Source organism: Cryptosporangium japonicum (genome assembly GCF_039524755.1).
In the GTDB taxonomy this organism is placed as follows: Bacteria; Actinomycetota; Actinomycetes; order Mycobacteriales; family Cryptosporangiaceae; genus Cryptosporangium; species Cryptosporangium japonicum.
In genome coordinates this window covers 229,037-286,707 of the sequence record NZ_BAAAGX010000003.1, presented here as the reverse complement: position 1 = coordinate 286,707, position 57,671 = coordinate 229,037, and the positions used below count along the sequence as shown (strand labels likewise).

Annotated in this window: 15 protein-coding genes and 3 pseudogenes (2 of these 18 running past the window's edge); 14 read left to right on the top strand and 4 right to left on the bottom strand. The window is 74.0% G+C overall.

The window, feature by feature from the left end:
- From ABD437_RS03000 to ABD437_RS02970, 7 genes and pseudogenes are all read left to right on the top strand, one after another.
- Window positions 1–667 carry the 3' portion of a cytochrome P450 gene (locus ABD437_RS03000; RefSeq protein WP_344647166.1) on the top strand. Its footprint begins 569 nt before the window's first position, so 667 of the gene's 1,236 nt are visible here — the last part of the coding sequence; the start codon falls outside the window, past its left edge; the stop codon is at window positions 665–667.
- Window positions 664–867, top strand: coding sequence for a ferredoxin (locus tag ABD437_RS02995; protein WP_344647165.1), 204 nt, complete (start codon window positions 664–666; stop codon window positions 865–867). Before ABD437_RS03000 ends, ABD437_RS02995 begins: the two co-directional genes overlap by 4 nt.
- A gap of 15 nt (window positions 868–882) precedes the next feature.
- On the top strand, window positions 883–1,305 hold the full coding sequence (locus ABD437_RS02990) for a type II toxin-antitoxin system Rv0910 family toxin (RefSeq protein ID WP_344647164.1): 423 nt from the start codon (window positions 883–885) through the stop codon (window positions 1,303–1,305).
- Window positions 1,302–2,270 (top strand): hypothetical protein, encoded by a 969-nt coding sequence (locus ABD437_RS02985; RefSeq protein WP_344647163.1) that lies wholly within the window; start codon window positions 1,302–1,304, stop codon window positions 2,268–2,270. The genes ABD437_RS02990 and ABD437_RS02985 overlap by 4 nt, the downstream gene beginning before the upstream one ends.
- A gap of 56 nt (window positions 2,271–2,326) precedes the next feature.
- Complete coding sequence (locus ABD437_RS02980; protein WP_425558077.1) at window positions 2,327–18,952, top strand: SDR family NAD(P)-dependent oxidoreductase; 16,626 nt, start codon at window positions 2,327–2,329, stop codon at window positions 18,950–18,952.
- A 75-nt stretch (window positions 18,953–19,027) separates the two neighbouring features.
- A pseudogene (locus ABD437_RS02975) lies at window positions 19,028–29,041 on the top strand (type I polyketide synthase); the annotation flags it as partial.
- A gap of 6 nt (window positions 29,042–29,047) precedes the next feature.
- Window positions 29,048–29,713, top strand: coding sequence for an O-methyltransferase (locus ABD437_RS02970; protein WP_344647160.1), 666 nt, complete (start codon window positions 29,048–29,050; stop codon window positions 29,711–29,713).
- Window positions 29,714–29,775: 62 nt separating this feature from the next.
- On the opposite strand, the gene ABD437_RS02965 is transcribed toward ABD437_RS02970, so the two are convergent.
- The 4 genes from ABD437_RS02965 to ABD437_RS02950 are packed head-to-tail and all read right to left on the bottom strand — an operon-like array spanning window position 29,776 to window position 33,100.
- Window positions 29,776–30,834, bottom strand: a complete 1,059-nt coding sequence (locus ABD437_RS02965; RefSeq protein ID WP_344647159.1) for an HAD-IIIC family phosphatase — start codon at window positions 30,832–30,834, stop codon at window positions 29,776–29,778.
- 10 nt (window positions 30,835–30,844) lie between these two features.
- On the bottom strand, window positions 30,845–31,969 hold the full coding sequence (locus tag ABD437_RS02960) for an acyl-CoA dehydrogenase family protein (protein WP_344647158.1): 1,125 nt from the start codon (window positions 31,967–31,969) through the stop codon (window positions 30,845–30,847).
- A complete protein-coding gene (locus tag ABD437_RS02955) occupies window positions 31,962–32,237 on the bottom strand; it encodes an acyl carrier protein (RefSeq protein WP_344647157.1) in 276 nt (91 codons plus the stop codon). The genes ABD437_RS02960 and ABD437_RS02955 overlap by 8 nt, the downstream gene beginning before the upstream one ends.
- The gene (locus ABD437_RS02950; RefSeq protein WP_344647156.1) at window positions 32,234–33,100 is read right to left on the bottom strand and encodes a 3-hydroxyacyl-CoA dehydrogenase family protein; all 867 of its coding nucleotides are present in this window, start codon (window positions 33,098–33,100) and stop codon (window positions 32,234–32,236) included. Before ABD437_RS02950 ends, ABD437_RS02955 begins: the two co-directional genes overlap by 4 nt.
- 324 nt (window positions 33,101–33,424) lie before the next feature.
- Between ABD437_RS02950 and ABD437_RS02945 the strand changes: the two are divergent.
- The 7 genes and pseudogenes from ABD437_RS02945 to ccrA all read left to right on the top strand — a co-directional run.
- Window positions 33,425–38,704: pseudogene (locus ABD437_RS02945) on the top strand (type I polyketide synthase); the annotation flags it as partial.
- A gap of 26 nt (window positions 38,705–38,730) precedes the next feature.
- A pseudogene (locus ABD437_RS02940) lies at window positions 38,731–50,883 on the top strand (SDR family NAD(P)-dependent oxidoreductase); the annotation flags it as partial.
- A 141-nt stretch (window positions 50,884–51,024) separates the two neighbouring features.
- A complete protein-coding gene (locus tag ABD437_RS42970) occupies window positions 51,025–55,476 on the top strand; it encodes an SDR family NAD(P)-dependent oxidoreductase (protein WP_425558079.1) in 4,452 nt (1,483 codons plus the stop codon).
- Window positions 55,473–55,970: a PaaI family thioesterase gene (locus ABD437_RS02935; protein ID WP_344647153.1), complete on the top strand. Its 498-nt coding sequence runs from the start codon at window positions 55,473–55,475 to the stop codon at window positions 55,968–55,970. The genes ABD437_RS42970 and ABD437_RS02935 overlap by 4 nt, the downstream gene beginning before the upstream one ends.
- Window positions 55,967–56,707, top strand: coding sequence for a hypothetical protein (locus ABD437_RS02930; RefSeq protein ID WP_344647152.1), 741 nt, complete (start codon window positions 55,967–55,969; stop codon window positions 56,705–56,707). Before ABD437_RS02935 ends, ABD437_RS02930 begins: the two co-directional genes overlap by 4 nt.
- A complete protein-coding gene (locus tag ABD437_RS02925) occupies window positions 56,685–56,930 on the top strand; it encodes a hypothetical protein (protein ID WP_344647151.1) in 246 nt (81 codons plus the stop codon). Before ABD437_RS02930 ends, ABD437_RS02925 begins: the two co-directional genes overlap by 23 nt.
- Window positions 56,927–57,671: the 5' portion of a crotonyl-CoA carboxylase/reductase gene (ccrA, locus tag ABD437_RS02920; RefSeq protein ID WP_344647150.1), read on the top strand. It continues 599 nt past the right edge of the window; only the first 745 of its 1,344 coding nucleotides appear in the window; it begins with the start codon at window positions 56,927–56,929; its stop codon lies beyond the right edge, outside the window. The genes ABD437_RS02925 and ccrA overlap by 4 nt, the downstream gene beginning before the upstream one ends.

The window sequence follows — 57,671 nt, the reverse complement described above, 5'->3', positions numbered from 1 at the left end:
CATGGACGAGGTACTCCGCAACCAGATCGCGCTGCGCAGCATGGTGCTGTCGATGATCGAGGAGAAGGAGGCCAACCCCGGCGACGACGTGCTCAGCCGCATCATCGCCAAACACGTCGCCACCGGCGCGCTCAGTACCAGCGAACTCGCCACGCTCGCCGTCATCATCATGGGTGCGGGGTACGGCCCGACCTCCTCGATGCTCTCGCTCGGCGTCGCGCTACTGCTGGACCACCCCGACCAGCTCGCGGCGCTGCGTGACGACCCGACCGTGTACCCGGACGCGGTCGAGGAGGTCCTGCGCTACGTCAGCGTCTCGGACCTGTCGGCGCTGCGGGTCGCCACGGCCGACGTGATGGTCGGCGACCAGCTCGTCCGGGCCGGCGAGGGCGTCATCGCCCCGAATGGGGCCGCGAACTTCGACCCCGACGTGTTCGAGAACCCCGACGACCTGGACGTCCGGCGGCAGGCGCGGCAGCAGCTCGCGTTCGGTCACGGTATCCACCAGTGCCTCGGCGGCAACCTGACCCGCGTCGAGCTGGAGATCGCTTACGAGACGCTGTTCACCCGGATCCCCACCCTGCGTCTCGCGGTGCCGTTGGACCGGATCGTGTCGCGGGAGGACTCGGCGTTGCCCGAGGTCTACGACGTGCCGGTGACGTGGTGACCGCGGAGCGGGAGTGGCGGATCACCGCCGACCCGACGGTGTGCATCGGCTCGGGCTCGTGCGTCCTCGCCGCGCCCCACACGTTCGACCAGGACGACGAGGGAACGGTCGTGGTCCTGCAGCCCACCCCGGACGAGAACCACCGCGCCGCCGCGCTCACCGCCGTCGGTGCCTGCCCCGTCCGGGCGATCACCACCTGACCCGCGAGGAGAGAGATGGCACACGCCAGCACGACCGCCCAGGTCTCCGGCACCGTCGACAGCGTCTGGCAGACGTTCGTCGATTTCGGCCGGTATCCCGAGTGGGTCGCCTTCCACAAGCAGTGGCTCGAGGAACCGCCGTCCGGTGCGGAGGTGGGCGCGACGCTCAAGCAGAGCGTCGCGATCCTAGGCGCGCCGACCGCCGTCAACTGGGAAATCGTCACCGCCGACTGCGGTGAACTCCTCGAGCTGGCCGGGCGCACCACCACCGGCGTCGATGCCCGGCTGGCGTTGCGAGCGGTCAGCGACGGCGGCCGGGTCGGCGTCACCCTCGATCTGACGCTGACCGGCGGCCCGGTGATCGGCCCGATCGGCACGATGATCCAGAAGGCCGCCCAGAAGCTCGTCGACACCAGCGCGCAGAGGTTCCCCTCATGACGCTCGCCTTCACCTTCGGCGGTGGCATGGCGATGGACGCGCCCGGCACCGCGTTGTGCGATCGGTTCCCGATCCTCGGCGACTGGATGCGGCAGGTCGCCGATTGGACCGGGATAGCGGCCGACCGTCTGCTGACCGAGGACTTCACCGCGGCGTTCTACTCCGGTGACGTCTCGGTCCAGCCCGACCTGCGGTTCGTCGCCGAGGTCCGACAGGCCGCGTACTCGATCGGGCTCGCCGACGTGCTGGCCGACCGCGGGATCCTCCCGGACGTCATCGGCGGCTCCAGCCTCGGCTTCATGATCGGAGCGACCCTCGCCGGCGCGATCGACCGCCGGGAACTCTTCGGCTACCTCCGCGCCAGCACCGAGCTGCCGCTGCACCCGGAAGGGGAAGCGCCCCGCGCGGTCGCGATCTGCGTGGTCGCGCACGAGCTCGGACTCGAGGGTTACCTGGACGGACAACCGGGTGTCCACCTCGCGTGCGAGGTCGGACAGTTCATCGACGGCGCGCACGGCATGTACATGTTCACCGGCTACGTCGATGCGCTCCAGAGCCTCGCGGCGAGGAAGGCCCCCGGCGAGGTCAACGTCGTCACCGCGCTCGGTGGCGCGCACAGCCCGCTGCAACAGTTCCACCACGACCTCATGGCCCCGCACGTCGCGGCCATGACGTTCACGGATCCTCGCATCCCGGTGATCTCCGGGCTGAGCGACCGGACCCTGACCACCGCGGCGGAGATCCGCACCGACCTGGAGCGGAACTCCACCACGAGCACGGCGATGTACCACGTGCTGCGCGGTCTCGCGCGGCACGAGACCCGGCTGGCGCTGGTGCTCGGCGTCTCGTCCGCGACTGACCTCTTCGCGTTCCCGTTCCCGGTCTACCCGGTCGTCACCGCGGAGGACTTCGACGGACTCGGCGCGGCCGTCTACGACGCCGGGGTCATGCCGACCTTCGGCTGAGCGCCCGCCGGCACATCGCACCAGCACTCACCGACCGGCTGACCGAGAGGGCGACCGTGGCAACGGAAGAACGGCTTGTCGAATACCTGCGCCGGATGACGATCGATCTGCGCCAGGCACGCACCCACATCGACGAGCTCGAAGCGGCCGCCGGTGAGCCCATCGCGATCATCGGTATGGCTTGCCGTTTTCCCGGTGGGGTGGACGGCCCGGAGGCGCTGTGGGACCTGGTCAGCTCCGGCGCCGACGCGGTCGGTGACTTCCCGGTCGACCGGGACTGGCCGCTGGACACGCTCTACGACCCGGACCCGGAGCGTTCCGGGACGTCGTACGTGCGCCGGGGCGCGTTCCTCTACGACGCGGCGGAGTTCGATCCCGGGGTGTTCGGGATTTCGCCGCGGGAGGCGTTGGCGATGGACCCGCAGCAGCGGCTGTTGCTGGAGTCGGCGTGGGAGGGGTTGGAGCGTTCGGGGATCGATCCGCATTCGCTGCGGGGCAGCCGCACCGGTGTGTTCGCCGGCCTCATGTACCACGACTACGGGTCTCAGCTCACCGTCGCGCCCGAAGAGGTCGAGGGGTACCTGAGCACCGGCATGGCCGGCAGCGTGCTGACCGGTCGGGTGGCGTACACGTTCGGGCTGGAGGGTCCGGCGGTGACCGTGGATACCGCGTGTTCGTCGTCGCTCGTCGCGATGCACCTGGCCGCGCAGTCGCTGCGCAGCGGGGAGAGCGACCTCGCGCTCGCCGGTGGCGTCACGGTCATGTCGACGCCCGGCACGTTCGTAGAGCTGTCCCGTCAGCGTGGGCTCGCGTCGGACGGGCGGTGCAAGTCGTTCGCGGCGGCGGCCGACGGGACCGGCTGGGGTGAGGGCGTCGGTGTCCTGGTGCTGGAGCGGTTGTCGGACGCGCGGCGTAACGGGCGCCGGATTCTGGCGGTGGTGCGGGGGAGCGCGGTCAATCAGGACGGCGCGTCGAACGGTCTGACGGCGCCGAACGGTCCGTCGCAGCAGCGCGTGATCCGGGCTGCCCTGGACGCAGCCGGTCTCCTGCCGTCCGACGTGGACGTCGTCGAGGCGCACGGAACGGGCACGACGCTCGGTGATCCGATCGAGGCGCAGGCGTTGCTGGCGACCTACGGGCAGGGCCGGGACACGCCGCTCTGGCTCGGCTCGATCAAGTCGAACATCGGGCACACCCAGGCCGCGGCGGGCGTGGCGGGTGTGATCAAGATGGTGATGGCGTTGCGTTCGGGTGTGTTGCCGCGGACGTTGCACGTGGACGAGCCGTCGCCGCACGTGGATTGGGCGTCGGGCGCGGTGCGGCTGCTTACCTCGGAGCGGGAGTGGCCGGTGGGGGAGCGTCCGCGTCGGGCGGGGGTGTCGTCGTTCGGGATCAGCGGCACGAACGCGCACGTCATCCTCGAGGAAGCCCCGCCCGCCACCGGCGTTGAGCCGGCCGACGAACCGGAGGTCGTGCCGGTGGTCGTCTCCGGTCACACCCGGGAGGCGCTGGCGGCCCAGGCTCGGCGCCTGGCCGCAGCGGTGGCCCGCGACCACCCGTCCCTGGTCGACCTCGCCGCCGCCGCGGCCGGCAGCCGGGCAGCGCTGGCGCACCGCGCGGTCGTCGTCGCGGCCGACGCCGACGAAGCGGTGGCCGAACTCACCCGGTTGAGCGCGGACGCCGACCCGAACGCTCCCGGGTCGGACGTCGTCGGCGTGCTGTTCCCCGGTCAGGGCGCACAGCGATTGGGCATGGGCCGGAGCCTGGCGTTCCCCGCGTTCCGAGCCGCGTTCGACGAGGTGTGCGACAGGTTCCCGGGCTTGCGTGAGGTCGTCGACGGTACCGACTCGGCTGAGCTGGCGCGGACCCGGTGGGCCCAGCCAGCGCTGTTCGCGGTCGAGGTCGCGCTGTACCGGCTGATCACGTCGCTGGGTGTCCGGCCGACCGTGCTGGTCGGACACTCGGTCGGCGAGCTCGCCGCGGCCCACGTCGCCGGAGTGCTGTCGCTCGACGACGCGTGCCGGGTCGTGGCCGCACGCGCCGAGCTGATGGACGCGCTGCCCGGCGGCGGTGCGATGCTCGCGATCCGCGCCGCCGAGGCCGACGTCCGGCGTCTGCTCGCCGACGAACCGGACGTCGCGGTGGCCGCGGTGAACGGCCCCGACGCGGTGGTGGTGTCCGGACCGGCCGATGCGGTCGCGCGGGTGGCCCTGGCCGGCGCGGACGCGCGCCTGCGCACGAAGGAACTGGCGGTCAGCCACGCTTTCCACTCGCCCCTGATGGACCCCATGCTGGAGCGCTTCGCCGCGGTCGTGGAAAGCGTGGCGTTCGGCTCGCCGCGCGTCGCGATGGTCTCGACGGTCACCGGCGGGGAAGCGCGCTGGGACGATCCGGCCTACTGGGTCGAGCAGGTGCGCCGCCCGGTTCGGTTCGCCGACGCGGTGGCCGCCGCCACCGGCGGGTTCGCGGTGGGCATCTGGCTGGAAGCCGGCCCCGACGCGACGCTGGCGCCGATGGTCGAGGACGTGGTCCCGGAGGTCCCGGCGGTGGCGCTGTCCCGCCGCGACCACGACGAGACCCGGACGCTGCTCGGCGCCCTGGGCGCGGCGTACCGGCGCGGCGTCGACCTCGACTGGACGGCGTGTTTTCCGTCCGAACGGCGGTTCGCGGACCTGCCGACGTACGCGTTCCAGCGTCAGCGGTACTGGCTGCCGCCGGGCGCCGGAGCGCAGGACGCGACCGCGCTGGGGCTGCGATCGGTCGACCATCCGCTGCTGGGCGCCGTGCTGGCCACCCCGGACACCGACCGGCTGGTGTTCACCGGGCGGCTCACGCTGCGCTCGCATCCGTGGCTGGCCGAGCACGTCGTTCACGACACGGTGATCCTGCCGGGCACCGCGGTGCTCGAGTCGGTACTGCGAGCGGCCCGGGAGACCGGGCCGGCGCGGGTAGCGGACCTCACCCTGCACCGGCCGGTGATCGTCCCCGAGGGCGACGGCATCTCCCTGCGCCTGAGCGTCGAACCGGCGGCCGACGACGGGCGCCGGTCCTGTTCTCTCCACTCGGCCTCCGGCCCCGACCTCTCGGCGGAGTGGACGCTGCACGCGACCGGGACGCTGGCCCCGGAGGAGGCCGAACCCGACTTCGACCTGCTCTCCTGGCCGCCCAGCGGCGCGGCCGAGATACCTGTCGACGACCTGTACGAGCGCCTGGCCGACGCCGACATCCGCTACGGGCGGGCTTTCCAAGGCCTGCGCGCGGTCTGGCGGCACGGCGACGACCTCTACGCCGAGGTGGAGCTGCCGGAAGACCTCGCCGTGCAGGCAGGACGGTACGGCGTGCACCCAGCACTGCTCGACGCCGCGCTCCACCCGCTGGCGCTGGTCGCCGACGGAGGCGAGGCGCGGGTGCCGTTCTCGTGGTCCGGTGTCACGCTCCACGGCACCGGTGCGGCCGCCCTGCGGGTCCGGCTGTCTGGCGTCGGCACCGGATCGGTGTCGTTGCGCGTCGCCGACCCGGCCGGACTGCCGGTCGCCGCCGTCGACGCGCTCGTCCTGCGGCCGATGTCCGCCGAGCGGCTGAGCGGCGCCCGCGCGGACGACGCGCTGTACACGGTGGTCCACGAGGCCGTTCCGGTGTTCTCGGCCCCTCCGGTCGACACGACGTGGGCGGTGTGCGGCGAGGACCTGCTGGCCGACACGGGCGTCGCGCGCCACGCCGACCTGGCCGCACTGCTCGCCACCGACGACACGGTTCCCGGCACCGTGGTGGTGGGCCTACCCACCCTCGCCGGGCCGGACCTCGCAGCCGCGGCCCTGACCGCGACGACGACGACGCTCGACCTACTCCAGCGGTGGCTGGCCGACCCGCGGTTCACGGCGTCCCGGCTGGTCCTGGTGGCCGACACGGACGACGGTTCGCCCCACGCCGTGCGCGCTGCCGCGCTCGGCCTGGCCCGGACGGTGCAGACCGAACACCCGGGCCGGATCGTCCTGGTGGAACTCGACCGGGACCCCTGGTCCACGCGGATCCTGCCGTCGGTTCTCACGACCGGCGAACCCCACCTGACGGTCCGCGCCGGTGCGGTGACCGCTCCCCGGCTGCGTCCGGCCGCACCGCGTCCGACCGGATCGGCCGAGGCCGCCGCGACCGATCTCGACGGCACGGTGGCGATCACCGGCGGCACCGGTGGGCTCGGCCGTCAGGTCGCCCGTCACCTCGTTCGGGAACACGGCGTCCGGTCGCTGCTCCTGCTCTCCCGGGGCGGGCCGGACACGTCGGGCGCCGCCGCGCAACGAGCCGAACTGGAGGAGCTCGGCGCGTCCGTGCGGATCGTCGCCTGCGACGTCGCCGACCGCGATGCCCTCGCCGGAATCCTCGGCGCGGTGTCACCGCCGCTCTCCGCGGTGGTGCACGCTGCGGGAGTCCTGGACGACGGGGTGACGCAGTCGCTGACCCCGGAGCGACTCGCCGCGGTGCTGCGGCCGAAGGTGCACGGCGCCGTGGCCCTGCACGAGGCGACGGCGCACCTCGACCTGTCGGCCTTCGTGCTTTTCTCCTCCGCGGCCGGCGTGCTCGGCAGCGCCGGGCAGGGCGCCTACGCGGCCGCCAACGCGTTTCTCGACGCCCTCGCCGAAACGCGGCGGGGCGAGGGGCGACCCGGCCTCGCGCTGGCCTGGGGACCGTGGGCGTCCGGCGGGATGACCGACCGGCTGGCCGGGGCCGACCTGGCCCGGATCCGCGCGGCCGGCCTCGTCCCGTTCACCGCCGACGAGGGCCTGTCACTGTTCGATCGGGCTCTGCGTTCTCCCTCGACCGGCGTGCTCGTCCCGGTCGGGCTGGACCGGACCGTGCTTCGGGGCTTCGCCACCGCGGGGGTGCTTCCGTCGCTGCTGAGCGGTCTCGTCCGAACACCGCCGAAAGCGACCGCGGCCAAGGGCACCGCGGCCGGTGGTCTCGGTCGGCGGCTGGCGGAGGTCCGGGAGGCCGATCGCGGACGGGTCGTCGCCGAGCTGGTGCGGGGCCAGGTCGCGGCGGTACTCGGCCACCGCGTCGAGGCCATCGACATGACCAGTTCGTTCCAGCTGATCGGGTTCGACTCGCTCACCGCGCTCGACCTCCGTAACCGGCTCGGCACGCTGACCGGCCTGCGCCTGCCGGCCGGGCTGGTGTTCGACCACCCCACCCCCGCCGCGGTGGCCGATCACCTGCTCGCCGAGCTCCTGACGACGGCGCCGAAGCGTTCCGAGCGGCCGGCGATCACCGCGGCAACCGACGACGAGCCGATCGCGGTCATCGGCATGGCCTGCCGGTACCCCGGCGGCGTCCGGACGCCGGAACAGCTCTGGCGGATCGTCGCCGACGGCATCGACACGATTTCGCCGTTCCCGACCGACCGGGGTTGGGACCCGGCGGGCCTGGACGGCCGGTCGATCCGGGGTGGGTTTTTCGACGGCGCGGCGGAGTTCGATCCCGGGGTGTTCGGGATTTCGCCGCGGGAGGCGTTGGCGATGGACCCGCAGCAGCGGCTGTTGTTGGAGTCGGCGTGGGAGGGGTTGGAGCGTTCCGGGATCGATCCGTACTCGCTGCGGGGCAGCCGGACCGGTGTGTTCGCGGGCGTGATGTCCCACGACTACGGAACCTGGTTGCGTGGCGATCCGGGGTTCGTCACCGGACAGATCGGTCTCGGTGTCGCCGGCAGCGTGCTGACCGGCCGGGTGGCGTACACGTTCGGGTTGGAGGGCCCGGCGGTGACGGTGGACACCGCGTGTTCGTCGTCGCTGGTCGCGATGCACCTGGCGGCGCAGTCGCTGCGCAGCGGGGAGAGCGATCTCGCGCTCGCCGGCGGCGTCACCGTCATGTCGACCCCGGGCATCTTCCAGGAGTTCGCCGCCGACGGCGCCGCGTCGGACGGGCGGTGCAAGTCGTTCGCGGCGGCGGCCGACGGGACGGGCTGGGGTGAGGGTGTCGGTGTGCTGGTGTTGGAGCGGTTGTCGGATGCGCGGCGTAACGGTCGGCGGATTTTGGCGGTGGTGCGGGGGAGTGCGGTCAATTCCGATGGGGCGTCGAATGGTTTGACGGCGCCGAATGGTCCGTCGCAGCAGCGGGTGATCCGGGCGGCGTTGGAGTCGGCGGGTCTGGGTCCGTCGGATGTGGATGTCGTCGAGGCGCATGGGACCGGGACGACGTTGGGTGATCCGATCGAGGCGCAGGCGTTGTTGGCGACCTATGGGCAGGGTCGGGAGACGCCGTTGTGGCTGGGGTCGGTGAAGTCGAATCTCGGTCATACGCAGGCCGCGGCGGGGGTGGCGGGGGTGATCAAGATGATTCTCGCGTTGGGTCATGGGCTGTTGCCGCGGACGTTGCATGTGGATGAGCCGTCGCCGCATGTGGATTGGACGTCCGGTGCGGTGCGGTTGCTGACCTCGGAGCGGGAGTGGCCGGTGGGTGGGCGTCCGCGTCGGGCGGGGGTGTCGTCGTTCGGGATCTCCGGGACGAACGCGCACGTCATCCTGGAGGAACCCCCCGAACCCGACACCCCGGCGGCGACCGCGCCGCCTGCGCTCGACGCGCCGCCGGTCGTCCCATTCGTGCTGTCGGGCCACGACGGCCCGGCGCTGCGCGGCCAAGCCGAGGCGCTACTCGCCGCCACCGCGGATCCGGCGGCGTCCGGCGATCCGATCGGCGTCGCGCGGGGCCTGACGTCCGGACGCGCCGCGTTGGCCGAGCGGGCCGTCGTACTGAGCGGCGCGGGAGGGACAGCACGCGCGCTCGCGGCGCTCGCCGGAGGGCAGGCCGACCCGGACGTCGTCACCGGTCGCGCACGATCGGCCGGACCCGCCGTGTTCGTGTTCCCCGGGCAGGGAGCCCAGTGGGCCGGCATGGCGGCCGGGCTGCTCGAGCACTCGCCCGCGTTCCGCGCGTCGATCGACGCCTGCGCGGACGCACTCGGCGAGTTCGTCGACTGGTCGCTGACCGCGATCCTGCGCTCGGAACCCGGGGCACCGACGCTGGACCGCGTCGACGTGGTGCAGCCGGTGTCCTGGGCGGTCATGGTCTCGCTGGCGGCGCTCTGGCGGTCCGGCGGCGTCGAACCGGCCGCGGTGATCGGCCACTCCCAGGGCGAGATCGCCGCCGCCTGCGTCGCCGGTGCGCTCAGCCTCCGGGACGGCGCCCGCGTCGTGGCGCTGCGCAGCCGGGCGCTGACGGTACTCGCCGGCCGGGGAGGCATGGCCTCCGTCGCGCTACCGGAAACGGAGACCGCGGCGCTGCTCGCCGAGCACGGTGACCTCCTCTCGGTGGCGGTCACGAACAGTGCCCGGTCCACGGTCGTCGCGGGCGACCCCACCGCGCTGCGCGCCCTGCTGGACCGCTGCGCGCGCGACGGCATCCGCGCGCGCCGCATCGACGTCGACTACGCGTCGCACAGCGTCCAGGTGGAGCGCCTCCGGGACCAGGTGCTCGCCGCTCTCACCGAACTCGACGTCCGGCCGCCCGCCGTGCCGTTCCTCTCCACCGTCGACGGCGAGCCGGCGGCGGGCACGCCGAGCCTGGACGCCGACTACTGGTACCGGAACCTGCGCCACCCGGTGCGGTTCGCGCCGGCGGTCCGTTCCGCGCTGGCCGCCGGGTGCACCACGTTCCTGGAGGTCAGTTCGCATCCGGTGCTGGTCAACGCGATCACCGAGACGACCGACGAACACGACGGCGACGTGATCGTCACGCACACGCTGCGCCGCGACACCGACGACGTCCGGCAGTTCCTCGGCTCGGCCGCCGACCTGTACGTGCGTGGCGTTCCGGTCGACTGGGTCGCGCTGCTCGGACCGGCGCGGACCGCCGACCTCCCGGAGCTGCCCACGTACGCGTTCCAGCGTCGCCGCTACTGGTTGCCGCCGAGCACCGGCGACCACGACGCGGCGGGACTGGGACTGCGACCGCTGGAGCATCCGCTGCTGGGCGCGGTGCTGACGTCGCCGGGCAGCGAACGGCTGGTGCTCACCGGTCGTCTCGGCCTGGCCTCGCACCCGTGGCTGGCCGAGCACGCGGTGCACGGCACGGTGGTCGTGCCCGGCACGGCGCTGCTGGAGCTGGTCGGTCGGGCCGGCGCGGAAGCCGGGACGAGCCGCGTCGACGACCTCACGCTGCAACGCCCGCTCACGCTCGCGCCCGGCGGGTCAGTGCGGGTCCAGGTGGTCGTGGAACCGGCGACCGACGGGCGTCGCCCGGTCAGCGTCCACTCCCAGGCGATCGACGACGAGGGCATCGACGACCCACCGTGGACCACACACGCCGAAGGCACGCTCACCACCGGGTCGGCGCCGCCGGCGGCGACGCGGGAGTGGCCACCGGCCGGGGCCCGTCCGGCTGACCTGTCCGGCCTGTACGACCACCTCGCCGACGCCGGGCTCGAGTACGGCGCGGCGTTCCGGGGCCTGCGGACGGCCTGGCGGGACAGCGACGCGGTGTACGCGGAGATCAGCCTGCCCGATGACGTCGCCGTGCACGCACCGCGGTATCGCGTGCACCCCGCGCTGCTCGACGCGGCACTGCACGCGATCGCGCTGGCCCCCGGCGACGGTGACTCCGGCGCACGGCTGCCGTTCGCCTGGGCGGGCGTCGCCTGGCACGCCCCAGGCGATTCGCACCTGCGGGTCCGCGTCGCACCGGCCGGCCCCGGCACCGTGCGGCTCGACGTCACCGATGCCCGCGGCCACGCGGTCGTCACCGTGGAGTCGCTGACGCTGCGACCGGTCGCCGCGGACCTGCTGGGCACGGCGGACACCCGCAACCGGCTGTTCCGGCCGACCTGGGTGGCCCGGCCGGAGCTCTCCGCCGGGACGACCGACGCCGCGGCCACGGAGGCCGTCGAGCTGCTCGACACCGGCACCCGGCTCCGGCTCCGGGACGTGCTGCCGGACGACCTGTCCGCGCAGGTCGAACACGCCCTCGTCGAAGTACTCGACGCCGTGCGGACGTGGGCGGTCGACGAGAAGAACGCGTCGTCCCGGCTCACGATCGTGACCCATGGTGCCGTCGCGGTCGAGGACGGCGAGGTGCCCGACCCGGTCGGCGCCGCACTCTGGGGCCTGCTGCGCTCGGCGCAGTCGGAGCACCCGGATCGGTTCGCGCTGATCGACGTCGACGACGAGTCGGACCCCGACCGGCTGCCGATCGCCGCGGTCGCCGACGAGCCCCAGCTGGCGGTGCGCGCCGGTGTCGCGTACGCACCGCGGCTCGAGCGCCTCCCGGATCACCCACCGGCCGACGACCGCCCGGCCGCGGCACCGCCCGGCGACGAGACCGGGACCGTGCTTGTCACCGGCGCGCCCGGTGCGCTGGGCAACGCGGTGGCCCGGCACCTGGTGACCACGCGCGGGGCGCGGCGGCTGCTGCTGCTCAGCCGCCGCGGCCCGGACGCTCCCGGGGCCGCCGAACTGGTCGCCGAGCTGGCCGAGGCCGGCGCCCACGCCGACGTCGTGGCCTGCGACGTCGCTGATCGGGACGCCCTCGCGACCGCACTGGCGGGGATTCCGGCCGAGTATCCGCTCCGCGCCGTCGTGCACTCGGCCGGTGTGCTCGAGGACGGCGTCCTGACCACGTTGACACCCGCGCAGATCGCCCGGGTCCTGCGCCCCAAGGTGGCCGCCGCGGTTGCGCTGCACCACCTCGTCGATGACGACGTACCGATCGTCCTGTTCTCTTCGGCGGCCGGACTGCTGGGTAGCGCCGGACAGGCCCACTACGCGGCCGCGAACGCCGCCCTCGACGCCCTGGCGCAGTGGCGGCACCGCACCGGAGCACCGACGTTGTCGCTGGCGTGGGGCGCGTGGTCGGGCGGAGGCCTGGCCGGCGACGACGCGTCCCGGCTCGCCCGCGGCGGGGTGGTGCCGCTGACCCCGCCGGACGGCCTCGCGCTGTGGGACGCCGCGACCAGGCGGCCGGAGCCCGTGCTGGTCCCGCTGCGGCTGGACCTCGCCACGGTCGCGACGCTCCCGTCGGTGCCGCCGCTGCTGCGCGGCCTGGTGCGGCCCCGGGCCGCCGGCTCCGGCGGGCCGGACCTCCGGGCCCGGCTCGTCGACCTCGCCGAGCCGGAGCGCCTGGAGCTGCTGGAACGGCTGGTCCGCGGCCACGTCGCCGAGATTCTTGGGCACGAGTCGGCGGCCGTGTCGTCGACCGCGGTCTTCACCGACCTCGGCATCGACTCGCTCAGCGCGATCGAGCTGCGTAATCGGCTCACCGCTGCCAGTGGTCTGCGGTTGCCGGCCACTCTGGTCTTCGACCACCCGACCGCTCGCGCGGTGGCCGAACTCGTCGCGTCGCGGTTGGTGACCGACCCGTCCGCGGCCGGCCCCCGGGTGACGCGGCGAACGGGCCCGGCGGACGAGCCGATCGCGATCGTCGGCATCGGCTGCCGGTTCCCGGGCGGTGAGACCGACGTGGCGTCCGCCGACGAACTGTGGAGCGCCCTGCTCGGGGAAGTCGACGCGGTCTCCGGCCTCCCCACCGACCGCGGCTGGGACCTGGCCGAGCTGTACGACCAGGATCCGGACGCCACCGGCAAGTCGTACACCCGCTCGGGCGGATTCCTGCGCGACGCCGCCCACTTCGACGCGGGCTTCTTCGGTATCTCACCGCGGGAAGCGCGAGCGATGGACCCGCAGCAACGGCTGCTGCTGGAAGTCACCTGGGAGGCGTTCGAGCACGCCGGGATCAACGCCGACGCGCTGCGGGGCGGCCGGGCCGGCGTGTTCGTCGGGATCTCGGCTCAGGACTACGCCGGACTGTTCGCCGGCGCGGCGGAGCCGATCGAAGGGTACGCGGCCACCTCGAGCTCGCTGAGCGTCGCGTCCGGACGCATCGCCTACACGTTCGGGCTGGAGGGCCCGGCGGTGACGGTCGACACCGCGTGTTCGTCGTCGCTGGTGGCGCTGCACCTGGCCGCGCAGTCGCTGCGGAGCGGCGAGAGCGAGCTGGTGATCGCCGGCGGGGTGTCGGTGATGGCCACCCCGGTCGGGCTGGTGGAGTTCTCCCGCCAGCGCGCACTGTCGCCCGACGGTCGCTGCAAGGCGTTCGCGGCGGGCGCCGACGGGACGGGTCTCTCCGAGGGCATCGGACTGCTGGTGCTGGAACGGCTCTCGGACGCGCGGCGCAACGGGCGGCGGATCCTCGCCGTCGTCCGCGGCAGCGCGGTCAACTCCGACGGCGCGTCCAACGGCCTGACCGCGCCGAACGGCCCGGCGCAGCAGCGGGTGATCCAGCAGGCCCTGGCCAACGCCGGCACCGAACCGTCCGAGGTGGACGCCGTCGAGGCGCACGGCACCGGCACGAAGCTGGGCGACCCGATCGAGGCCCAGGCGCTGCTGGCCACGTACGGGTCGGACCGCGAGCGGCCGCTCTGGCTCGGATCGGTCAAGTCCAACCTCGGGCACACGCAGTCCGCGGCCGGTGTCGCCGGGGTGATCAAGATGGTGCAGGCGCTGCGGCACGGTGTCCTGCCGAAGACGCTGCACCTGGACGAGCCCTCCACGCACGTGGACTGGTCGTCCGGCGCGGTCCGGTTGCTCACCGAGGCCCAACCCTGGCCGGTGGGTGATCGCCCGCGGCGGGCCGGGGTGTCGTCGTTCGGCATCAGCGGCACGAACGCCCACGTCATCCTCGAACAGGCGCCGGACGAACCGGGGCCGGACGAACAGCCCGACCGGCCCGCCACCGGACCGCTGCCCTTCGTGCTCTCCGCCCGGGACGAGGACGCGCTCGCCGATCAGGCGGCCCGGCTGCACGACCACCTCCGCCGGGCCCCGGACGCACCGCTCGCCGACCTCGCCCACGCCCTGCTCGGCCGGTCGACCGGCACGCACCGGGCCGTCGTCGTCGCGGCCGATCGGGACGCGCTGCTCGACGGCCTGGACCGGTTCGACACGGCGGCCACCGGCGTCGCGCCACCCGGTCGCCGGGTGGTGTTCGTCTTCCCCGGACAGGGCACGCAGTGGGCCGGAATGGCGTCGCAGTTGTGGACGTCCTCCCCGGCCTTCGCCGAGTCGATCGCCGAGTGCGAGCAGGCGCTGGCGCGCTACGTCGACTGGTCGTTGTCGGCGGTGCTGCGCCAGGACGCGGACGCCCCGTCCCTCGAGCGGGTCGACGTCGTGCAGCCGGTTCTGTTCGCGGTGATGGTGTCACTGGCGGCGGTCTGGCGTTCGGTCGGGGTACACCCGGCGGCGGTCGTCGGGCACTCGCAGGGGGAGATCGCGGCGGCGTACGTCGCCGGAGCGTTGACGCTGGACGACGCCGCCCGGATCGTGACGCTGCGGTCCCGGGCCCTCGTGGCGCTGGCCGGTACCGGCGGCATGCTCTCGGTGGCCGTGGCGCGCGACGCGGTCGAGGAGATGCTGGCCCCGTGGACCGGACGCCTGTCGATCGCCGCGGCCAACAGCCCGGCCGCGACGGTCGTGTCCGGAGATGCCGCCGCGCTCGACGAGTTCGAACGGGAGCTGTCCCGGCGCGCCGTCCTGCGCTGGCGCGTGCCCGGCGTGGACTTTTCCGCCCACTCGCCCCACGTGGACGTGCTCGCGGACGACATCCGGCGTGCCCTCGCACCGGTGACGCCGCGCGACGCCGACGTGCGATTCGTGTCCACGGTCACCGGCGGAGCCCTGCCCACCTCGGAACTGGACGCCGACTACTGGTACCGCAACCTGCGCCAGACCGTCCGGTTCGAGGACGCGATCGCGGGCCTCGACGTCGCGGAACACGTGTTCGTCGAGGTCAGTGCGGCTCCGGTGCTGGTGCCCGCGATCGAGGAAGTGTTCGACGAGCACCCGGCCCCGACCGTCGCGCTGGGCACCCTGCGTCGCGGCGACGGTGGTCTCGACCGCCTGCTCGCCTCGGCCGCTCAGGTGTTCGCCGCCGGGGTCCCGGTGACGTGGGAGCGGTTCCTGCCGTCGCGTGGCCGTTTCGTGGAGCTCCCGACCTATGCGTTCCGGCGTACCCGACACTGGGTGGAGCAGGCGGGTACGTCCGGCGATCCGGGTGCGCTCGGCCTCGGCGCACTCGACCACCCGGTCGTCGGCGCCGCGGTCGACCTGGCCGGAGCCGACGGCGTGCTCCTCGCCGGTCGGGTTTCGCTGCGCACCGCCCCCTGGTTGGCCGACCACGCGCTCAACGGAACCGTGCTCGTCCCCGCGACGCTGTTCGCGGAGCTGGCGTTGCTGGCCGGTGCCCGCCTGGGCTGTCCCGACCTCGAGGAACTGCAGATCGGGGCGCCGCTGGTGGTGTCCGTCGACGGCGCTCTCGACGTCCAGGTGCGGGCGGTGCCGGACGGCGACGAGCGGTTCGACCTGACCGTCCACGCCCGGCCCGCCGGTGCCGCGGACTGGACCCGGCACGCGACCGGCGCGCTGGTGCGCTCGGGGGAAACCGTCGACCCTGGCCCCTCGCACGTGCCCGGCCAGGCCCGGCGGGTCGACGTGACCGGCCTGTACGAGCGGCTGGCCGAGGCCGGCTACGAGTACGGGCCGGCGTTCCGGGGGCTGACCGACGTGTGGCGGCTGGACGACGACTTCTACGCCGACGTCACGCTGCCGGAAGCACGGCGCGCCGAGGCGGCCCGCTACGGCCTGCACCCGGCGCTGCTCGACGCCGCCGTGCACCCGCTGTTCCTGCGCGAGACCGCGGGCGGTGCCCGTCTGCCGTTCGCCTGGACCGGCCTGCGCCTCCACGCGACCGGTGCGACGTCGGTCCGGGTCAAACTGACGCCGACCGGCGAGGACACCGTCGGTCTGACGCTGTGGGATTCGGCCGGCCAACTGGTGGCCGAAGTCGACTCACTGGTGCTGCGTGAAATACGCGCGGCCGACCTCCGTACCGAGGCCCGCCCGCCGCTGCTGCACGTCGACTGGGCCGAGATCCCGGTTCCGGCACGGCCGGTGACGCTCGGGGTGCTCGGTGACGACCCGTTCGGCCTCGACGCACCCGTCGAGGCTCCGCGCCCCGGGGTGCCGTCGCCGGACGTCGTGCTCACGGTCGTGGCGCCGGACCCCGATCCGGACCCGGCGACAGCGGTGCGGCACACCGTGCAGCGCACGCTCGAGCTGATCGCCGGCAGGCTGGACGACGACGTCGACCGCCCTCCGCTCGCGCTCGTCACCCGCGGTGCGGTGGCGACCGGCGACGACGAGGACGTACCAGCGCTCGCGGCCGCGCCGGTCTGGGGCCTGGTCCGGTCAGCGCAGTCCGAGCACCCGGAGTGCTTCCGCCTCGTCGACGTCGACGAGAGCGCCACGCCGGAGCTGCTGCGCTCGGCCCTGGCCACCGACGAACCGCAGCTGGCGATCCGTCGCGGGGTGCTGCTCGTGCCGCGCCTGACCCGTACCGAGGACACCGACTCACTGGTTCCGCCGGTGCACGCCGCGGCCTGGAAGCTGGACGTCGCGGGGGAGGGAACGCTGGAGAACGTGGCGTTCGTGGCCGCTCCGGAGGCGCTCGAGCCGTTGCCGGAGGGAAAGGTCCGGGTGGCGGTGCACGCGTCCGGCGTCAACTTCCGGGACGTGATCGTCGGCCTCGACATGGTCGCCGGTCAGGAAGGGCTCGGCGGTGAGGCGGCCGGCGTCGTGCTCGACGTCGGGCCCGGCGTCGAGAATCTGCAACGCGGCGACCGGGTGATGGGGCTGTGTTACGGCTCGTTCGGCCCGGTCGGGATCTCCGATCACCGATGGCTGGTCCGAATGCCGGACGACTGGACCTTCGAGCAGGCCGCGGCTGTGCCGATCGCCTGGATGACCGCGTACTACGGGCTGGTCGACCTCGGTCGGGTGCGGCCCGGCGAGAAGGTTCTCGTCCACGCCGCCGCCGGCGGTGTCGGCCAGGCCGCGGTGGCGATCGCCCGCCATCTGGGCGCCGAGGTCTTCGGCACCGCCAGCCCACCGAAATGGCCGGCGCTGCGCGCGGCCGGGCTCGACGACGCACACATCGCCAACTCCCGCACGCTGGACTTCGAGCCGCAGCTGCGGACGGCGACCGGTGGAGCGGGCATGGACCTCGTGCTCGACTGTCTCGCCGACGAGTTCGTCGACGCCGGACTGCGGCTGCTCCGACGGGGCGGCCGGTTCCTCGAGATGGGCAAGACCGACAAGCGCGATCCGGAGCGGGTGGCGGCGGAGTACCCCGGCGTCGCGTATCAGGTGTACGACCTGATGGAAGCCGGGCCGGACCGGCTCGCCGAGCTGCTGACCGAGGTCGTCCGGTTGCTCTCCGAGGGCGCGACCGCACACCCGACGGTCACCACCTGGGACGTCCGCCGGGCCCGGGAAGCGCTCCGGGCGATCAGCCAGGCCCGGCTGGTCGGCAAAGCGGTGCTGACCGTTCCGCAGCCGCTCGACCCGGCCGGGACGGTGCTGGTGACCGGAGCGACCGGGACGCTCGGCAGCCTGCTGGCCCGCCATCTCGTGACCGCGTACGGCGTTCGGCACCTGGTGCTCGCCTCCCGCAGCGGTGAGGCCGCGGCGGGCGCGACCGAGCTGCGCGCCGAGCTCGTCGGTCTCGGTGCCGACGTCGACCTGGTGGCGTGCGATGTGGCCGATCGCGAGGCGGTGGCGAAGCTGCTGGCCGACGTACCGGCACAGCACCCGCTCACCGCCGTCGTGCACGCCGCCGGGGTGCTCGACGACGGGGTGGTGACCGCGCTGCGGCCCGACCAGGTCGAGCGGGTTCTCCGGCCCAAGGTGGATGGTGCGCTGCACCTGCACGAGCTCACCGCCGGTGCGGACCTCGCGGCGTTCGTGCTGTTCTCCTCGGCCGCCGCGACGTTCGGCAACGCCGGCCAGGCGAACTACGCGGCGGCGAACGCGTTCCTGGACGCCCTCGCCCAGCACCGACGGGCGCGTGGCCTTCCCGCGACGTCGCTGGGCTGGGGACTGTGGGCGGAACGCAGCGGCCTCACCGACGGGCTGTCCGAAACGCACACGCGCCGAATGGGACGTTCGGGGATGGTGGCGCTGGAGAGCGTCACCGGGCTGGCGGCGTTCGACCTGGCGCTCGCGGTGGACCGGGCCACGTTCGTCCCGGTCGCGCTGGACACGCCACCCGTCACGGCGGAACCGGTACCGTTCCTGCTCCGTGGTCTGGCGACGACCAGGCCGCTGACCAGGAAGGCCGCCGCCGGCACGACCGGACCGGCCGCGCTGCGGCAGTCGCTCACCGGTCTCCCACCGGTCGAACGCTCCGGTCGCCTGCTCGACCTGGTGCGCGATCACGCCGCGACGGTGCTCGGCCATCGCGGTGGCGCCGGCGTGGACCCGGGGCGGGCGTTCCGGGAGATCGGGTTCGACTCGCTCACCTCCGTCGAGCTGCGCAACCGGCTGAGCAAAGCGACAGGTCTGCGGCTGCCCACCACGCTGGTATTCGACCACCCGACCCCCGCCGTGCTCGCCGGCTACCTGCACGGCGAGCTGTTCCCCGACACCGACACCCCCGACGACGGTGTCGATGCGGTGCTCGCGGAACTCGGCCGCCTCGCCGGGACGCTGCGCTCCACGCACGTCGGCGACGCCGACCGGATGCGCGTCGACGAGCGGCTTCGCGAGCTGACGGCGTCCTGGCGCGGGACCGCGCCGGCGGCCGACGATCTCGACGCCGCGACCGACGACGAACTGTTCGACCTGGTCGATCACGGGCTCGACCTGTGATCACCCGGATTCGCCGCACGCCGAGGAGCTGAACCCGTGTCGGAAGAAACCAAACTCCGCGAGTACCTCAAGCGTGCCATCGCGGACAGCAGGCGCGCGCGGGCCCAGTTGCAGGAGGTCGAGGAGCGGGTCCGGGAACCGATCGCGATCGTCGGCCTGGCCTGCCACTACCCCGGCGGGATCGCCTCGCCGGAGGACCTGTGGGCGGCGGTCAGGGACGGCACCGACACGATCGGTCCGTTCCCGCCGGACCGGGGCTGGCGCGACGACCAGTTCGAGCCCGAGTCGGGCCGGGAGGCGAGTTCCCGTACCCGCGAAGGAGGGTTCCTCACCGACCCCGGCGGGTTCGACGCCGCGTTCTTCGGCATCTCGCCGCGCGAGGCCCTGTCGATGGACCCGCAGCAACGGTTGCTGTTGGAGACGTCCTGGGAAGCGCTGGAACGGGCCGGCCTCGACCCGCTGTCGTTGCGCGGCAGCGACACCGGTGTGTTCGTCGGGGGTATCACGCAGGAGTACCCGACGCTGCTCGCGCTGACCGGCCTCACCAGGGAGGGCTACGCGCTGACCGGCACGACCAGCAGCGTGATGTCCGGCCGGGTGGCCTATGTGCTCGGGCTGGAGGGTCCGGCCGTCACCGTGGACACCGCCTGCTCGTCGTCGCTGGTCGCCATCCATCTCGCCGGGCACGCGCTGCGCGCGGGCGAGTGTCGACTCGCGCTCGCCGCCGGTGTCTCGGTGATGGCCACCCCGGGGTTCTTCACCTCGTTCTCCGGCCAGGGCGGCCTGGCGTCCGACGGCCGGTCCAAAGCGTTCGCCGCGGCGGCCGACGGGATGGGCGTGGGAGAGGGCGCCGGCGTCCTGGTCCTCGAGCGGCTGTCGGACGCGCAGCGCAACGGACATCGCGTCCACGCGGTCATCCGGGGCTCGGCGGTCAACCAGGACGGGGCGTCCAACGGGCTGACCGCACCGAACGGCCCGTCGCAGCAACGGGTGATCCGCTCGGCGCTGGTCGCCGCGGGGCTCACGCCGGGCGAGGTGGACGTCGTGGAGGCCCACGGCACCGGCACGAAGCTCGGTGATCCGATCGAGGCGCAAGCACTGCTCGCGACCTACGGCCGGGAGCGGAGCGGCGAGCCGCTCTGGCTCGGGTCGGTCAAGTCGAACCTCGGCCACACCCAGGCCGCGGCCGGCGTGACCGGCGTGATCAAGATGGTGGAGTCGATCCGGCACGGAGTGCTGCCCAGGACGTTGCACGTGGACGAGCCGTCGCCGCACGTCGACTGGTCGGCCGGGCGGGTACGACTGCTCGTCGAGGCCCGGGAGTGGCCGGACACCGGTCGACCGCGCCGGGCCGCCGTGTCCTCCTTCGGGATCAGCGGCACCAACGCGCACCTGGTCCTGGAGGAGGCTGCCGACCCGACCGTCCCGGCCGACCCGACCGTCCCGGCCGCGCCGCCACCCGCCGTCCTGCGCGGACCGGTGCCCTGGGTGCTCTCCGGACGAACCGAGGCGGCGTTACGAGCGCAGGCCGGGCGACTCGCCGACCACCTGTCCGCGCATCCGGAGCTCGAGGTCACCGCGGTGGCGCGGTCGCTGGTGCGGAGCCGGTCGAGGTTCGCCCACCGAGCCGTGGTGTTCGCCGAGCCGGACCAGCGGCGCGCGACGCTCGAGGCGCTCGCGGACGGCCGTGCCGAGGCCGACCCGGTGGTCGGCGAGGCCGCCTCCGACCGTCGGGTCGTGTTCGTCTTCCCCGGTCAGGGCGCCCGCTGGGCGGGTATGGCCACCGAGCTGCTGGACGCCTCCCCGGTGTTCGCCGCACGGATGCGCGCGTGCGCCGAGGCCCTGGCCCCCCACACCGGCTACGCGCTGCTCGACGTGCTCCGCGGCGAGCCGGGTGCGCCCCCGGTGGAGCGCGTCGACGTGACCCAGGGCGTCAACTTCGCGATCATGGTGTCGTTGGCCGCGCTCTGGGAGGCCTGCGGTGTGCGCCCGGCCGCGGTGATTGGTCACAGCCAGGGTGAGGTCGCCGCGGCCTGCGTCGCCGGCGGCCTGACGCTCGGCGAGGCGGCGCGGATCATCGCGCTCCGCGGCCGCCAGGCGTTGCGGCTCGACGGTGCGGGTGGGCTGGTGGCGCTCCGGCTGTCCGAGGACGAAGCCCGCGAACGGATCACCGCGTGGGGTGACCGGCTGACGATCGGCGCGGTCAACGGCCCGCGCGCGGTCATCGTGTCCGGCGAGAACACCGCGCTCGACGAGTTGATAGCGGCGTGCACCGCGGAGAACGTCAAGGCCAGCCGGGTGGCCAACCGGTGGGCCTCGCACTCCCGGTTCGTCGATCCGATTCGGGACGACCTCCTGCGTGAGCTCGGCACCGTCGTCGCGACGACCGGCGAGGTGCAGTTCTACTCGACGGTGACCGGCGAGCTCGCCGACACCGGCACGCTGGCCGCGGACTACTGGTGGCGCAATCTGCGCGAGCCGGTCCGCCTCCGTGCCGCGGTCGACGCCGCGCTGGACGCCGGCTGCGATTTGTTCCTCGAGGTCAGCCCGCACCCGGTGCTCGTGCCACCGATTGAGGAGACCATCGACGCCCGGCACCCCGCGGCCGTGGCGTGCGGCACGCTGCGACGGGACGAGCCGGAGGCCGCGCGGTTCCTCCGGTCGCTCGCCGAGGCCTACGTGCGTGGCGCGCCGGTGGACTGGACCGCGGTGATCGAGCCGGCGGCTCCGGTCGACCTGCCCACGTACGCGTTCCAGCACGACCGGTTTTGGGTCGAACCGCCCGAACCGCCCGCGCCCGCCGCGGCGGACTCGGCCTTCTGGGCCGCGGTCGGCAGCGCCGACCCGGACGCACTCGCGACCGCGCTGGGGGTGACCGACGAGGGCCGACAGGAGTCGCTGACCGCGATCCGGCCGGTCCTGGCGGACTGGCACCGCCGCCGGAACGCGGAGTCGACGATCGACGGCTGGCGCTACCGGGTGGCCTGGCGGCGCACCGACGCCCCGTCCGCGACCCCGCGCGGTACCTGGCTGATCGTCACCACCGACGGGTCGGATGATCCGGCGCCGGACGCCGTCGACCGCGCGCTGACCGCGGCGGGTGCGACCGTCCTCCGGCTAGGCCTCGCCGCCGGAACCGGGTCGGACGTCCTCGCCGCGCAGGTCCGGGACGTCCTCGCCACCCACAGCGAGCTCACCGGTGTGCTCGCCGGCACCGGGCTGGATCAGCGGCCCGACGACCGGCACGCGCCGCTCACCGTCGGCTTCGACGCCACCCTCGCCCTGATCCGAACGGTCACCGACCTCGCACCGGACGCGCGGCTCTGGCTGCTGACGCGCGGCGCCGAGGCGGTGCTGCCCGCCGACCGGCCCGCCCCGGACTCCACCGCGATCAGCGGGTTGGCGCGCGTCGTCGCGTTGGAGTACCCGCAGCTCTGGGGCGGCGCGGTGGACCTGCCCGGTGGCGCCGCCCGCCCGGACGAGGAGGCCACCCTGCTCAGCGGCCTGCTCGCGGACGGCACCGGAGCGTCCGGCGAGGACCAGGTGGCCGTGCGGGCCGGTGCGGTGTTCGTCCGCCGCCTGGTCGCGGCCGGGCTTCCCGCTGCCGCCGGACCCGGTGACGGCTGGCGACCGCGCGGCACCGTCTTGGTCACCGGCGGCACCGGCGGCATCGGCGCGGAAATCGCCCGGTGGCTGGCCGCCGAGGGCGCCGAGCACCTCCTGCTCACCAGCCGCCGAGGACCGGCCGCGCCGTCCGCCGCCGCCCTGGTGGCCGAGCTCGACGTACCGGTGACCGTGCTGGCCTGTGACGTCGCCGACCGGGCCGCGCTGGCCGCGGCCCTGGACGCGGTACCGGCCGCGTTCCCGCTGACCGCCGTGGTGCACACCGCCGGCGTCGGCGAACAGCAGGCGTTGGCTGACCTGACCACCGCCGACGCGGCCCGGATCGCCGCGGGCAAGATCGCCGGTGCGCGCAACCTCGACGCGCTGCTCGCCGATCGGCCGCTGGACGCCTTCGTGCTGTTCTCGTCCGGCGCGGCCGTCTGGGGAAGCGCGGGCATGGGGGCCTACGCGGCCGCCAACGCCTACCTCGACGGCCTCGCCGCGAACCGGCGCGCCCGCGGGCTGACCGCGACGTCCGTGGGCTGGGGACGGTGGGCCGGCGACGGCATGGGACGGTACGTCCCCGAGGAGGAACACGCGCGGCTGGGCATGCGGGCGATGCCACCCGCCCTGGCCCTCGCCGCCCTGCACCGGGCGGTCGGACACCGCGACGTGACGGTGGCCGTGGCCGACCTCGACGTGCACCGGTTCGCGTCGATCTTCACCTCCACCCGTCCGCGCCGACTCCTGACCGAGCTGGTCGAAGCCGACGGCGACGGATCGGGCCCGGTCGAGCCGGCCCGCACGTCGGAGCTGGCCGCCAGGCTCTCCGGGCGCACCGGTCCCGAGCGCGACGAGATCCTCGGCGAGCTGGTCCGCACCGAGGCCGCCGTGGTGCTCGGCCACGTCGGCCCGGACGCGGTGTCGGCGACCGCGCCGCTCAAGGAACTCGGGTTCACGTCGGTGACCGCGGTCGAGCTGCGGAACCGGCTCAGCGCGGCGACCGGCGTCCGCCTGCCGTCGACCGTGGTGTTCGATCACCCGACCGCCACCGCGCTCGCGGCGCTGCTCCGCCAGGAACTCCTCGGCGACGGGCCCGCGGTGGCCCCGGCGCCGGCGGCGGTGGCGACCGTGGACGACGACCCGATCGTCGTCGTCGGGATGGCCTGCCGATTCCCCGGCGACGTCACCGGCCCGGACGACCTCTGGTCCCTCGTCGAGCAGGGACGTGACGCGCTGGGGCCGTTCCCGACCGACCGGGGGTGGCCGGCCGTGGGCGGCGGCGTGGTGCCCGAAGGTGGGTTCGTCTACGACGCCGCCCAGTTCGACGCCGCGTTCTTCAACATCTCGCCGCGCGAAGCCCAGTCGATGGACCCGCAGCAACGGCTGCTGCTCGAGACGTCGTGGGAGGCGTTGGAGCGCACCGGCATCGATCCCCGGTCGCTGCGCGGCAGTCGCACCGGAGTGTTCGTCGGCGCCGGGCTGTCCGACTACGCCGCGCTCCTCCCGGCCGCCCGCGACGGCGCCGAGGGGTTCGCGATGACCGGCACGATCGGGTCGGTCACGTCCGGCCGGATCGCCTACGCGCTGGGCCTGGAAGGCCCGGCGCTGACCGTCGACACCGGCTGTTCCTCCTCGCTGGTGACGCTGCACCTGGCGGCGCAGTCCCTGCGGGGCGGCGAGAGCGAGCTGGCGATCGCGGGCGGCGTCGCGGTGATGGCCACGCCGGTCTCGTTCACCGAGTTCGACCGGCAGGGCGGACTCGCGTCCGACGGGCGTTGCAAGTCGTTCGCCGGTGCGGCGGACGGTACCGGGTGGGGTGAGGGCGTCGGGCTGGTCGTTCTCGAGCGACTCTCGGACGCCCGCCGACGCGGGCATCCGGTGCTGGCGCTGGTCCGGGGATCGGCGGTGAACCAGGACGGTGCGTCCAACGGGCTGACCGCGCCGAACGGCCCGGCTCAGCAGCGGGTGATCCGCCAGGCTCTCGCGAACGCGGGCGTCGACCCGTCCGGGGTGGACGTCGTCGAGGCGCACGGCACCGGAACGACACTGGGTGACCCGATCGAGGCGCAGGCGCTGCTGGCGACCTACGGGGCGGGCCGCGAGCGTCCGCTGTGGCTCGGTTCGATCAAATCGAACATCGGCCACACCCAGGCCGCGGCCGGTGCCGCCGGCGTCATCAAGATGGTGCAGGCACTGCGGCGCGGCGTCCTGCCCGAAACACTGCACGTGGACGAGCCGACACCGCACGTGGACTGGTCGTCGGGCGGGGTGCGGCTGCTCACCGCGCGGCAGGAGTGGCCGGCGACCGACCATCCGCGCCGGGCCGCCGTGTCCTCGTTCGGGATCAGCGGAACGAACGCGCACGTGATCCTCGAGGAAGCGCCCACCTCGGCGGCGACCGCGACCTCGACCGGACCGACCCTGCCGCTGCTCCTGTCGGCCCGCACGCCGGAGGCGCTGCGCGCCCAGGCCGACCGGATCCGCCGGTGGCTGGTCGAGCGGCCCGAACTTTCGGTCACCGACGTCGGGTACTCGCTGATGACGACCAGGACGGCCTTCGAGTACCGCGGTGCGGTCCGGGCCGACGATCGGGACGGCCTGCTGCGAGGCCTGGCGACGCTCGCCGACGGCGGCACCGGGGCCGGCGTCGAGGTCGGACGGGGGACCGGCGGGAAGGTCGTTTTTGTCTTCCCCGGCCAGGGCGCGCAATGGCTGGGGATGGCAAGTGAGCTGTGGGAGTCCTCGCCGGTCTTCGCCGACACGATGACCCGCTGCGAGGAGGCGCTGGCGCCGTACGTCGACTGGTCGCTGAGCGAGGTCGTCCGGGCAACGCCCGGCGCGCCGTCGTTCGACCGTGTCGACGTCGTGCAACCGGCGCTGTTCGCGGTCATGGTGTCGCTGGCGGCGCTGTGGCGCTCCTGCGGCGTGGAACCGGCGGCCGTGGTGGGCCACTCGCAGGGGGAGATCGCGGCGGCGTACGTGGCCGGCGCGTTGTCGCTGGACGACGCGGCCCGCGTGGTGGCCCTGCGGTCACGCGCGCTGCGGGCACTGGCCGGTACCGGCGGCATGGCGAACGTGTACCTGCCCGGCGACGAGGCGGCCGCGCTCCTCGAACGCTGGGACGGTCGGCTGTCGGTGGCGGCGGCCAACGGACCGCGGGTCACCGTGGTGTCCGGCGACGCCGCCGCGGTGGGCGAGCTGCTCGACCTGTGCGCCGCTCGGGAGATCAGGGCCCGCCGGATCGCGGTGGACTACGCGTCGCACTCCGCGCAGGTGGAGCGTCTCCGCGACGAGATCCTGGCCGCGCTGCGGGACATCTCCCCGCGTCCGGGCCGCGTTCCGCTGTACTCCACGCTGACCGCCGACATCGTCCCCGGCGACCGGCTCGACGCCGACTACTGGTACCGCAACCTGCGCCACCCGGTGCGTCTGGTGGACGCGGTGAAGCGGCTGGACACCGACGGGTTCGCGGTCTTCGTCGAATGCAGCCCGCACCCGGTCCTGGCCGTCGGCGTCGAGCAAACCCTGGAAGCCCGCAGCAGCGAGGCCGCGGTGCTCCGGACGCTGCGACGCGACGACGGCGGTGCCGACCGGTTCCGGATCAGCCTGACCGAGGCCTACCTGCGCGGCGTCGACCCGGACTGGCGGGAATCGCTCGCCGACGTCGACGCCCGTGCCGTGGAGCTACCGACCTATCCGTTCCGGCGACGTCGCTACTGGCTCGACGGTCCGGTCGGTGCCGGGGACGTGACCACCGCGGGGCTGGCGACGCCGGGACACCCGCTGCTGGCGGCCGGGGTGGATCTCGCCGACTCCGGGGCGGTCGTCTTCACCGGGCGGCTCTCCCGCGCCGCCCACCCCTGGCTGGGCGATCACGTCGTCGCCGGCTCCGCGCTGGTACCGGCGACGGCGCTGGCGGAGATGGTGGCCAAGGCCGGCACCCTGGTCGGCGCGGCGGTCGTGGCGGAGCTGACCCTGCGGACGCCGATCGTGGTCCCGGCCGTCGAGACGGTCGACCTGCAGCTCACCGTCGGGGCCGAGGACTCAGCCGGGCGCGCGGTCCACGTGCACACCCGTCCGTCCGGGGGAGACGTCCCCTGGACCGAGCACGCGACCGGCCGGCTGGGCGTGGCCGCGCCGGTGATCCCGTCGGCACCGGACGGACGGACCTGGCCACCGCCCGGGGCCGAGCCGGTCGACGTCGACGACCTCTACGGGCAGTTGGCCGCGGTCGGGATCGACCTCGGACCGACGTTCTCCGGCCTGCGCGCCGCCTGGCGCACGGCGGACGCCGTCTACACCGAGGTGGCCCTGCCGGACGACGTCGGCGAGGGGTACCTCGTCCACCCGGCGCTGCTCGACGCCGCGCTGCAAGGCGTCGCGCTCGCCGATTTCCTCCCCGGTGCGGCCGGACGCCGCCCGTTCGTGTTCTCCGACGTGGTGCTGCGCGGTCCGGTGAGCGGTGTGCTGCGGGTCCGGCTGACCGCGGCCGGCGCCGACGCGGTCGCGGTGCTGCTGCTGGCCGAGAGCGGCGAGCCGGTGGGGCACATCGGCTCGCTGCTGCTGCGCGAGCTGCCCGCGGCCGTCGGCGGAGCCGCCGACGGTCTGTTCCGGGTCGACTGGAGGGAGACGGCGATCCCGCCCCCCGACACCGCCGGCCCCCCGGTGTGGCTGACCGGTCGCACCGATCCGGGCGACGGCGATCGACCGTCCGGAACCGACCTGGCGGCCCTCGGCCGGGCGGAGCCGCCACCCGCGGTCGTGCTCGTGACCGCGGACGGGGCCGCGGACGGGGACGCGGGCGGACCCGCCGAGCGAGCGCGCGCGGCGACGCTGCGAATTCTCGAGACGGCGCGGGCCTGGCTGTCCGACGACCGGTCCGCGTCGACCCGGCTCGCCGTCGTCACGCGGAACGCGATGGCCACCGGTGCGGCCGACGAGGACGCCCCGGACCCGGCCGCCGCGGCGGTCTGGGGGCTGGTGCGCTCCGCGCAGTCCGAACATCCGGGCCGGTTCGTGCTCATCGACACCGACGGAGCACCAGCGTCGGATCGGCTGCTCGGCGCGGTCGCGGCCGGGCCCGATCCGCAGGTCGCGATCCGGGACGGACGTGTGTTCGTGCCTCGGCTGGCCCGGATGGCCCGGATGGCCGAGCCCACCGGTCGGAGCGCCGCGTTCGGGCCGGACGGCACCGTGCTCGTCACCGGCGCGACCGGCGGCCTCGGGGCAGTGCTCACCCGCCACCTGGTGGCAGCTCACGGCGTCCGCAGCCTGCTGCTGGTCAGCCGGCGCGGTCCGGCCGCGCCCGGAGCCGAGGACCTGGTCGCCGACCTGCGTGCCGGCGGGGCCGAGGTCAGGCTCGCCGCCTGCGACGTGGCCGACCGGGGCGCGGTGTCCGCGCTGATCGCCGAGCTGGAGCGACCGCTCACCGGTGTGGTGCACGTCGCCGGCGTGTTCGACGACGCGACGATCGCGACGATGACCGCGGAGCAGGTGGATCGTGTCTTCGCCGCCAAGGCCGTCGCCGCCGCGAACCTGCACGAGGTGACGGCCGAATCGCCGCTGACCGCGTTCGTGATGTTCTCGTCCAGCGCCGGGATCTTCGGCGGCGCCGGTCAGGGCAGCTACGCGGCCGCGAACACGTTCCTCGACGCGCTGGCCGCGCACCGGCAGGCGCAGGGCCGGCCGGGCACGTCGCTGGCCTGGGGTCTCTGGGCCGAGCAGCGCGGGATGGCCGGGCAGGTCGACGAGCGGCAGCGGCAGCGGCACGGTCGGCTCGGCGTCGTGCCGATGACCGAAGCGGACGGCCTGGCGCTGTTCGACGCCGCCTGCGCGACGGGGGACGCGACGGTCGTGCCGATACGGTTCGACTGGGCGGCGTTGCACGCCCGGTCGCGGACGAGCGGGCCGCCGGAGCTGCTGCGTGGTCTCATCCGGACCCGGCCGCGGACGGCCGGTACCGACCGGACGAACCTGGTGAGCCGCCTGGCTGACCGGTCGGGGCCGGAGCGCACGGCCGTGCTGCTCGACCTGGTCCGCGATCTGGTGGCGGGCGTACTGGGATACGACTCGCCCGCTTCCGTCGACGTCGATCGGCCGTTCCGGGAACTCGGTTTCGACTCGCTCACCGCCGTGGAACTGCGCAACCTGCTCAACGCCGCGACCGGATTACGACTGGGGGTGACGGTGGTGTTCGACCATCCGCAGCCGGCGGCCCTGGCGCAGTGCGTGGCCGACGAGCTGTTCGGCTCGGCGCCCGCGGCACGATCCGGCGATCCCGAGGAGGTGGCGGTCCGCGACGTGCTGGCGCGGATCCCCATTCCCCGGCTGCGCAGCGCGGGCCTGCTGGACCTGTTGCTCGCACTCGGCGACGCCGAGTCCGCGGGCGTGACCGTCCCCGCCGCCGTCGACGGCCGGGGCGAGATCGAGACGATGGACGCCGACGCACTCGTGCGGATGGCGCTGGCCGACGCCGAAGGGTGAGAGCGCATGGCCGACCAACTGACCATCACCGACGAGCTGCTCGGCTACGTCCGGCACACCTCCCTGCGCGACGACGACATCCTGCGTGACCTGCGAGAGCAGACGGCGCTGCTGCCGGCCGGACGGGCGCTGCAGGTCGCGGCCGAGGAAGGCCAGCTGCTGGGACTGCTGGTGGCACTGACCGGCGCGCGGTTCGTGCTGGAGATCGGCACCTACACCGGCTACAGCGCCCTCTGCATGGCCAGGGCGCTCCCTCCCGGCGGACGGTTGGTGACGTGCGACGTCACCAATCGATGGCCGGCCATCGGTCGGCCCCACTGGGAGAAGGCGGGCGTCGCCGACCGCATCGAGCTGCGGGTCGCCGACGCGCGCCGGACGCTGGCCGAGCTGGCCGACGAGAGCGGCCCGGAGAGCGTCGACCTCGTGTTCGTCGACGCGGACAAGACCGGCTACCGCGACTACTACGAAGCCGCGCTGCCGCTGCTGCGGCCCGGGGGCCTGATCGTCCTCGACAACACGCTGTTCTTCGGCCGGGTCGTCGACCCGGCCGCGCAGGACCCCGACACGCGGGCGATCCGCGAGCTCAACGCGCTACTGCACACCGACGACCGGGTGGACCTGTCGATGCTCGCCGTGGCCGACGGCGTCACGCTGGCCCGCAAGCGGAGCTGACGGCCGGAAAGCGGCGAGGGTCCACCGCGAGTTCGCGGTGGACCCTCGCCCGGTGTCCGGGATCAGATCGCGACGTCCAGCCGCATCGTCGTCGGGGCGCTCCGGGGCCCCGGCATGAGGTGCAGCCGCTGGATCTCGGCGTCCCCGGCCGGCGCGAGTCGGGCCCGGCAGGCGCACTCGTCGGCGGTGAAACCGGCGAACCGGTAGGCGATGTCCATCATCCGGTTGCGTGCCGTGCTCCGGAAGTCGGCGACGAGGTGCACGCCGGCGCGGGCGGCCCGGTCGACGAGCCAGTTGAGGATGACCGTGCCCGCACCCAGCGACACCACGCGGCACGACGTGGCGAGCAGCTTGAGGTGCCAGACCTCCGGGCGCTTCTCCAGCAGGAGGACGCCGACCGCGCCGTACGGGCCGAACTTGTCGTCGATCGAAGTCACCAGGACTTCGTGGTCCGGTGCGTCGAGCAGCGCTCGTAGCTCGGCGTCGGAGTAGGGGACCCCGGTCGCGTTCATCTGGCTGGTGCGGCGGGTCAGCTCCTCCACCCGGTCGATCTCCCCGTCGGTGGCGGTGACGATGCGCAGGACCAGGTCGAGCGACTGCAGGAAACTCTCGTCCGGCCCGTCGAAATCCGCGCGGACGGCGTCCCGACGGAACGCGGCCTGGTACATCGAGCGGCGCCGCCGGGCGTCGGCCGTCACCACCGGCGGGCTGAACTCCGGCCGGTCGACGAGGCCGACCACCTCGTCGTGGGTGTAGCAGCGCACGTCGGGCAGGTGATGGGTGACCTCGGCGCGCTCGACCGGCCGGTCGTCGACGAAGGCGATCGTGCCGTACGCGAACTTCAGCTCGTCGGCGATCGCGCGCACGGCGGCGGACTTCGTGCCGAAGCTGATCCGCGGCGCGACGAAGTACTCGGCCAGGCCGAGTTCCTCCAGCCGTTCCCAGGCCGGGTCGTGCTCGTTGCGGCTGGCGATGGAGTGGAGGATGCCCCGGGCGTCCAGGGCCTCCACCGTCTCCCGCACGCCCGGCCGGAGCCGGACGTCGTCGCCCTCCAGCAGGGTTCCGTCCCAGAGCGTGTTGTCGAGATCCCAGACCAGGCACTTCACGATGACGGGCAGCACGGATCCTCCGTCAGATCTCGGCCGGAAGGCGGACTTGGTCGAGCACGTGCCGGGCGAGGACGAGCTGACAGATCTCGGTGGTGCCCTCGATGATCTCCATCAACTTGGCGTCCCGATGGGCCCGGGAGACGAGATGTCCCTGCCGGGCCCCGGCCGACGCCAGCACCTGGACGGCCGCCGACGACGCCCGCGCCGCGTTGGTGGCGCTCACGTGTTTGGCGACCACGGTGGCGATCACCATCTCGGCGGAGCCCGCGTCCCAGCGCTCGCTGGCGTACTCGCAGGCCCGGCGCGCGGTCTGCTCGTCGACCGCGATCTCGGCCAGGTGCCGCGCCACCAGCTGGTGCTCGGCCAGCGGTTTGCCGAACTGCGTGCGTCCGGCGGCGTGCCGGGCCGCCTCGGACAGGCAGGCGGCGAGTACGCCGACGCAGCCCCAGGCCACCGAGGCGCGGCCGTAGGCGAGCGCGGTCGTGATCAGCATCGGCAACGACTGGGCGACGCCGCCCAGCAGATGGTCGGCGGGTAACCGGACCTCGTCGAGGTAGACGTCCGCGTGCCCGGCGGCCCGGCACCCCGACGCGTCCTCGATCCGCTCGATCCGGACACCGGGCGCGGCGGTGGGCACGACGGCGGCGGCGGCACCGTCGCCGAGCCGGCCGATCACGATCAGATAGTCCGCGGTGGCGGCAGCTGTGCACCACATCTTCGTCCCGTGGACGACGACGTCGTCGCCGGTGCGGGTGATCCGCGTCCCCATCGCGGCGAGGTCGCTTCCCGCCTCGGTCTCACTGAACGCGACGGCCGCGAGTTTGCCTCCGCACAGCTCCGGCAGCAACCAGGATCGCTGCGCCGCGTCACCGAGCCGCTGCACGCTCCAGGCGGCCATTCCCTGCGACGTCAGGACGCTGCGCACCGAGCTGCACAGGCTGCCGGCGTACGCGGTGAGCTCTCCGTTGTCACGGCTGCTCAGGCCGAGCCCGCCGTACTCGGGCGGCACCTGGGCGCAGAGCACCCCGTCGGCGCCCAGCTTGCGCAGCACCGGCTCCGGTATGGCCCCCGCGCGGTCCCAGGCGTCGGCGTTCCCGGCGACCAGCTCCGCCAGGAGGAGCCGCGCGCCGGTCGTGACCTCAGGCATCGGGGTCGTCCCGGAGGCGGTGCACCATGGCGCTCATCGACTCGATCGTGCGGAAATTGTCCATGACCAGATCCGGTCCGACGATCGCGATGCCGAACTTCTGCTCGAGATGCACCACCAGTTCCATCGCGAACATCGACGAGGCCGTACCGGAGGCGAACAGATCGAGGTCGGGGCGGACGTCGATCTTCAGCCGGGTTTCGAGGAATTCGCGGATCGTTTCGTCGACCTGGGTGGACGCGGTTCCGCCGGTGGATGAAATGGTCACGGTTGAGCCTCTCCGTATTCGTAGAAACCTCGGCCGCTCTTGCGGCCGAGATCTCCGTTGCGCACTTTCTCCAGCAGCGTCCGGCACGGCCGGTGCGAGTCGATTCCGGTTCGCTCGGCAAGAATTCGGAGCGAGTCGGCGAGGTTGTCCAGCCCGATCAGATCCGCGGTCCGCAGCGGTCCGGTGCGGTGCCCCAGGCAGCCCTGCATCAGCGTGTCGACCTGTTCGGCCGACGCGACGCCTTCGCCGAGGAGCCGCGCGGCGTCGTTGAGCATCGGGTGGAGCAACCGGCTGGTGACGAAACCTGGCGAGTCGCGCACCACCACCGCGTCCCGCCCGAGCACCGCGAGCATCGACGTGACCGCGTCGAGCGTGCGCCCGGCGGTCCGCGGACCCCGGATGACCTCGACGAACGGGATCAGGTACGGCGGGTTCATGAAGTGGACGCCGATCAGCCGGGCCGGGTCGTCGACGGCACCGGCGAGCTCGTCGACCGGAATGGACGACGTGTTCGTGACGATCGGGGTGTCGGGTGGGAGCGTGCCGCAGACCTCGGCGAGGACGTCGGCCTTCCGACCGGCGTCCTCGACGATCGCTTCCACCAGCACGGTCGGCCCGAACGCCGTGTCCGGCTTCGTGCTCGTCGTCAGCGCTGCGGTCTCCCGGCCGGCCGGCAGCGAACCCATCATCCGGGCGAACCGCAGCTGGTGCTCGACGACCGCGCCGACCTCGGCCAAGCGCTGCGGATCGGTGTCGACGAGGTGGACGGGGACGCCGTGTCCGAGCGCCGTCGTGGTGATGCTCGCACCCATCACGCCGGCCCCGAGAACCGTGAGGCGATGGGCGGACGGTTCGTTGGTCATCAGGCTCTCCAGAGCAGAGAAGATCGAGAGTCCGTGCGGTTTCCGCGAGATTAGGAACGGCGCGTTTTCCCGGACAACCCCTACCGCTTTTCCGGGCGCATTCGAGAAGGGGTGGGGCAATGGATCCCCGATCTTTTAGGAGGGGGCTAGGGGTGCCCGATTTCCGTCCGGCCTCGCAGACTTGGCACCGCCGGGGGAGCGGGTTACGGAGGTACGGTCACGATGAACACCTCGCCGGAGGCGGTAGTGGCCGCTCTGCGGGCGGCGCTGTTGACGAACGAGCGGCTGCGGCAGGACCACGAGCTGCTGCTCGGTGCGTCCACGGAGCCCATCGCCGTCGTCGGCCTGGCCTGCCGGTACGCCTCGGCGGACGGTCCGGACGCGTTCTGGGACCTGGTGGCCGACGGCGTGGACGCGATGACCGAACCACCGGCCGACCGGGGTTGGGACGTGCCGCCGGGAACGCGGCTGGCCGGCGGCTTCCTTCCCGAACTCACCGCGTTCGACCCGGACTTCTTCGGCATCTCCCCGCGCGAGGCCGCGCTGCTCGATCCGCAGCAGCGGCTCCTGCTGGAGACCGCGTGGGAGGCCGTCGAGCACGCCCGGATCGACCCGCGCGCGCTGCGGGGCAGCCGTACCGGTGTATTCGTCGGGGGCAGCCCGAACGAGTATCCCCTCGTCCTGGCCGGGGCACGTGGAGCCGAGGGGTACCACGCCACGTCCGCGGCCGGCAGCGTGCTGTCCGGGAGGATCGCCTACACGCTGGGTCTGGAGGGCCCGGCGGTCACGCTCGACACGGCCTGTTCCTCGTCGCTGGTGGCCGTTCACCTCGCGGCGCAGTCGCTGCGGACCGGAGAGAGCGCGCTCGCGCTGGCCGGTGGCGTGTCGGTGCTGTTCAGCCCCGGCCTGTTCGGAGAGTTCGCGCGCCAGGGCGGGCAGGCGTCCGACGGGCGGTGCAAGTCGTTCGCGGCGGCGGCCGACGGGACCGGCTGGGGTGAGGGCGTCGGTGTGCTGGTGCTGGAGCGGTTGTCGGATGCCCGGCGCAACGGCCGTCGCGTGCTGGCGGTGGTGCGGGCCAGCGCGGTCAACTCCGACGGGGCGTCCAACGGGCTGACCGCCCCGAACGGCCGAGCGCAGCAGCGCGTCGTTCTCGACGCCCTGGATCGGGCCGGTCTCCGGCCGTCCGATGTCGACGTCGTCGAGGCGCACGGCACCGGGACGACGCTGGGTGATCCGATCGAGGCGCAGGCGCTGTTGGCGACCTACGGGCAGGGTCGGGAGACACCGCTGTGGCTCGGCTCGGTGAAGTCGAACATCGGGCACACGCAGGCCGCGGCGGGGGTCGCGGGTGTGATCAAGATGATCCTGGCGTTCCGTCACGGTCTGTTACCGCGGACGTTGCACGTGGACGAGCCGTCCCCGCACGTGGACTGGGCGTCGGGTGCGGTGCGGTTGTTGACCTCGGCGCGGGAGTGGCCGAGTGGGGAGCGTCCGCGTCGGGCGGGGGTGTCGTCGTTCGGGATCTCCGGGACGAACGCGCACGTCATTGTCGAGGAAGCCCCAGCCGACGCGGGCGTGGACGAGGTCCCCGAGGCGACCTTCGCGGTGCCGCTGCTGATCTCCGCGCGCGACCCGGAGGCGTTGCGGGCGCAGGCGGCCCGCTACCGAGCCGGGCTCGACACGACCCACGCGCCGGATCTCGTCGCGCTCGGCCGCTCCAGCGCGACGACCCGCACCGCCCACGAGTACCGCGCCGCGATCGTCGGGGCCGACCGGGCCGCGCTGCTCACCGGCCTGGAGGCGCTGGCCACCGGCCGGACCACCGCCGGTGTCGTCACCGGGCGGCCGACCGGTGGGAAGCTGGCGTTCCTGTTCTCCGGCCAGGGCTCCCAGCGGCCCGGCACCGGCGCCGGGCTGGCCGAGGCGTTCCCGGTGTTCGACGAGGCACTCACCGCGGTGTGCGCGGCGTTCGACGCCGAACTGGACCGGCCGCTGCGGTCCGTGCTCCTCGATCCGCCGGGGTCGCCGGCCGCCGCACTGCTGGACCGCACCGACTACACCCAGCCGGCGCTGTTCGCGTTCCAGGTCGCGATGTTCCGGCTCTGGGAGAGCCTCGGCGTCCACCCGGACGCGCTGATCGGGCACTCGGTCGGGGAGATCGCGGCGGCGCACGTCGCCGGGGTGCTCAGCGTCGCGGACGCGGCCTCGCTCGTCGCCGCCCGCGGCCGGCTCATGCGAGGGCTGTCCGAGGCCGGCGCGATGATCGCGGTGGAAGCGACCGACGACGAAGTTGTGCGGTGCCTGGAGGGGCTGGACCGTGAGGTGGCCGTGGCCGCCCGCAACGCACCCCGCGCACTGGTGCTCTCCGGCCGGGAGGACGCGACGCTGACCGTCGCGTCGCGGCTGGCCGCCGCCGGGGTCCGGACCAGGCGCCTGCGGGTCTCCCACGCGTTCCACTCGCCGCTGATGAACCCGGTCCTCGACGACTTCCGGGCGGTCGCTGCTCGGCTGGACTACCGGGCACCGACGACGCCCGTCGTCAGCACGGTCACCGGCGAGCCGGTGGACCAGGAGATCGCGTCGCCCGACTACTGGGTCCGGCACGTGCGGGCGACCGTCGAGTTCGGTCGCGCCGTGCGATCGGCGGTCCGGTCCGGGGTCCGGACGTGGCTCGAGCTCGGCCCGGGTGGCACGCTGGCCGCGCTGGCCCGGGAGTGTCACGACGCGACCGGCGACCCGGTGCCGAGCGCGTTCTACGCCGCGGCGCACGGGCCGGGCAGCGACGTCGACCGGCTGGTGACCGCACTCGCCGGGCTGCACGTGTCCGGCACCCCGGTGAACTGGGACGCGTTCTACGCCCCGCTCGGGGAGCGCCTCACCGACCTGCCCACGTACGCGTTCCGGCGCAGGCGGTACCGCCCCGTGCCGGCGCCGCGCAGCCGCGAGGCGCTCGCCGTCGGGCTGGACGCGACCGCGCACCCCCTGCTGGGCGCCCGGATGTCGCCGGTCGAGGGCGATACACCGACGTTCACCGGCCGGGTGTCCGTGCGCGAGCACCCGTGGACCGCCGATCACATGATCGGCGGCACCGTGCTGCTGTCCGGCACGACGCTGCTCGAAGTGGTCGCGCGCGTCGGGGCGGACGCCGGCTGCCCGGTCGTCGACGAGCTGGTGCTCACCGCGCCGGTCGCGCTGCCCGCTGACGGGGGACGGGCGCTCCGGGTGGTGGTCGGAGCCGCCGACGAGACCGGCCGCCGCACCGCAACCGTCCACTCCCGACCGGACGGTGACACGGAGTGGACCCGGCACGCCTCGGCGGTACTCGCGGCGGAGACGCCACCGGCGCCCGAGCCGGTCGGGGTGTGGCCGCCGGTCGGGGCCCGACCGGTCGCCGTCGACGGGCACTACACGACGATGGCCGAGGCCGGGATGTCCTTCGGGCCTGCGTTCCAGGGGCTACGCGCCGTCTGGCGCCGCGGCGACCACGTGTACGCCGAGGTCGACCTCCCGGACACCCCGCCCGACGGCTACACCGTCCACCCCGCGCTGCTCGACGCCACGCTGCACGCGCTGGCGTACGGCGATTTTGTCGACGCGCCGGGCACCCCGGTCGTGCCGTTCTCCTGGCACGGTGTCCACCTGCACCGCAGTGCCGCGAACCGGCTCCGGGTCCGGCTGGCCCCGGCCTCCGCGGCGAGCGGCCCGGCGGTGGCGGTCACCGTGACCGATCCGGACGGACGACCGGTGGCCTCGGTGGCCGCGCTGTCGGTCCGGCCGCTGGCGATCGAGCGGCCGAGCAGCCCCGTCGACGGCCTGTTCGGCGTCGAGTGGCAGCCGGTACCTGTACCTCCGGCCACGGCGACGGCCCCGACCTGGGCCTGGGCCGATGCGATCCCGGCGTCCGGCGTCGACGTCGTCGCGTGGGCCCCCGAGCCGCACCCGACCGCGGCCGCCACCGTGCGCGCGGTGCTCGGCGAGATCCGGCGATCACTCGTCGACGAGACGGCTGTGCTCGCGATCGTGACCCGCGGTGCCGTCCCGGCCGGGCCCGACGCCGAACCCACCGACCCGGTCGCCTCGGCCGTGCACGGGCTCGTGCGCACCGCCCAGTCCGAACACCCCGGCCGCTTCCTCCTCGTCGACCTGGGGGGAACGGACGAGCCGGGCACCGCGGACCTGACCGCGGCACTGGCGGTCGGAGAACCGGAGGTCGCGGTCCGCGGCGGTGCGGTCCACGTCCCGCGGCTGGTCCGCGTACCCGTCCCCGCGACGACCGGCGTTCCGTCGTACGACGACGGCACCGTGCTCGTCACCGGCGGCACCGGTGGTATCGGCGTGCACGTCGTCCGGCACCTGATCACCGTCCGCGGCGCCCGACGGCTGATCGTGCTGTCCCGCACCGGCCCGGACGCTCCCGGCGCGCGGCTGCTGCGCGAGGAGGCCGCGACCGCCGGTGCCGAGCTCACGATCGTCGCCGGGGACGCCGCCGACCCGGAGACCGTCCGTACGCTCCTGGCCGGCATCCCGGCCACGCATCCCCTACGCGCCGTCGTCCATCTGGCGGGCACCGTGGACGACGGAGTGATCGCCACGATGAACGGCGACCGGGTCGACCCGGTGTTCGGGCCGAAGGCCGACGCTGCCGCGACGCTGCACGAGCTGACCCGTGACCTCGACCTGTCGGCGTTCGTCCTGTTCTCGTCGGCGGCCGGGGTGCTGGGCGGCGCGGGTCAGGCCAACTACGCCGCCGCCAACGCCTACCTCGACGGGCTCGCCGCGCACCGCCGCGCGATCGGCCGGCCCGGAACGTCGCTGGCCTGGGGTTCCTGGGACCTGGACACCGGGCTGACGAGCGGCCTCATGGACGCCGAGCGGGCCCGGATGCGTCGCGGCGGGTTGCGCCCCCTCCCACCCGCTGAGGCGTTGACGCTGTTCGACGCGGCCGAGCGGACCGGCCGTGCGACCGTCGTCGTGCTGGGGCTGGAGCCGGCGAGGCTCCGGGCCGTGGCCGGCGATCTGCCGCCGCTGTACCGATCGCTCGTCCCGGCGCTCCCCGGCCGATCGGGAGACCCGGGCGTCGACCGGTCGGGCGCCCGCCTCGCCGAGCTCCGCGGCCCCGAGCGGGACCGCGCCGCGCTCGACCTCGTCCGCGACCACGTCGCCCGGATCCTCGGCCACAGCGGCCCGGACCGGATCGAGGCGTCCCGTGGCTTCCTGGACCTCGGCTTCGACTCGCTCACCGCGGTCGAACTGCGCAATGCCCTCAACGCGGCGACCGGGCTGCGGCTGCCGCCGACCGCGCTCTTCGACCATCCCACCCCGGACGATCTGGCCCGGCACCTGAGCGCCGAGTTCGGCGACGACACGCCGGCCGCGGCGTTGCTGACCGACCTGGCCCGGCTGGAGGCGGCGGCGGACGGACTCGACCGGTCCGACCCGGCGCGGGCGGCGGTCTCCGCTCGGGCCGCCGCGCTCGCCGCGCGGCTCGCGGCCCCGCCCGAGGACGAACCCGGCCGCCCCGACCTCGATCTGGAGGTCGCCACGGCCGAGGAGATGTTCGCGTACATCAGCCAGGACCTGGGGTTGGCCCGCGCCGATGAGTAAGCCACGTCGGGCACCGCAACGACCCAATCCGATGTCCTGAGTACTCGCGAGGACGGCGATCGATGGCGAACGAGCAGAAGCTTCTCGACTACCTGAAACTGGTCACGGCGGACCTCCAGCAGACGCGTCGGCGGCTGGCCGACACCGAGGCTGCGGCCGGCGAGCCGATCGCCATCGTGTCCATGGCCTGCCGTTACCCGGGTGGGGTGCGCAGCCCGGAGGAACTGTGGGAGCTGGTCGAGGAGGGCCGGGACGCGATCGCCGGACCGCCGGTCGACCGTGGCTGGGACGTTCCCGACGGCACCGCGAACGGCGGCTTCCTCTACGACGCCGCCGACTTCGACCCCGCGCCGTTCGGCATCACCGAGGCCGAAGCCGAGGCGATGGACCCGCAGCAGAGGCTCCTGCTGGAGACGTCCTGGGAAGCCTTCGAGCGGGCCGGGATCGACCCCACGTCGCTGCGCGGCAGCGCGACCGGAGTGTTCAGCGGCCTGATGTACCACGATTACGCGGCGCGGCTGCGCTGGGTGCCGGACCGGGTCGCCGGTTACCTCAGCACCGGGAGCACCGGGAGCATCGCGTCCGGCCGGATCGCCTACACGTTCGGTCTCGAAGGGCCGGCCGTGACCATCGATACGGCGTGTTCCTCGTCGTTGGTCGCGATCCACCTGGCCGCGCAGTCGCTGCGCAAGGGGGAGTCGACGCTCGCGCTCGCCGGTGGTGTCGCGGTCATGGCGACGCCCGGTGCGTTCGTCAGCTTCGCCGATCAGGGCGGCCTCTCCGGCGACGGGCGCTGCCGGTCGTTCGCCGGCGCCGCGAACGGCGTCGGCTGGGCGGAGGGCGCCGGTCTGCTGCTGCTCGAACGGCTGTCCGACGCCCGGCGCCACGGCCACCCCGTGCTGGCGGTCGTCCGCGGCTCGGCGGTGAACTCCGACGGCGCCTCCTCCGGCCTCACCGCCCCGAACGGCCCGTCCCAGCAGCGGGTGATCCGGCAGGCACTGGCCGACGCCCGGCTCACCGCCGCCGACGTCGACGTGGTCGAAGGACACGGCACCGGAACGACGCTGGGCGACCCGATCGAGGCGCAGGCGCTGCTGGCCACCTACGGGCAGGACCGGACGCGGCCGCTCTGGCTCGGCTCGATCAAGTCGAACATCGGTCACACCCAGGCCGCCGCCGGTGCGGCCGGTGTGATGAAGATGGTGCACGCGCTCCGGCACGAACTGCTGCCCCGGAGCCTGCACGTCGACGAGCCGTCGCCCCGGGTGGACTGGTCGGCGGGTGCGGTACGGCTGCTGACCGAGGCGCAGGCGTGGCCGGTGGGCGACGCCCCACGCCGCGCCGGGGTGTCCTCGTTCGGGATCAGCGGCACGAACGCCCACGTCGTCATCGAGGAAGCGCCTCCCGCACTGACATCGTCGGCGCCGTCGGGAACGGCCTCCGCGGTCCCACCCCTGACGCTCAGCGCGGCCACCGGCGAAGCGTTGGCCGGGCAGGCCGCACGGCTCGCGGAGCATCTGCGGGCCCACCCCGGTGTGGCACCGGCGGAGGTCGCCCACGCATACGCCACGTCCCGCGCGGCCCTGCGGTACCGAGCCGCTCTGCCCGCCGCGGACCGTGACGTGACGCTCGACCGGCTCACCGCGCTGGCCGCCGGAACCGTGCCGCCGGGCGCGGTTACCGGCGAAGCCGGCACGTTCCGTCTCGCGCTGGTGTTCCCGGGCCAGGGTGCGCAGCGCGTCGGCATGGGCCGCGATCTGTACCGGGCGCACCCGGTGTTCGCCGCGGCGCTCGACACGATCTGCTCCCGGCTTGACCCGCTGCTGGGCTGCTCGCTGCGAACGGTGATGTTCACCGGTCCGGCCGAGACGCTGGACCGGACCGAACACGCCCAGCCGGCCCTGTTCGCGTTCGAGGTCGCGCTGGTGCGGCTACTGGAGTCGTTCGGCGTCCACGCCGACGCGGTACTCGGCCACTCGATCGGTGAGCTGGCGGCCGCGCACGTCGCGGGGGTGCTCCCGCTGGACGACGCCTGCCGACTGGTGGCGACCAGGGGCCGGTTGATGCAGCAGCTGCCGCCGGGTGGAGCGATGGCGGCCGTGGAGGCCACCGCGGAGGAGGTCGCGGAACTGCTGGGCCACGGGGGCGTGGAGGTGGCCGCGGTCAACGGTCCCCGCGCGGTCGTGGTCTCCGGTGACGCCGACCGGGTCGAGGCCCTGGTCGCTGCGGTACGTCAGCGTGGACGCCGCACCCGCGACCTACCGGTCAGCCACGCGTTCCACTCGACCCGGATGGATCCCGTCCTCGCCGGGTACCGCGACGCGCTGGCCGGTACCGAGTTCGGTGCGCCGACCATCACGCTCGTCTCCACGGTGACCGGCGCGGTCGCGTCCGCCGACGAGCTCGCGGACCCGGACCACTGGGTGCGCAACGTCCGCGGCACAGTCCGATTCGCCGACGCCGTGGCGGCCCTGCGGGAGGTTCGGCCCACGGTCGTTCTGGAGATCGGGCCGGACGCGGTGCTCACCCCGATGGTCGACGAGTGCCTCGACGCGGCGTCCGGCGCGGAGGTTCCGATGGCCCTGGCCGCGCTCCGCAGCGGCCGGCGCGAGCCGGCCGAGCTCCTGGACGCGCTGGCCCGGCTGTTCGTCAGGGGCGCGCGGCTGGACTGGACCGACCTCGCGCGTCCCGTCCCGGCTCCGCCGGTCCCGCTGCCGACCTACGCGTTCCGGCGTCGCCGGCTCTGGCTGGACGGTGTGCCGCCGGACGAGCGAGCCGGAGCCGACGCGGACGACTGGCGGTACCGCGTCGACTGGCGCCGGTGGACTCCGGAGCCTCGTCCGCTGACCGGGACCTGGCTCGTCGTCGCTCCGGACGGCACTGATCCCGGCGCCCTGGTGTCGGCCCTGGATGCGCAGGGCGCCCAGGTAATCACGTACGCCGTCGCCGACCACCCGGCGGCGACGGGCGCACTGCGCGACGCGTTCGCCGAGCACGGCGAGCTTGCCGGCGTGGTCTCGCTGCTCCCCCTGGTACCGGGGCGGATGCCCGGCGCCGGATGGGTGCCGATCGGCGTGGCGTCCACGCTGGCGCTCCTCCGGGCCCTCGGTGACGCCGGTGTCGACGCCCCGCTGTGGTCGGTGACCAGGGACGCCGTCCGGGTCGGACCGGGCGACGGCCCGAGGGCGCCGGACCCCGATCAGGCTCAGGTCTGGGGACTCGGCCGGGTCGCCGGACTGGAACACCCCCAGCGGTGGGGCGGTTTGATCGACCTGGCCGGGTCGCCGGACGGCCGCTGGGCCCGGACGGTCGCCGCCGTGATCGCCGACGGGCGCGGCGAGGACCAGGTCGCGATCCGGGCCGACGGAGTGCACGTCCGTCGGCTGGTCCGCGACCCCTCACCGTCGTCCGGTCAGCCGTGGCGGCCGACCGGCACCGTGCTGATCACCGGGGGAACCGGGGGAATCGGTGCGCACGTCGCCCGATTCCTCGCCGCCTCCGGCGCGACCGACCTGCTGCTCACCAGCCGCCGAGGCGCGCACGCGCCGGGCGCGGCCGAGCTCGTCGCCGAGCTGACCGCGCTCGGAGCCCGGGCCACCGTGGTCGCCTGCGACGTCACCGATCGGCCGAGCGTGGCCGCGCTGCTCGCGTCCGTTCCCGACGACCGTCCGCTCTCGGCGGTGCTGCACGCCGCCGGCGCACCGCAGTTCACCCCGCTCTCCGAGCTGGATCCGGCCGCGCTCGCCGACGTCGGCGCGGCCAAGGTCGTCGGCGCCGAGCACCTCGACGCCTTGGTCGGAGACCTGGACGCCTTCGTCCTGTTCTCCTCCGCGGCCGCGACCTGGGGCAGCGCCGGCGCCGGTGGGTACGCGGCCGCCAACGCGCACCTCGACGCGCTCGCCGAGGCGCGCCGCGCGCGAGGGCTGCGTGCCACCTCGATCGCCTGGGGAGGCTGGGGCGGCGGAGGCATGGTCGACGCGACCGGCCGCGCGGAGTTCGCCCGCCAAGGACTCCCGGTGCTCGACCCGGACCGGGCGGTGCGGGCGCTGCGCCGGGCGATCGAGGCCGACGACACCTGCGTGACGATCGCGGATGTCGACTGGTCGCGGTTCGCGGCGGCGTTCACGTCGGCGCGCCGCCGACCGCTGATCGAGGACGTCCCGGAGGTCGCCGCGGACGCGACCGAGACGGCCGCGGACGAGTCGACGCTGGCACGCAGCCTGCGGACCGGATCGCGTGCGGAGGCCCGCGACCGAGTGCTCGCACTCGTCGTCACGGAGGCGACCGCGGTGCTCGACGGGGCGACGACGGACCCGGTGACCCCCGATCGGACGTTCAAGGAGCTCGGATTCGACTCGATGGCCGCCGTCGAGCTCCGCAACCGGATCGGTGGCGCGCTCGGGACCCGGCTGCCCGCGACGCTCGTCTTCGACCACCCCACGCCTCGTCGGCTGGCCGACCGGCTGGTGGCCGACCTCCTCGGCGACGACGACACGACGAACCCGGCTGCGCACGCCGCAGTCGGGTCGGACGAACCGATCGCCATCGTCGGGATGGCGTGCCGCTACCCGGGCGGGGTCGACTCGCCGGAAGACCTGTGGCGGCTGGTCGCCGACGGAACCGACGCGATCGGCGGATTTCCCCCGGACCGCGGGTGGGACCTTGCCGGGCTGTTCCACCCCGATCCCGACAATCCGGCCACCTCGTACGCGCGGGACGGGGGATTCCTCGCCGGCGCGGGCGACTTCGACCCCTTGTTCTTCGGCATCTCGCCGCGGGAGGCGTTGGCCACCGACCCCCAGCAGCGACTGCTGCTGGAGGTCTCCTGGGAAGCGTTCGAACGCGCCGGGATCGACCCGCGCTCGTTGTCCGGTACTCCGGCCGGGGTCTTCGTCGGTGGCACCGCGGCCGAGTTCGCCGGCCAGCTGGCGTCCTCGGGCGTCGGCGAAGGGCACGCGCTCACCGGTACGTCGGCGAGCGTCATGTCCGGGCGCATCGCGTACACGTACGGGCTCGAGGGCCCGGCCGTCACGGTGGACACCGCCTGCTCGTCATCGCTGGTCGCGATCCACCTCGCGATGCAGTCGCTGCGAAGCGGCGAGTGTTCGGTGGCGCTGGCGGGTGGCGTGACCGTGATGGTCACCCCGGCGGCGTTCGTGGAGTTCTCCCGGCAGCGGGGCCTGTCCGCGGACGGTCGCTGCCGGTCGTACGCGGCGGCCGCGGACGGGACCGGGTGGGGCGAAGGCGCCGGGCTGCTCGTGCTGGAGCGGCTGTCGGACGCGCGGCGCCACGGCCGACGTGTCCTCGCCGTGATCCGCGGTTCGGCGGTCAACTCCGATGGCGCCTCGAACGGGCTGACCGCCCCGAATGGGCCGTCCCAGCAGCGGGTGATCCGGCAGGCGCTGGCCAACGCCCGGCTCGGCGGCGGGGACGTCGACGTCGTGGAGGGCCACGGCACCGCCACCACGCTCGGCGATCCGATCGAAGCGCAGGCGCTCCTGGCCACCTACGGGCGGGAGCGGCCGGCCGACCGTCCACTGTGGTTGGGCTCGATCAAGTCGAACATCGGCCACACCCAGTCCGCCGCGGGGGTCGCCGGCGTGATCAAGATGGTCGAGGCGCTGCGGCGTGGAACCATGCCCGCGACGCTGCACGTCGACGAACCGACGCCACAGGTGGATTGGTCGTCGGGGGCGGTACGCCTGCTCACCGAGGCGCGCGAGTGGCCTGCCCTCGACCGTCGGCGCCGGGCCGCGGTGTCCTCGTTCGGGGCCAGCGGCACCAACGCGCACCTCATCCTGGAGCAGGCCGGTGCCGAGCCCGCCCCGGAGGCCACGCCCCGGGCGTCGCTGCCGGTGCTGCTCTCCGCCCGTGGTGCGGAGGCGCTGCGCCGCCACGCGCGTGCACTGCGCGGGCATCTGCTCGCGCGCCCGGACTTCTCGGTGGCCGACGTCGCCTTCACCCTGGCGACGACCCGTCCGGCGCTGGAGCACCGGGCTGCGATCGTGGCGGCCGATGCGGACGCGCTCCTCGGAGGACTGGCCGCGCTCGCCGACGACGAAGCAGCCGCGGACGTCGTCGTCGACGGGTCCACCGGTGGCGTGGCCACGGGCAAGGTCGCGTTCGTGTTCCCCGGTCAGGGTGCTCAGTGGGCCGGGATGGCCGCCGACCTCCTCGACCACGACCGGGCGTTCACCGAGCGGTTGCACGAGTGCGCCGCGGCTCTGGCCGAATACGTGGACTGGTCCGTGCTCGACGTACTCCGGCGGGCGCCGGGAGCGCCTTCCCTGGAGCGCGTCGACGTCGTGCAGCCCACGCTGTTCGCGGTCATGCTCGGGCTCGCGGAGATGTGGTGCGCGGCCGGTGTGCGTCCCGACGGTGTCATCGGACATTCGCAGGGTGAGATCGCGGCGGCGGTGTTCGCCGGTGCTCTCTCGCTCGATGACGGCGCCCGGGTGGTGGCCTTGCGCAGCCGCGCGCTGCGGGTGCTGTGCGGCGAGGGAGGCATGGTCTCGGTCCGCCGGACGGCGGGGGAGACCGAGGAACTGATCGCCGAGTGGGGGGACCGCGTCGCGGTGGCCGCCGCCAACGGACCGCACTCGACGATCGTCGCGGGGGAGCGGGCGGCGCTCGACGCTCTGCTGGAACGGTGTGCGAGGCAGGACATCCGGGCCCGCCGGGTGGACGTGGACTACGCGTCCCACTCCGCGCAGGTCGAACAGCTCCAGGACACTCTGGCCGAGCTGCTCGCCCCGGTGACCCCGCGAACCGGCGCCCTGCCCCTCTACTCGACCGTGACCGGCGATCGGCTGGACACCGGCTCGATGGACGCCGACTACTGGTACCGCGGTCTGCGTCACCAGGTGCGCTTCCAGTCGGCGGTCGACGCCGCGCACCGGGACGGCTATCGCGCTTACCTCGAGTGCAGTCCCCACCCGGTGCTCACCGTCGGCGTCCGCGAGACCTTGGACGAGACCGACGCCGCTGGATGGACCGGCGGCACGCTGCGACGCGACGCCGACGGGCCGGCCCGGTTCCTCCGGTCGCTGGCCGAGGCGCACGTCGGCGGCGTGCGTGTGGACTGGGCGGCCGTCGCCGGCGGCGGTGGACGGCTCGATCTCGATCTGCCGACCTACCCGTTCGAGCGCCAGCGTTACTGGCTGCCGGCCCGCCCTCCGGCCGGTGACGTGGGCGCGGCGGGGCTGGCCGCCGTCGGTCACCCGCTCCTCGCAGCCGAGATCGTGTTGCCGGACGGGCGGGGTGTGGTCTTCAGCGGCTTGCTCTCGACCGGTCACCGGCCCTGGCTGGCCGACCACCTGGTGCTCGGCCAGGTGCTGCTGCCCGGAACCGCGTTCGTCGAGCTGCTGACCCGCGTCGGCGACCAGGTCGGGTGCGGCCGGATCGAGGAGCTCACGCTGCAGACGCCGCTCGTCCTGCCGGAGCGCGGCGGCGTCCGGCTGCGGATCGTCGTCGGACCGCTCGACGCGGACGGGCGCCGGCCGGCCGAGGTGTACGCCCAGCCGGAGCACTCCGACGAGGACGCCTGGACCCGGCACGCCGTCGGTGTGCTCACCACCGGCGTCGACGCTCCGGCCGACGTGGAGTGGCCTCCCGCCGACGCCGAAGGCCTGCCGGTGGAGGGTTTCTACGCCGAGTCGGCAGCCGGCGGGTTCGGCTACGGGCCGGCGTTCCGCAACCTGCGCGCCGCCTGGCGGTCGGGCTCGACGGTGTTCGCGGAAGTGGAGCTGGCCGACCGGGAACGCGACGACGCCGGCGCCTACGGCCTGCACCCGGCGCTGCTGGATGCGGCGCTGCACGCGCTGCGCTGGACGCCCCTGGTCGAGCGGGGCGGGGGCCTGATGCCGTTCTCCTGGAGCGGTGTCACGTTGCACGCGGCCGGCGCGTCGGCGCTGCGGGTACGGCTGACCGTGGCCGGTTCCGGTGACGTGCGCCTCGACGCGACGGACCCGGCCGGAGCACCCGTGCTGACCGTGGAGTCGTTGGCGATGCGTCCGGCCACGGCTGCCGTCGCGGCCCCGGCGGCGGCCCGTGACGCGCTCTTCCGGGTCACCTGGACCCCGGTGCCGGAGGCGGCGCCGTCCGGAGTCGGATCGGTGGCTCTGCTCGGTGCGGACGAGGCGGTCGCCACCGCGCTGACCGACGCCGGGTACACGGTTCGTCGTCGACCGGATCTGGGTGCGGCGCTGGCCGACGACGACCGGCCGGACACCGTCCTGGTGCTCTGCGCGGCTGCTCACGGCGACACCGACGCGTCCCGTGTGCACGGGCGGGTCCGGAGCACTGTCGACGTCCTGCGGTCCTGGCTGGCCGACCCCCGCGGAGAGGACACCACGTTGGTGTTCCTGACCCGGTCGGCGATCGCGGCCGGCCCCGACGACGATGTCTCCGACCTGGAGCACGCCGCGCTCTGGGGGCTCCTGCGTTCGGCGCAGACCGAGAACCCGGGCCGGTTGCGCGTCGTCGATCTCGACGGCGCGGCCGACGGCCTCGCGGCCGCATTGGCCACCGACGAACCGCAGGCCGCCGTGCGGTCCGGCGTCGTGCTCGCGCCGCGGCTGGCCCGACTCGACCACGACGCCGATCTGACCCGACCGGCCGGCGACGCGTCCTGGCGGGTGGACGCCCTGGGTGAGGGCACCGTGGACGGCGTCGGCGTGGTGCCGGCGCCGGAGGCGGACGCGCCGCTGGCGGCCGGGCAGGTGCGGGTCGCGGTCCGGGCCGCCGGAGTGAACTTCCGCGACGTGGCCATCGCACTCGGCCTCGTCCCGGACCAGGAAGTGATCGGCAGCGAAGCCGCCGGCGTGGTCGTGGAGGTCGGTGCGGACGTCAGCCGCGTCGCTGTCGGCGACCGGGTGCTGGGGTTGTTCACCGGCTCGTTCGCGCCGCGTGCGGTCACCGAGGAAGGGCTGCTGGCGCCGTTGCCGCGCGGATGGACGTTCGTCCAGGGCGCCACGGTGCCGATCGCGTTCCTCACCGCGTACTACGGGCTGCACGACCTGGCCGGGCTGCGGGCCGGCGAGTCGGTACTGGTCCACGCGGCCGCCGGTGGCGTCGGCATGGCCGCCGTCCAGTTGGCCCGGCACTGGGGCGCGGACGTGTACGGCACCGCGAGCGAGGCCAAGTGGCCCGCGCTGCGCGACCAGGGCATCGCCACCGACCGGATCGCGTCGTCCCGGACGCTGGCGTTCGAGGACGCGTTCCGGCGGACGTCCGGCGGCCGTGGCGTCGACGTCGTTCTGGACAGCCTCGCCGGTGAGTTCGTCGACGCGTCGCTGCGGCTGCTTCCGCGCGGCGGCCGGTTCATCGAGATGGGCAAGACCGACAAGCGCGACGCCGACGAGGTGGCCGCGGCCCACCCCGGCGTCCGGTACCGGGTGTTCGACCTGAGCGAAGCCGGCCACGACCGGCTCGCCGAGATGCTGACCGAGGTCATGGAACTGTTCGCGGCCGGAACGCTGGAGCCGCTCCCGGTCGCCGCCTGGCCGCTGCAGCGAACCCGCGACGCACTCCGGCACCTGCGGCAGGCCCGGCACATCGGCAAGCTGGCCCTGACCGTGCCCGGCGCCCTCGACCCGGACGGCACGGTGCTGCTCACCGGCGGCACCGGAACCCTGGGTGGGATCTTCGCGCGGCACCTGGTGCGAACGCACGGCGTCCGCCACCTGATCCTCGCCGGTCGGCGCGGGGAAGCCGCCGACGGCGCCGCCGAGCTGGCCACCGAGCTGCGGGAGCTCGGCACACACGTCCGGGTGGCCGCGTGCGACGCGGCGGACCGGGACGCACTGGCCGAACTGCTGGGCGGTGTTCCGGCCGAGCACCCGCTCACGGCCGTCGTCCACGCCGCCGGCGTCCTGGACGACGCGACCCTCGCCACCCTCACCGGCGAGCAGGTCGACCGGGTCCTGCGTCCGAAGGTGGACGCGGCGCTCAACCTGCATGAGCTCACCGCCGATGCCGACCTGGCGGCGTTCGTGATGTTCTCGTCCACCGCCGGTGTCATGGGCGGGGCCGGGCAGGCCAACTACGCGGCGGCGAACGCGTTCCTGGACGCGCTCGCCCAGCACCGGCGGCGCAGCGGCCGGGCCGGGCTCTCGCTGGCGTGGGGCCTGTGGGCACCGCGCAGCGGCATGACCGCCCACGTCGATCGCAGCGGGGAGCGCCGGCTCACCCGCAGCGTGGTCACGCCGCTCACCGCCGCGGACGGGGCGGACTGCTTCGACGACGCTCTCGGCGCGAGCGACGCCCTGGTGGTGCCGGTGCGGCTGGACGTCGGGGCGCTACAGGAGCGACCGGCGGACGAGGTGCCGGTGATGCTGCGCGGGCTCGTCCGGCCGGCCCGCACTCGTCGCCGGGCGGAGTCCGGCCCGGCCGGTGGCCCGGCGGCGTGGCCGGACCGGCTCTCGGGTCAACCGGCCGCCGACCGCACGCGGGCGGTGTTCGATCTGGTCCGTGCGCACGTCGCCGCGGTGCTCGGGGACGAGGTGCTCGACGCGGTCGAACCGGATCGGCCGTTCAAGGAGCTGGGGTTCGACTCGCTGACCGCGGTCGAACTGCGGAATCGGCTCCGGGCGGCGACCGGTGTCCGGCTGCCCGCCACCCTGGTGTTCGACCACCCGACGCCGGGTGCGCTGGTCACCCTGCTGCTGACCGAGCTCGGTCTCGCGGACGGCACGCCGGCGCCGCAGGCCACCGCGCACTCCCGCTCGGACGAACCGATCGCGGTGGTCGGTATCGGTTGCCGTTTCGCCGGAGACGTCGCGTCGGCGGAGGACCTGTGGCGCCTGATCGCCGACGGTGTCGACGCGATCGGTCCGCTGCCGGTGGACCGGGGGTGGGGTACGGCGTTCGCGCCGGAAGCGAACGCGGCGCAGGGGGGCTTCCTGACCGACCCGGCCGGTTTCGACGCCGGCTTTTTCGGCATCTCGCCCCGCGAGGCGACCCTGATGGACCCACAGCAGCGGTTGCTGCTCGAGACGTCGTGGGAAGCGCTGGAGCGGGCCGGGATCGATCCCACCTCGATCCGGGGCAGCCGCACCGGGGTGTTCGTCGGCGGCAGCTCGCAGGACTACGTCGCGTTCGTCTCGTCGGTCGCTGACGACGACGCGATGGGCCACCTGTTGGCCGGTACCGCGGGCAGCATCCTGTCCGGGCGGACGGCCTACGTGCTCGGCGCCGAGGGCCCGTCGGTGACGGTGGACACGGCGTGTTCGTCGTCGCTGGTCGCGATGCACCTGGCGGCGCAGTCGCTGCGCAGCGGGGAGAGCAGCCTCGCGCTCGCCGGTGGCGTCTCGATCATGTTCACGCCGAGCCTGTTCGCGGAGTTCTCCCGCCAAGGCGGTCTGGCCCCGGACGGTCGCTGCCGGTCGTTCGCGGCGGCGGCCGACGGGACCGGCTGGGGTGAGGGCGTCGGTGTGCTGGTGTTGGAGCGGTTGTCCGATGCGCGGCGCAACGGTCGCCGGATTCTGGCGGTGGTGCGGGGTTCGGCGGTCAATTCTGATGGTGCGTCGAATGGTTTGACGGCGCCGAACGGTCCGTCGCAGCAGCGGGTGATCCGGGCGGCGTTGGAGTCGGCCGGTCTCCGGCCGTCGGACGTGGACGTGGTGGAGGCGCACGGGACGGGGACGGTTCTGGGTGATCCGATCGAGGCGCAGGCGTTGCTGGCGACCTATGGGCAGGACCGTGAGCGGCCGTTGTGGTTGGGGTCGGTGAAGTCGAATCTCGGTCATACGCAGGCTGCGGCGGGGGTCGCGGGTGTGATCAAGATGGTGATGGCGATGCGGTCGGGGGTGTTGCCGCGGACGTTGCATGTGGATGAGCCGTCGCCGCATGTGGATTGGGCGTCGGGTGAGGTGCGGTTGTTGACCTCGGCGCGGGAGTGGCCGGCTGGGGAGCGTCCGCGTCGGGCGGGGGTGTCGTCGTTCGGGATCAGTGGCACGAACGCGCACGTGATCCTGGAGGAGGCTCCCGAGCCGGACGGTCCCCGGACGGCGGACTCGGCGCCGGCGCCGCTGGTGCTCTCGGCTCGCTCCGCCGCGGCTCTGGCCGCGCAGGCCGGGCGTCTGCGCGCACACCTTCTCGCCCACCCAGACGAACCCCGGATCGACGTCGCCCGCACGCTGACCGCCGGTCGGGCGCGGTCCCGGCATCGTGCGGCGGTCTGGAGTGCGGAGCGCGCCGATGTACTCGACGGACTCGCCGCGCTCGCGTCCGGCGAACGCCACCTCGCGGCCGTCAGCGGCATCGCGGCGACCGGACCGGTCGCGCTGGTGTACCCCGGTCAGGGTGCGCAGCGCTACGGCATGGGCCGCGAGCTCTACGCCGCTCACCCCGTGTTTCGCGAGGCACTGGACGAACTAGTCGCCGGCGGGCTGCCGGACGCGTTGCTCGACATCATGTTCTCCGACCGCGACGCCCGGCTCGACGAGACCGGGTACGCGCAGCCGGCGCTGTTCGCCTACGAGGTGGCGCTGACCAGGCTGGTCGAATCAGTGGGCGTGCACCCCGATCTCCTCGTCGGCCATTCGGTCGGCGAACTCGTCGCGGCGCACGTCGCCGGGGCGCTCTCGCTGCCGGACGCGTGCCGACTGGTGACCGCACGGGGAGCCCTGATGGGTGCGCTCCCCCGGGGCGGAGCGATGGCTGCGCTCGGCGCCACCGAGGCCGAGGTCGCGGAAGCCCTCGCCCGAGTCGGCGGTACCTCGGCGGTCGACATCGCCGCGGTGAACGGACCCGCGTCGGTGGTCGTCTCCGGCGACCGGGACGCGGTAGACGCCCTGGCCGGCGAGTTCCGAAAGCGGGGTCGGCGGACGCGGACACTCACCGTGAGTCACGCGTTCCACTCCGCCCACATGGATCCGATGCTCGACGCGTACAGCGAGGTCGTCGAGTCGGTGTCGTTCGCGGCGCCGCGGGTGCCCGTGGTGTCCACCGTCACCGGTGCCGCCGTGACCGCCGAGGAATGGAGCGACCCTGCGCACTGGCGGCGAAACCTGCGTGAGCGGGTCCGCTTCGGCGCGGCGATCGAGACCGTGCTCGCCGCCGGGGCCACGACCGTTCTCGAGGTGGGGCCGGCGCCGGTACTCACCGCGATGGTGCACGAGACGCTCGACGCCTCGGCCGGGCACACCGCCGTCGTCGTCCCGGTCGTGCGCTCCGACCGGGGCGAGACGGAGTCGATTCCGCAGACGCTGGCCCGCCTGCACGTCGCAGGGGTCGCGGTCGACTGGGCCGGTGTGCTCGGGACCGGGCCGACGGCCGACCTGCCCACCTACCCATTTCAGCGCGAACGTCTCTGGTTGACGCCGTCCCGGGCGCGCGGCGCTCACGACCTGACCTCGTCCGGCCTGAACGCCGCCGGTCATCCGCTGCTCAGCACGGTCGTCGAACTGCCGGAGACCGGTGGGGCGGTGTTGACCGGAACCGTATCGGTGGCGACGCACCCCTGGGTGGCCGATCACGCGGTGACCGCCGACGTCCCCACGCCGCTCTTCCCGGGCACCGCGCTGGCCGAACTGGCCGTCCGAGCCGGCGACGCGGTGGACTGCGGCCGGATCGAGGAACTGGTGCTCGAACAGCCGCTCCTGCTGACGTCCGACGCCGTGGTGGCCTTCCGGGTCACGGTCGGTGCCGCGGAGACCGAAGGGCTGCGACCGCTGACGATCTTCGGTCGCCGGGCCGGCTCGGCGGAGAGCTGGGTGCGCTACGCCACCGGACTCGTCGGTCCGACGGCTCCCTCCGACCCGGCCGACCTGGGCCCGTGGCCTCCGGCCGCCGCGGAGGCGATCGCGCTCGACGGTTTCCACGCCCGGTTGGCCGAACGGGGGCTGATCTACGGTCCGGCGTTCGGCGGCCTGCGGGCGGCCTGGCGCGTCGGCGACGACCTGTACGTGGAAGCCGAGTTGCCGGTCGGCGCCGACGCCGAGCAGTACGGCCTGCACCCGGCCCTGTTCGACGCCGTGCTGCAGGGGGCGGCGCTCCAGGCGGCCGAGGACGTCGGCGTGCCGTTCGCGATCAGCGGCCTGACGCTGCACGCCGGTGGTGCCGGCGCGGTACGAGCGCGCCTGACGTCGGGGGCGAACGGCGACCTCCGGGTGACGATCACCGATCCGGTCGGAGCCCTCGTCGCGACCGTCGAAGCGATCAGACTGCGGACGCTGGACCGCGACGGCCTGCGCGCGACGGACGCCGGGCACCCCGGCGCGCTGTTCGGTTTGGACTGGATCGAGGCACCGGTCGCGGTGACCCGACCGGCCGCCCGGGAGATGTGGGCACTGCACACGGCGGGTGACCCGGACGTCGGACGCGACCTCGCGGCCGGCGGGCTTCCGCTCGTCGAGACCCCGGAGCCGGTGGCCGCGCTGGGCACCGGCGTGACCAGGCACGCCGTAGTCGCGGTCCGAGCGGACACCCCGGCGGTGCCCGACGACCTGCACGCCGCCTGCGCCCGGGTCCTGGCCGTCGTGAGGGAGTGGGTGTCCGCCGACACCCCGGCCGACTCACGGCTGGTGGTCCTCACCGAGCGGGCGGCGTCGACGCGCCCCGGCGAGGACGTCGACGGGCTGGCCGGTGCCGCGGTGCGCGGGCTCGTGCGCTCCGTGCAGACCGAGCACCCCGATCGGCTGCTGCTCGTCGACGTGGACGACCTGGCGACGGCGGCCGGACCGTTGACGGTGGCCACGGCCACGGCCCTGACTTTCGACGAGCCGGAGGTGGCCGTGCGTGACGGGCGCGTGCTGCTCCCCCGGCTCGTGCCGGTCGCTCCGGCCGCGAAGCGGCCGGAGCATCCCGGGACCGTCCTGGTCACGGGGGCGACCGGCGGGCTGGGACGGCACGTCGTGCGGCACCTCGTCGGCGAACACGGCGTTCGCGACCTGCTGCTGACCACCCGCCGGAACCCGGACACGCCGGTCCATCGTGAACTCGAGCACGACGTCACGCGCCTGGGCGGACGAGTAACCTGGGCGAGGGCCGACCTGGCCGATCCGGCGGCGCTCGACGCGATCGTGGCCGCGGCCGAGCCGGCGATCAGCGGAGTGGTCCACGCGGCCGGCGCCCTGGACGACGGTGTGGTCACCGCGCTGACACCCGAGCAGCTGGCGACCGTGCTGCGACCGAAAGCGGATGCCGCCTGGCACCTGCACCGGCTGACCCGCGATCGCGGCCTGTCGATGTTCGTCGTGTTCTCGTCGGTCGCCGCGACGTTCGGGACCGCCGGGCAGGCCAACTACGCGGCGGCGAACGCGTTCCTGGACGCGCTGAGCGCGCACCGCCACGCCCTCGGGCTCCCGGCCACGTCGCTGGCTTGGGGCGCCTGGGACGTCGCGGACGGTATGGCCGGGCGGCTCGACGGCGTGCACCGCTCGCGTACCGCGTCGGGCCCGCGACCCTTCACCGTCGCGCAGGGCCTGGCCGAGCTCGACCGGGCGCTCGGCCACGAACGTCCGCTGCTGCTCCCGATGAGCCCGGGGGAGACCTCGGCGGGAAGCGGCCCGGTGCCGGCTCTCCTGCGCGGAACGGCCGGCACCCGACCGGTCGCGCGGGCGAGGGCGTCCGCCGGGCGGGTGCGGGCCGACACGCTGGCCGCGATGACGGCCGACGAACGGCACCGCGCGCTGGACGATCTGGTGCGCACGGCCACCGCCGACGTGCTCGGCCACCGGGATCCGGACGCGATCGCCGACATCGACGTCTTCGCGGAGTTGGGCTTCGACTCCCTGATGTCGGTGGAGCTGCGCAATCAGCTCGCGGCGGCGACTGGCGTCCGGTTGGCCACGACGGTCGTGTTCGACCATCCGACCCGCTCCGGACTGGTGGACGAACTGAACCGCCGTTCCGCGGTTGCGGCCTCGGCCGGCCCGGGCACCGCCGCGCGAGGTGACCACCCGGAGGACGAGGGGACGACGCTCGCGGCGCTGTACCGGCGGGCGTCCGAGCTGCGCCGTTACGAGGACGGCTCGACGCTGCTGGAGCTCGCGTCCCGCTTCCGGCCCCGGTTCCGCTCCGCCGACCGGCCCGGCCCCCTGCCGGACGCGGTCCGGCTGTGCACGGGGCCGGACGGACCGCCGCTGATCTGCTTCCCGTCTCCGACGGTGTTCGGTGGCCCGCACGAGTTCACACCGTTGGCCGTGGCCTCCCGTGGCGTCCGGGACGTCTGGTCGGTCGTCTACCCGGGCTTCGTCTCCGGCGAGCCGCTGCCCGCTGACTTCGCCACCCTCGTGGACCACCTCGCCGGGGGAATCCTGGCCCGTGCCCGGGGCGGGACGTTCACGCTCGTGGGCCGGTCGTCGGGCGGCACCGTCGCGCACTTGGTCGCGGCGCGGCTCGAGGAGCTCGGCGCCCCGGCCGAGGGCTTGGTCCTCCTGGACACCTACCCGCCGAGCAGCACCGCGCTCGGCTACATCCTGCCGGCGTTGCAGAGCAAGTCGCTGGAGGCCGAGAGCAAGGTCGGGCGGATGACCGATGTCCGGCTCACCGCGATGGCGGGGTATTTCGCGTTCTTCAGCGACTGGTCGCCGGTGCCGGTCGACACCCCGACCGTGCTGATCCGGGCCGCCGAGGAAGTCCCGGGCGACGAGGAGCAGGAGACGGAGGTGGACTGGCGTTCGTCGTGGCCCCTGCCGCACACCGCGATCGACGTACCCGGCAACCACTTCACGATGATGTCCGACCACATCGGCGCCACGACCGACGCGATGGAGACGTGGATCCGAGCGGTGTCGGATCGTCCGCAGCAAGAGAGGACCCGACCGTGAGTGAGCAATTGGCCATCGACTCCGTGTTCCGGCACCTGGGTACGAACTTCGCCGGGACGCTGCAGGAGAGCATGGGAATCGAGTACCTGGAAGTCACCCCGCAGCGCGTCGTCGGACGCCTGCCGGTGGCCGGCAACACCCGATCGTTCGGCCTCCTGCACGGCGGGGCGTCCTGCGTGTTCGCGGAGACGCTGGCGACCGTCGGTGCCGCGCTGCACGCCGGTCCCGGCCGGCTCGGTATCGGCGTCGAGATCAACGCCACCCATCACCGGTCGGTACGCGGTGGCTGGGTCCGGGGCGTCGCCACCGCCGTACACCTCGGCTCCACGCTGGCCAGCTACGGCGTGGACCTCACCGACGACGAGGACCGGCGGATCTGCACCGCCCGGGTGACCTGCATCCTGCGGGACCGCGACCGCACCGCGACCGCTCCGACCGTGAGCCTCGGCGTGAACGAGGACAGCCCGGTGTCCGCGGCGGGGAGGACGGCATGACCTCCATCGACACCGCGACACCGGCGTTTCTCGCCCGTCGGCCGGACAACGCCGGCGGATCGCTGTGCGTCCGGGACCGCGCCGCCGGCACTCTGCTCCGGCTCGACGTCGGCCCGGCCGGGATCGGCACCCCCGACCTGGTCGGGGAGGGGTTTACCCCGTCGATCGCCCCGATGATCACGGCCGGTGATTTCGACGGCAACGGCACGACCCAGGTCTTGTGCGGGCTGCCGGTGGCCGGCGGGGCGCGCACCGTGCAGATCCGCGCCGTGGCCGGAGCGTTGGGACCCCGCGCGGCGGTGCTCAGCGTCGACCAGGCCGGAGACGTCCGGATCTCGTTCGTCGACGTGGGGGCCGAGTTCGTCCAGTGGTCGACGGGCGTCCTGACCACCCTGGCTCCGGACACCGTCGTCCTCGGCATGGCCGACGTCACCGGCACCGGACGGCCCGACCTGGTGGTGCGGCGCGCCGACGGCGGCGTGGGCGTACTGGAGTTCCCGGAGCGTCCCGGCAGTGGGGTCTGGTTCGACCTCGGGACGTCGTTCGACGGTGCACTTGTCGTCACGGCGCTCGACCGCGGCTCGGACGACCCGGCTGATCTGCTCGCGCTCGACCCCTGCGGCGACCTCCTGCTCTTCCCGCACGCCGGGGTGTTCTGGCCGCAGGACCCGGCCGCGTCCTTCTCGGCGCCGATCCGGATCGGCGGTGGGTTCGGTGACTACGAGTTCGTGGGGTGATCGGGTAACGCCGTTACGCCTGGTCTGCGGACTCTTCCGGGGCCTCGGCGCGCTGATTCCCGACGACCCGTACACGGTCTGGACCGGACCGGGTGGACCGATCACGATCACGCCGCTGTTCCTGCCCTACGACTCCCAGTTCCAGCCGTTCTCGGTGCTTCCCCGGCCGGACGCGTCCCCACTCCAGCGGCGGCCCGACGACGGTGAGGAGTGGTCGTCATGAGCGCGTTGGCCGACGCGGTGACGAACGGGGCGGACGCCCGGTTGCTCGCGGCGCTGCCGCTTCCCGAGCGATACCGGGCTCTGTACCTGCGGAAGGAAGACGCCGACATGTTCGCCGGCGTCGAGGACAAAGACGTCAGCGCATCGTTGCGTGTCGGTTCGGTGGTGATGCCGGCGCTCGCGCCCGACGAGGTCCTGGTGGCGGTGATGGCGTCGTCGATCAATTACAACACCGTCTGGTCGGCGATCTTCGAGCCGACTCCGACGTTCCGGTTCCTCGAACGGCTCGCCGCGACCGGCGGGTGGGCCGCACGGCACGATCTGCCCCACCACGTGGTCGGCTCGGACGCGTCCGGCGTGATCGTGCGGGTCGGCGCTGGTGTCCGGCGCTGGCACGTCGGCGATCACGTCGTCGTGAGTCCGGTCCAGGCGGACGACCAGGATCCGGCGACGCACGAGGACGGGATGCTCGGCGTCGACCAGCGGATCTGGGGCTTCGAAACCAACTTCGGGGGCCTCGCCGACTTCGCCGTCGTGCGGGCCAGCCAACTGGTGGGAAAGCCGGCTCACCTCACGTGGGAGGAAGCGGCCTGTAATCCACTCTGCGCCGGGACGGCGTACCGGATGCTCGTCGGCGAGCACGGAGCCCGGATCAAACAGGGCGACGCGGTGCTCATCTGGGGAGCAGCCGGAGGGCTCGGTGCCTACGCCGTGCAGTTGGTCAGGAACGGCGGCGGCATTC

What these genes read in the sequence shown, in the direction of transcription:
- ABD437_RS02990 (WP_344647164.1), top strand. Translation starts at nt 883, where the DNA reads ATGGCACACGCCAGCACGACCGCCCAGGTCTCCGGCACCGTCGACAGC.
- ABD437_RS02985 (WP_344647163.1), top strand. Translation starts at nt 1,302, where the DNA reads ATGACGCTCGCCTTCACCTTCGGCGGTGGCATGGCGATGGACGCGCCC.
- ABD437_RS02960 (WP_344647158.1), bottom strand. Translation starts at nt 31,969, where the DNA reads ATGCCTGAGGTCACGACCGGCGCGCGGCTCCTCCTGGCGGAGCTGGTC.
- ABD437_RS42970 (WP_425558079.1), top strand. Translation starts at nt 51,025, where the DNA reads ATGGGCCGCGAGCTCTACGCCGCTCACCCCGTGTTTCGCGAGGCACTG.
- ABD437_RS02950 (WP_344647156.1), bottom strand. Translation starts at nt 33,100, where the DNA reads ATGACCAACGAACCGTCCGCCCATCGCCTCACGGTTCTCGGGGCCGGC.
- ABD437_RS02930 (WP_344647152.1), top strand. Translation starts at nt 55,967, where the DNA reads ATGACCTCCATCGACACCGCGACACCGGCGTTTCTCGCCCGTCGGCCG.
- ABD437_RS02970 (WP_344647160.1), top strand. Translation starts at nt 29,048, where the DNA reads ATGGCCGACCAACTGACCATCACCGACGAGCTGCTCGGCTACGTCCGG.